General features: G+C 70.8%; 53 protein-coding genes and 1 pseudogene (1 of these 54 running past the window's edge). 29 read left to right on the top strand and 25 right to left on the bottom strand.

What is annotated here, in order from left to right; all coding sequences use genetic code 11:
• Positions 1 to 217: the beginning of a glycosyltransferase family 87 protein gene (locus tag M8542_RS42500; RefSeq protein ID WP_257926065.1), read on the bottom strand. It extends 1334 nt beyond the left edge of the window; 217 of the gene's 1551 nt are visible here — the first part of the coding sequence; it begins with the start codon at positions 215 to 217; its stop codon lies beyond the left edge, outside the window.
• Positions 218 to 266: 49 nt separating this feature from the next.
• Entirely contained in the window at positions 267 to 1325 is a 1059-nt protein-coding gene (locus M8542_RS42495) for an ROK family transcriptional regulator (protein ID WP_257926064.1), read from the bottom strand.
• 55 nt (positions 1326 to 1380) lie between these two features.
• Between M8542_RS42495 and M8542_RS42490 the strand changes: the two genes are divergently transcribed.
• A complete protein-coding gene (locus tag M8542_RS42490) occupies positions 1381 to 2424 on the top strand; it encodes a Gfo/Idh/MocA family oxidoreductase (RefSeq protein WP_257926063.1) in 1044 nt (347 codons plus the stop codon).
• Between the two features lie 43 nt (positions 2425 to 2467).
• Here M8542_RS42490 and M8542_RS42485 read toward each other — a convergent pair whose 3' ends face one another.
• The 4 genes from M8542_RS42485 to M8542_RS42470 all read right to left on the bottom strand — a co-directional run bounded on the left by M8542_RS42485 (position 2468) and on the right by M8542_RS42470 (position 10654).
• Positions 2468 to 4810 (bottom strand): transglycosylase domain-containing protein, encoded by a 2343-nt coding sequence (locus tag M8542_RS42485; protein ID WP_257926062.1) that lies wholly within the window; start codon positions 4808 to 4810, stop codon positions 2468 to 2470.
• Positions 4811 to 4887: 77 nt separating this feature from the next.
• The gene (locus M8542_RS42480) at positions 4888 to 7149 is read right to left on the bottom strand and encodes a transglycosylase domain-containing protein (RefSeq protein WP_257926118.1); all 2262 of its coding nucleotides are present in this window, start codon (positions 7147 to 7149) and stop codon (positions 4888 to 4890) included.
• Positions 7150 to 7467: 318 nt separating this feature from the next.
• Positions 7468 to 9936: a transglycosylase domain-containing protein gene (locus M8542_RS42475; protein ID WP_276587864.1), complete on the bottom strand. Its 2469-nt coding sequence runs from the start codon at positions 9934 to 9936 to the stop codon at positions 7468 to 7470.
• 319 nt (positions 9937 to 10255) lie between these two features.
• On the bottom strand, positions 10256 to 10654 hold the full coding sequence (locus tag M8542_RS42470) for a DUF5318 domain-containing protein (RefSeq protein WP_257926060.1): 399 nt from the start codon (positions 10652 to 10654) through the stop codon (positions 10256 to 10258).
• 245 nt (positions 10655 to 10899) lie between these two features.
• On the opposite strand from M8542_RS42470, the gene M8542_RS42465 reads away from it, so the two are divergent.
• The 4 genes from M8542_RS42465 to M8542_RS42450 all read left to right on the top strand — a co-directional run bounded on the left by M8542_RS42465 (position 10900) and on the right by M8542_RS42450 (position 13945).
• Positions 10900 to 11445 carry a PadR family transcriptional regulator gene (locus M8542_RS42465; RefSeq protein WP_257926059.1) on the top strand — a complete coding sequence of 182 codons (546 nt, stop codon included), beginning with the start codon at positions 10900 to 10902 and terminating at the stop codon, positions 11443 to 11445.
• A gap of 71 nt (positions 11446 to 11516) precedes the next feature.
• Positions 11517 to 12605 (top strand): inositol-3-phosphate synthase, encoded by a 1089-nt coding sequence (locus tag M8542_RS42460; protein ID WP_257926058.1) that lies wholly within the window; start codon positions 11517 to 11519, stop codon positions 12603 to 12605.
• Between the two features lie 105 nt (positions 12606 to 12710).
• Complete coding sequence (locus M8542_RS42455; RefSeq protein ID WP_257926057.1) at positions 12711 to 13229, top strand: RNA polymerase sigma factor; 519 nt, start codon at positions 12711 to 12713, stop codon at positions 13227 to 13229.
• Positions 13226 to 13945, top strand: a complete 720-nt coding sequence (locus tag M8542_RS42450) for a hypothetical protein (RefSeq protein WP_257926056.1) — start codon at positions 13226 to 13228, stop codon at positions 13943 to 13945. Before M8542_RS42455 ends, M8542_RS42450 begins: the two co-directional genes overlap by 4 nt.
• Here M8542_RS42450 and M8542_RS42445 read toward each other — a convergent pair.
• The gene (locus M8542_RS42445; RefSeq protein WP_257926055.1) at positions 13911 to 14549 is read right to left on the bottom strand and encodes an HAD family hydrolase; all 639 of its coding nucleotides are present in this window, start codon (positions 14547 to 14549) and stop codon (positions 13911 to 13913) included. The genes M8542_RS42450 and M8542_RS42445 overlap by 35 nt on opposite strands.
• A gap of 66 nt (positions 14550 to 14615) precedes the next feature.
• Here M8542_RS42445 and M8542_RS42440 point away from each other — a divergent pair, with 66 nt between their 5' ends.
• The 5 genes from M8542_RS42440 (at position 14616) to M8542_RS42420 (ending at position 20816) form a co-directional block, all read left to right on the top strand.
• Positions 14616 to 15074 (top strand): MarR family winged helix-turn-helix transcriptional regulator, encoded by a 459-nt coding sequence (locus M8542_RS42440; RefSeq protein WP_257926054.1) that lies wholly within the window; start codon positions 14616 to 14618, stop codon positions 15072 to 15074.
• Positions 15064 to 16281, top strand: a complete 1218-nt coding sequence (locus tag M8542_RS42435) for an MFS transporter (protein WP_257926053.1) — start codon at positions 15064 to 15066, stop codon at positions 16279 to 16281. The genes M8542_RS42440 and M8542_RS42435 overlap by 11 nt, the downstream gene beginning before the upstream one ends.
• A 100-nt stretch (positions 16282 to 16381) precedes the next feature.
• Positions 16382 to 18445, top strand: coding sequence for a PhoX family protein (locus tag M8542_RS42430; RefSeq protein ID WP_257926052.1), 2064 nt, complete (start codon positions 16382 to 16384; stop codon positions 18443 to 18445).
• An 87-nt stretch (positions 18446 to 18532) separates the two neighbouring features.
• Positions 18533 to 20125, top strand: a complete 1593-nt coding sequence (locus M8542_RS42425; protein WP_257926051.1) for a DUF7850 domain-containing protein — start codon at positions 18533 to 18535, stop codon at positions 20123 to 20125.
• A 13-nt stretch (positions 20126 to 20138) separates the two neighbouring features.
• On the top strand, positions 20139 to 20816 hold the full coding sequence (locus tag M8542_RS42420) for an SDR family oxidoreductase (protein ID WP_257926050.1): 678 nt from the start codon (positions 20139 to 20141) through the stop codon (positions 20814 to 20816).
• On the opposite strand, the gene M8542_RS42415 is transcribed toward M8542_RS42420, so the two are convergent.
• From M8542_RS42415 to M8542_RS42405, 3 genes are read right to left on the bottom strand one after another with little or no spacing between them, the layout of a single operon-like run.
• Positions 20813 to 22120, bottom strand: a complete 1308-nt coding sequence (locus M8542_RS42415; protein ID WP_257926049.1) for an amidohydrolase family protein — start codon at positions 22118 to 22120, stop codon at positions 20813 to 20815. The two genes, M8542_RS42420 and M8542_RS42415, sit on opposite strands and share 4 nt — an antisense overlap.
• Positions 22121 to 22143: 23 nt before the next feature.
• Complete coding sequence (locus M8542_RS42410; RefSeq protein ID WP_257926048.1) at positions 22144 to 22794, bottom strand: response regulator transcription factor; 651 nt, start codon at positions 22792 to 22794, stop codon at positions 22144 to 22146.
• The gene (locus M8542_RS42405) at positions 22791 to 24578 is read right to left on the bottom strand and encodes a sensor histidine kinase (RefSeq protein WP_257926047.1); all 1788 of its coding nucleotides are present in this window, start codon (positions 24576 to 24578) and stop codon (positions 22791 to 22793) included. Before M8542_RS42405 ends, M8542_RS42410 begins: the two co-directional genes overlap by 4 nt.
• 173 nt (positions 24579 to 24751) lie before the next feature.
• On the opposite strand from M8542_RS42405, the gene M8542_RS42400 reads away from it, so the two are divergent.
• Together M8542_RS42400 and M8542_RS42395 are read left to right on the top strand one after the other, a co-directional pair.
• Complete coding sequence (locus tag M8542_RS42400; protein WP_257926046.1) at positions 24752 to 25453, top strand: ABC transporter ATP-binding protein; 702 nt, start codon at positions 24752 to 24754, stop codon at positions 25451 to 25453.
• Complete coding sequence (locus M8542_RS42395) at positions 25450 to 27699, top strand: FtsX-like permease family protein (RefSeq protein WP_257926045.1); 2250 nt, start codon at positions 25450 to 25452, stop codon at positions 27697 to 27699. Before M8542_RS42400 ends, M8542_RS42395 begins: the two co-directional genes overlap by 4 nt.
• A 39-nt stretch (positions 27700 to 27738) precedes the next feature.
• On the opposite strand, the gene trmB is transcribed toward M8542_RS42395, so the two are convergent.
• The 6 genes from trmB to M8542_RS42365 form a co-directional block, all read right to left on the bottom strand.
• The gene (trmB, locus tag M8542_RS42390) at positions 27739 to 28446 is read right to left on the bottom strand and encodes a tRNA (guanosine(46)-N7)-methyltransferase TrmB (protein ID WP_257926044.1); all 708 of its coding nucleotides are present in this window, start codon (positions 28444 to 28446) and stop codon (positions 27739 to 27741) included.
• A gap of 9 nt (positions 28447 to 28455) precedes the next feature.
• On the bottom strand, positions 28456 to 29007 hold the full coding sequence (locus M8542_RS42385; protein WP_257926117.1) for a hypothetical protein: 552 nt from the start codon (positions 29005 to 29007) through the stop codon (positions 28456 to 28458).
• Between the two features lie 178 nt (positions 29008 to 29185).
• The gene (locus tag M8542_RS42380; RefSeq protein WP_257926043.1) at positions 29186 to 29950 is read right to left on the bottom strand and encodes a hypothetical protein; all 765 of its coding nucleotides are present in this window, start codon (positions 29948 to 29950) and stop codon (positions 29186 to 29188) included.
• Positions 29947 to 30864: an ABC transporter ATP-binding protein gene (locus M8542_RS42375; RefSeq protein WP_257926042.1), complete on the bottom strand. Its 918-nt coding sequence runs from the start codon at positions 30862 to 30864 to the stop codon at positions 29947 to 29949. The genes M8542_RS42380 and M8542_RS42375 overlap by 4 nt, the downstream gene beginning before the upstream one ends.
• Positions 30865 to 30951: 87 nt before the next feature.
• Positions 30952 to 31701, bottom strand: coding sequence for an ABC transporter permease (locus M8542_RS42370; protein ID WP_257926041.1), 750 nt, complete (start codon positions 31699 to 31701; stop codon positions 30952 to 30954).
• An 18-nt stretch (positions 31702 to 31719) separates the two neighbouring features.
• Entirely contained in the window at positions 31720 to 32658 is a 939-nt protein-coding gene (locus M8542_RS42365) for an ABC transporter ATP-binding protein (RefSeq protein ID WP_257926040.1), read from the bottom strand.
• A gap of 196 nt (positions 32659 to 32854) precedes the next feature.
• On the opposite strand from M8542_RS42365, the gene M8542_RS42360 reads away from it, so the two are divergent.
• Positions 32855 to 33442 (top strand): TetR family transcriptional regulator, encoded by a 588-nt coding sequence (locus M8542_RS42360; RefSeq protein ID WP_257926039.1) that lies wholly within the window; start codon positions 32855 to 32857, stop codon positions 33440 to 33442.
• Positions 33439 to 34350 (top strand): SDR family NAD(P)-dependent oxidoreductase, encoded by a 912-nt coding sequence (locus tag M8542_RS42355; protein WP_257926038.1) that lies wholly within the window; start codon positions 33439 to 33441, stop codon positions 34348 to 34350. Before M8542_RS42360 ends, M8542_RS42355 begins: the two co-directional genes overlap by 4 nt.
• Here M8542_RS42355 and M8542_RS42350 read toward each other — a convergent pair.
• The gene (locus M8542_RS42350) at positions 34347 to 35003 is read right to left on the bottom strand and encodes a response regulator (RefSeq protein ID WP_257926037.1); all 657 of its coding nucleotides are present in this window, start codon (positions 35001 to 35003) and stop codon (positions 34347 to 34349) included. The genes M8542_RS42355 and M8542_RS42350 overlap by 4 nt on opposite strands.
• The gene (locus M8542_RS42345; RefSeq protein ID WP_443643090.1) at positions 35000 to 36166 is read right to left on the bottom strand and encodes a sensor histidine kinase; all 1167 of its coding nucleotides are present in this window, start codon (positions 36164 to 36166) and stop codon (positions 35000 to 35002) included. Before M8542_RS42345 ends, M8542_RS42350 begins: the two co-directional genes overlap by 4 nt.
• A gap of 125 nt (positions 36167 to 36291) precedes the next feature.
• Between M8542_RS42345 and M8542_RS42340 the strand changes: the two genes are divergently transcribed.
• The 13 genes from M8542_RS42340 (at position 36292) to M8542_RS42280 (ending at position 49353) form a co-directional block, all read left to right on the top strand.
• The gene (locus tag M8542_RS42340; RefSeq protein WP_257926036.1) at positions 36292 to 37878 is read left to right on the top strand and encodes a dynamin family protein; all 1587 of its coding nucleotides are present in this window, start codon (positions 36292 to 36294) and stop codon (positions 37876 to 37878) included.
• A gap of 59 nt (positions 37879 to 37937) precedes the next feature.
• Positions 37938 to 38585, top strand: a complete 648-nt coding sequence (locus M8542_RS42335) for a hypothetical protein (RefSeq protein ID WP_257926035.1) — start codon at positions 37938 to 37940, stop codon at positions 38583 to 38585.
• A gap of 45 nt (positions 38586 to 38630) precedes the next feature.
• The gene (locus tag M8542_RS42330) at positions 38631 to 39110 is read left to right on the top strand and encodes a YqeB family protein (RefSeq protein WP_257926034.1); all 480 of its coding nucleotides are present in this window, start codon (positions 38631 to 38633) and stop codon (positions 39108 to 39110) included.
• Positions 39107 to 39721 carry a TetR/AcrR family transcriptional regulator gene (locus M8542_RS42325; RefSeq protein ID WP_257926033.1) on the top strand — a complete coding sequence of 205 codons (615 nt, stop codon included), beginning with the start codon at positions 39107 to 39109 and terminating at the stop codon, positions 39719 to 39721. The genes M8542_RS42330 and M8542_RS42325 overlap by 4 nt, the downstream gene beginning before the upstream one ends.
• Before the next feature lie 48 nt (positions 39722 to 39769).
• Entirely contained in the window at positions 39770 to 40246 is a 477-nt protein-coding gene (gene grpE, locus M8542_RS42320; RefSeq protein ID WP_257926032.1) for a nucleotide exchange factor GrpE, read from the top strand.
• Complete coding sequence (locus M8542_RS42315; RefSeq protein ID WP_257926031.1) at positions 40243 to 42081, top strand: dynamin family protein; 1839 nt, start codon at positions 40243 to 40245, stop codon at positions 42079 to 42081. The genes grpE and M8542_RS42315 overlap by 4 nt, the downstream gene beginning before the upstream one ends.
• A gap of 104 nt (positions 42082 to 42185) precedes the next feature.
• On the top strand, positions 42186 to 42887 hold the full coding sequence (locus M8542_RS42310; RefSeq protein WP_257926030.1) for a hypothetical protein: 702 nt from the start codon (positions 42186 to 42188) through the stop codon (positions 42885 to 42887).
• Between the two features lie 348 nt (positions 42888 to 43235).
• On the top strand, positions 43236 to 45056 hold the full coding sequence (locus M8542_RS42305) for a phosphoenolpyruvate carboxykinase (GTP) (RefSeq protein WP_257926029.1): 1821 nt from the start codon (positions 43236 to 43238) through the stop codon (positions 45054 to 45056).
• Positions 45057 to 45135: 79 nt separating this feature from the next.
• A complete protein-coding gene (locus tag M8542_RS42300) occupies positions 45136 to 45978 on the top strand; it encodes a TIGR03621 family F420-dependent LLM class oxidoreductase (RefSeq protein WP_257926028.1) in 843 nt (280 codons plus the stop codon).
• Between the two features lie 13 nt (positions 45979 to 45991).
• Positions 45992 to 46867 (top strand): TIGR03621 family F420-dependent LLM class oxidoreductase, encoded by an 876-nt coding sequence (locus M8542_RS42295; RefSeq protein ID WP_257926027.1) that lies wholly within the window; start codon positions 45992 to 45994, stop codon positions 46865 to 46867.
• Positions 46864 to 47469 (top strand): ABC transporter ATP-binding protein, encoded by a 606-nt coding sequence (locus tag M8542_RS42290; RefSeq protein ID WP_257926026.1) that lies wholly within the window; start codon positions 46864 to 46866, stop codon positions 47467 to 47469. Before M8542_RS42295 ends, M8542_RS42290 begins: the two co-directional genes overlap by 4 nt.
• On the top strand, positions 47463 to 48743 hold the full coding sequence (locus M8542_RS42285; protein WP_257926025.1) for a hypothetical protein: 1281 nt from the start codon (positions 47463 to 47465) through the stop codon (positions 48741 to 48743). Before M8542_RS42290 ends, M8542_RS42285 begins: the two co-directional genes overlap by 7 nt.
• Before the next feature lie 31 nt (positions 48744 to 48774).
• Positions 48775 to 49353, top strand: a complete 579-nt coding sequence (locus M8542_RS42280; protein ID WP_257926024.1) for an EndoU domain-containing protein — start codon at positions 48775 to 48777, stop codon at positions 49351 to 49353.
• Here the strand turns inward: M8542_RS42280 and M8542_RS42275 are convergent.
• The 3 genes from M8542_RS42275 to M8542_RS42265 all read right to left on the bottom strand — a co-directional run bounded on the left by M8542_RS42275 (position 49350) and on the right by M8542_RS42265 (position 52206).
• Positions 49350 to 50144 (bottom strand): GNAT family N-acetyltransferase, encoded by a 795-nt coding sequence (locus M8542_RS42275; RefSeq protein ID WP_257926023.1) that lies wholly within the window; start codon positions 50142 to 50144, stop codon positions 49350 to 49352. The genes M8542_RS42280 and M8542_RS42275 overlap by 4 nt on opposite strands.
• Entirely contained in the window at positions 50145 to 50417 is a 273-nt protein-coding gene (locus tag M8542_RS42270; RefSeq protein ID WP_257926022.1) for a helix-turn-helix domain-containing protein, read from the bottom strand.
• 169 nt (positions 50418 to 50586) lie between these two features.
• The gene (locus M8542_RS42265; protein ID WP_257926021.1) at positions 50587 to 52206 is read right to left on the bottom strand and encodes an alpha/beta hydrolase; all 1620 of its coding nucleotides are present in this window, start codon (positions 52204 to 52206) and stop codon (positions 50587 to 50589) included.
• Between the two features lie 190 nt (positions 52207 to 52396).
• Here M8542_RS42265 and M8542_RS42260 point away from each other — a divergent pair, with 190 nt between their 5' ends.
• Positions 52397 to 52675 carry a DUF3311 domain-containing protein gene (locus M8542_RS42260; RefSeq protein ID WP_257926020.1) on the top strand — a complete coding sequence of 93 codons (279 nt, stop codon included), beginning with the start codon at positions 52397 to 52399 and terminating at the stop codon, positions 52673 to 52675.
• Entirely contained in the window at positions 52672 to 54327 is a 1656-nt protein-coding gene (gene mctP / locus M8542_RS42255; protein WP_257926019.1) for a monocarboxylate uptake permease MctP, read from the top strand. Before M8542_RS42260 ends, mctP begins: the two co-directional genes overlap by 4 nt.
• Here the strand turns inward: mctP and M8542_RS42250 are convergent.
• The 4 genes and pseudogenes from M8542_RS42250 to M8542_RS42235 all read right to left on the bottom strand — a co-directional run.
• Complete coding sequence (locus M8542_RS42250) at positions 54324 to 54914, bottom strand: hypothetical protein (RefSeq protein WP_257926018.1); 591 nt, start codon at positions 54912 to 54914, stop codon at positions 54324 to 54326. The genes mctP and M8542_RS42250 overlap by 4 nt on opposite strands.
• A gap of 19 nt (positions 54915 to 54933) precedes the next feature.
• A complete protein-coding gene (locus M8542_RS42245; protein WP_257926017.1) occupies positions 54934 to 56106 on the bottom strand; it encodes an RNA polymerase sigma factor in 1173 nt (390 codons plus the stop codon).
• Positions 56103 to 56468, bottom strand: coding sequence for a YciI family protein (locus M8542_RS42240; RefSeq protein ID WP_257926016.1), 366 nt, complete (start codon positions 56466 to 56468; stop codon positions 56103 to 56105). The genes M8542_RS42245 and M8542_RS42240 overlap by 4 nt, the downstream gene beginning before the upstream one ends.
• A 51-nt stretch (positions 56469 to 56519) precedes the next feature.
• Positions 56520 to 56627: pseudogene (locus tag M8542_RS42235) on the bottom strand (IS5/IS1182 family transposase); the annotation flags it as partial.

Below are 56627 nucleotides of genomic sequence, written 5' to 3'. Positions count from 1 at the left end.
ACCAGCAGAGCATCAGCGCGAGGGTGGCCAGCAGCAGGCCGACGCGCTGCGGCGACCAGAACCAGTGCCTGCCGACGGCCGCGTGCTCACCCAGCGGACCGCCGACGGGTCTGGTGACCGCCGCCGCGAGGGGCTCGTTCCAGCTCGGCACGACCCGTTCCGCCCGGGTCAGCGTCACGGGGCCGGGTTCCGGCTCGCGCGTGGTCTCCTCTGGCACGACTGCGGATGTTAGCGGTGATCGCCACGCGCCGAGGTGAAGCCGTCGATCATGCCGGATTCGCGTAGTACGAGGCCAGGACCTCGGCGGCCGCCCCGAGCGTGACGATCTCTTCCCCGAAGGAGTCTTCGACGACCTCGATGCGTTGCCAGTGCGGCAGGGGCAGCAGCTCTTCGAGCCGCGCCGAGACGGCGTCGCGGTGGACGTCCGGTTCGTCCCGCACCGCGCGTCCGGCCAGCACGATCCGCTCCAGGTCCAGCACCTGGACGAGGTCGGCGAGGCCGATGCCGAGGAAGCCGGCGGCGGCCCGCGTGTCCGGCGCCTGCTTCGCCATGATCTCGACGCAGCCCCGCCGCCCGCAGGCGCAGACCGGCCCGTCGTAGGCGATGGTGGTGTGCCCGAACTCACCCGCGTTGGTCCGCGGGCCGCGGTAGAGCCGCCCGTCGATCAGCAGGCCGACGCCGATGCCGGTGCCCACCAGCACCACCGCCGTCGCGGTCGGCTCGCCGTGCGGCCACAGCTGGGCGAACGCGGCGGCGTTGGTGTCCTTGTCGAGCAGCACCGGCAGCCCGGTGCGCTTCTCGAGCAGGTCGCGCAGGGGGACGTCGTGCCAGCCGGGCATGCTCGTCGCGTCGCGGACCAGCCCCGCGATGTGGTCCAGCGGGCCGACGCAGCCGAGGCCGAGGCCGAGCACGTCGAAGCCGTCCGCGAGCTCGAGCGCGGTGGCGCCGATGGCTTCGACGGCCTGCTCGGGCGTGAAACCGACCGGGAGCGGGCCGCCGGCCGTCTCCTCGACCTCGCCGATGAGGTTGGTGCGCAGCACGCGGAACTCGTCGCGGTCGAGGCGCGCGCCGAGCGAGTGCCGCGCGCCGGCGCGGATGGTCAGCTGCGTGCGGGGCTTGCCCACGCCCGCCGACGGCTGACGCTGCTCGTCCAGCAGGCCGGCGTCGAGGAGTTCGGGCACGATCTTGGAGACGGCCTGCTGCGTGAGCCCGGTGCGTTCGGCGAGCTCGACGCGGCTGAGGCCGCCGGCGCGCAGGATGTGGGTGAGCAGGAGGGCACGGTTGTGCTCGCGCACGTTGCGCAGGTTCACCCCGGTGTCCGCCATCTCCCGATCCTCGCATGCCTGGCCAATTAGGCAACAGTGTTGTTTAATGAGGGTCATGGCGGACTTGCATGTGGGCATCCTGGGCTACGGCATCGGCGGGCGCGTGTTCCACGCGCCGCTGGTCGCGGCGACGCCCGGCATGCTGCCCGCGGTCATCACGACGTCGGGCAACGCCGCCCAGGCCCGCGCCGACCACCCTGGCGCGGAGGTCGTGCCGGACGCCAACGCGTTGTTCGAGCGGGCCGGCGACCTCGACCTCGTCGTCGTCAGCACGCCCAACCGCACCCACGTGCCGCTCGCGCTGCGGGCGATCGAAGCCGGGCTGCCGGTGGTCGTCGACAAGCCGTTCGCGCCGACCGCGCTCGAGGCCGAGCAGGTCGTCGCCGCGGCGAAGGCGGCCGGTGTCGGCCTGACGGTGTTCCAGAACCGGCGGCTCGACTCGGACTTCCTCACCGTCAAGAAGGTGCTCGAGTCCGGCAAGCTCGGCGACGTCTTCCGCTTCGAGTCCCGCTACGACCGCTGGGTGCCCAAGCCCAAGGACAACTGGCGCGAGTTCGGCGACCCGGCGGAAGCCGGCGGGCTGCTCTACGACCTCGGCGCGCACATCGTCGACCAGGCCCTGCAGCTGTTCGGCCCGGTCACGCAGGTGTACGCGGAGACCGACCGCCGCCGCGCCGGCGTCCAGGTCGACGACGACGTCTTCGTCGCGCTGAAGCACGCCAACGGCGTCCGGTCCCACCTGTGGGCGTCGGCGCTCGCGGGCACGCAGAACCCGCGCTTCCGGGTGCTCGGCGACCAGGCGACGTTCACGAAGTACGGCCTCGACGTGCAGGAGCCGCAGATCAAGTCGGGCGTGCGTCCCGGCGACGACGGCTGGGGTGTCGAACCGGCGGCCGACGCGGGCAAGATCGGCATCGGCAACGACGTCAAGACGGTCCCGACCGAGGTGGGCCGCTACGAGCAGTTCTACGCCCAGGTGCGTGACGCGCTGCGTGGCGAAGGGGAGCTTCCCGTCGACCCGGTGTCGTCGGTCGAAGCCCTGCGCGTGATCGAGGCGGCGCACCGCTCGGGTGTCGAAGGAACGGTCATCAAGCTCTGACCCCCAGTTCTGGCCGTGACGCCGGTGACCCCCAGCGCCGACGTCACGGCCTCTTCTTCCCCCGTTGCCGGTCCTGCAGCTCCTGCAGCCGCTGCTGGAACTGGCGGAACTGATCCAGCTGCCGCTGGTCGCCCGGCTGCCCCTGGAGCCGTTGGTCCTGCTGCTGTTGTTGCCGCTGTTGCTGCTGGTCCGGTTGCTGGACCTGCACCTGCACCCGGTCCTGCGGCGAGCTGATCGCCGCCACGCGGTCGAAGCGCTCGCCCGGCCGGCCCGACAGGTACAGCTGCATGAACCGGTCCCAGATCGGGCCCGCGAGCGTCGAGCCGAACAGCGGGGCGCCGTTCGGGCCGCGCAACGCCTTGTCGCCGTCACTGCCCACCCAGACCGCCGCGGACACCGACGGCGTGTAGCCCACCATCCACGTCTGCGAGTTCGCGTTCGCCGCCGACGCGGGCTCGTCGTTCTGCGGGGTGTGTTGCTGCGTACCGGTTTTCCCGGCGCATTCGTGGCCGGTCGGGCAGCTCAGCCGGGAGAACTGGATCACCGGGGCCAGCGCCGCCGTCACGTTCCCGGCGATCTGCGCGCTCTTCTGCGGGTCGTTGTCGGCGAAGGCGTCGGTCGAGCGATCCTTGGCCTCGTAAGCGGTTTCGCCGTTCGCGTTCGTCACCTTCTGGACGAAGTGGCGGTCGCGCTGGATGCCGCCGGCCGCGAACGTCGCGTAGCCCGACGCCATGTCCGCCGCGGTCACCTGGGTGTCGCCGCCGCCGATCGAGATGTTGTTGTCGCCGGTGAACAGCTTGCTGCGGCCGCCGTTGTCCGCCGTGCGGATGCCCGCCTCCTGCGCCGCTTCCGCCACCCCGGACGGCTTCGTCACGTTGAGGACCATGTCGTAGAACACCGTGTTCGTCGACCGCTGCATCGCTTCCCCCACGGTGCACTGCTGCGAGCAGCTGCTGCTGTCACCCGCGTTGCGGATCGGCAGGTCGACACCCGGGAACGTGCGCGGTGACGTGCCGTCGAAGCGCGCGTCGAGGCCGCGGCCGAGCTTCAGGAACGCCGCCAGGTCGAATGGCTTCATCGACGACCCGGGGTTGTGCGCCTCGTCCGCCCAGTCGCGGCCGGCCTGGTCCTCGCCGTTCGGGCCCTTCACGATCGCTTCGCCGCCGTAGTACGCGAGCACGCCGCCGGTTTTGGGATCGACCGCGACCAGCGCGTTCAGGATCCGGTCGTCGGTCTGCTCCGCCATGCCCTCGGCGACCGCCTTCTCGGCCGACTGCTGCGCGCCCGGGTCGATGGTCGTGAACACCTGGAACCCACCCGAGTAGTACTTCTGCTCGTCGATCCCCTGCGCGGCCAGCTCGGCCTTGACCTGCTTCTTGATGAACGGGTTCAGCGCGCCCGCCTGCCGGCTCTCCTTGAGCGGGATCGGGGCCGGGAACTTCGCCGCGGCACGCAGGGCCGGGGTCAGGTAGCCGTTCTTCAGCATCCGGTCGAGCGCGGTGTTCCACCGGCCGGTGGCCACGGCGGTGTTCTCCGACCGGCCCGGCTGCTGGATCAGCCCGGCCAGCAGCGCGGCCTGCGAGTAGTCGAGCTGCCCGACGTCCTTGCCGAAGTAGGCCTGCGCCGCCGCCTGGATCCCGTAGGCGCCGCGGCCGAAGTAGATGATGTTGAGGTAGGCGGTGATGATGTCCGCCTTCTCGTAGGTCTGGTTCATCTTGAACGACTTCGCGAGCTCGACCCACTTGCGCGTCAGCGTCGGGTCGTCGTCGCCGGAAGCGTTCTTGATGTACTGCTGCGAGATCGTCGAGCCGCCACCGGTCCCGCCGGTGACCTGGTTGTACGCCGCCCGCAGGATGCCGCCGACGTCGAAGCCCGAGTTGGTCTCGAACGACGCGTCCTCCGTCGCGATCACGGCCTTCTTCACGACGTCCGGGATCTGGTTCGCCGCCAGGATCTGCCGGTTGCCGCCGGTCGGCACGTCCTTGCCCATCTCGGTGCCGTCGCTGTAGAGGTAGGTCACGGCCTGGCCCTGCGCCTGCGCGACGGTCTCCGGCGAGGGGACGTCGACGGCGAAGTACGTGATCAGGAACGCGACCGCGGGCACGGCGAAGAACAACCCGGCGACCACGTACGCGACCCGCCGGATCCGCCGCCAACGCCGTTTCCGCAGGTCTCCGTCAGTGAGCGGACGCGGCCGGCGTGGCGGCTGCCCGGGTCGCGGCCGCAGGATCGGCACGGTCGGCGGCTCGTCCGGCTCGGTGCCGTTGTGCGCGTGGTGGGTGATCAGCTCCGGCTCGCTGCCCAGCAACCCCGCGCGCGAGACGGGCCGCCGGGTGCGCCGACGTGGGTCCGGCCGCCGGCCGGGTGACGTGCGGTCGTTGTTCACGGGCCGTCCTCCACGGTGGGCTGCGGACGCAGTCCTCTCGTAGGCACACGGACCGCGGCCCACCGTGGTTCACCCGGCTAGTTCTCCTGCTCGTCGGTCTTCGACGGCGGTGTCTCCTTCGACGTCGGCGTCTTCGTGTGCTTCGGCGTGGTGGTCGGCGACGACTCGTCGCTTTGGTGGCCGCCGCCGTGGTGGTCGCCGTCGCCGGGGTTGCCGTCGTCGCCGGTGTTCTCGTCGGTCGGGGTCGAGTCCGTGGTCGTCACGACCTCGGAAGACGGCGGGGGCGCCACCTCGCCGCCGATGCGGTCGACCTTGTCGAACTTCTCGCCCGGCTTGCCGGTCAGGTAGAGCGACAGGAACTTCTGCCACATCGGGCCGGCGATGGTCGAGCCGTAGATCGGCGAGTTGCCCTTGCCGTGCAGCGGCTTGTTGCCGTCGCCGCCGACCCAGGCCGCCACCGACACCGACGGCGTGTACCCGACCATCCACGTCTGCGAGTTCGCGTTCGCGGCCCAGGACGGCTCACCCGCGACCTTCGTGTGCTGCTGCGTCCCGGTCTTGCCGGCGCACTCGTGGCCGTTCGGGCACTTCAGGTGCGAGAACCCGATGACCGACGTCAGCGACTCGGTGACGTTCCCGGCGATCTGGCGGCTCTTGTCGGAATCGCTGTCGAACGCGGCCTTCGAGTCGGTCGACGCCTCGTACGCGACCTCGTTCTGCGAGTTGGTCACCTTCGCCACGAAATGCCGCTGGCGCTGCTCGCCGTTGGCCGCGAACGTCGCGTACGCCGAAGCCATGTCCACCGGCGTGATCTGGGTTTCGCCACCGCCGAGGGAGATGTTGTTGTCCTTGGTGGAGATGATCGACTGGCCGCCGTCCTCCTTGACCTTGACCCCGGCTTCCTTGGCGGCTTCCTTGACCGGCCCCTGCTTGGTGTCGTTGAGGACCATGTCGTAGAACACCGTGTTCGCCGAGCGCATCATCGCTTCGGCGACCGTGCACTGCTGCGAGCAGGAGCTGCCCGGGCCGGCGTTGCGGACGACCCGGCCGTCGAAGGTGCGGTTGTTGGAGCCGTCGTAGGTCTTGTCGAGCCCCTGGCCCTTCTTGAGCAGCGCGGTGAGGTCGAACGGCTTCATCGACGAACCCGGGTTCTGCGGGGTGTCCGCCCAGTCGCGCCCGGCCTGGTCCTGGCCGTTGACCTGCACGATCGGCTTGCCGCCGTAGTAGGCCAGCACGCCACCGGTCTTCGGGTCGACGGCGACGAGCGCGTCGAGCAGGTTGTCGTCGACCTGGTTTTCGAGTGCTTCGGTGGCCGCCTTTTCGGCCGCCTGCTGCGCCTTCGGGTCGATCGTCGTCTGCACCTGGAAGCCGCCGGAGTAGTAGCGGTCCTCCGGGATGTCGTGCGCCGCGAGCTCGTCCTTGACCTGCTGGACGACGAACGCGGGCGGCGCGCCGGCCTCCTGCTTGCTGTCTTCGAGCGGGATCGGGGTCGGGAACTGCGCTTTCGCGCGGTCGGCCGCGGTGATGTAGTTGTTCTTGACCATCCGGTCCAGCGCCGTGTTCCAGCGGTCGTTCGCGACCTTGGGGTTCTCCGACCGGCCCGGCTGCTGGATCAAGCCGGCCAGCAGCGCGGCCTCCGAGAAGCTGAGGTCCTTCGCGTCCTTGTGGAAGAAGGCCTGCGACGCCGCGCCCACCCCGTACGCCCCGCGCCCGAAGTAGATGATGTTCAGGTACGCGGTGATGATGTCCTTCTTCTCGTACGTCTGGTTCATCTTGAAGGACTTGGCCAGCTCGGTCCACTTGCGCGTCAGCGTGGGCGCGTCGTTGTCGGTGGCCTTCTTGATGTACTGCTGCGAAATCGTCGAGCCACCGCCGGTGCCGCCGGTCGCCTGGTTGTACACCGCGCGCAGCAGGCCGCCGATGTCGAAGCCGGAGTTGGTCTCGAACGAGTCGTCCTCGGTCGCGATCGCCGCGTGCTTCATGACGTCGGGGATCTGCTCCGGGGTGAGCAGCACGCGGTTGCCGCCGCGCGGGACGTCCTTGCCCATCGGCGAACCGTCGGCGTAGAGGTAGGTCACCGCCTGGCTCTGGTTCTGCGCGACCTCGGTCGGCGAGGGCACGTCGACCAGGAAGTACGTGATGACGAACGCGATCGCGGGCAGCACGAAGAACAGGCCGACGCACGAGTAGGCGACCCGCCGGACGATCTTCCAGCGTCTCTTCTTGCGCTGCTCCGGCGAAAGCTCCGGTTTGCCGTCGCCGTCGGGCTCGAGGTCGTCGTCGTAGCCGGCCGGCTCCTCGTACGCGTGGTGCGTCATCAGCTCGGGGCCGCCGCTCATCGGCGGCGGCTCGGGCCGGTAGCCGCGGGGCTGCTGCGGCGGCCGGCCGGGCGGCGGGGGCACCGGGCGGCGCGGACCTTGCTGGTGGGGGCCTTGAGGTTGCGCGGGGCCCCGACGGCGCGGATCGGGACCCTGGCCCGGCGGCCAGGAGCGGGATCGATCGTCGGGCACGGGGCAGTCCTCCAGCATTCGTGGGCGGCGACAGTCGCCGTCCTCTAGGAGGAGACGCGCGGCGGGCGCGCTGGTTGCCGGAACGATCTTGCGAAAACAAAAGAGGGCCCTCCGCGACACGCGGAGAGCCCTCTTCGACGGACGGTGCTAGCCGGGCCCGGAGCCCGGTGGCGCAGCGGTGCCACCACCACCGGGGTTGCCGTTGCCGAGCGGGAACGTCGGGGTCTCGCCCGGCCCGGGCCGGGTCGGGCGGGTCCGCGTCGGGGTGGTCGTGTCGGTGTCCGTCGGCTCGGTGCTCTCGGACGACTCGGGCGTGCTCGGCGGGGTCGTCGTGGTCGGCGTGTCCGGCGGCTTCGACTGCGTCGTCGTCACGTCGTTGACGTCCTTGCCGATCGCCTGGACCTTGTCGAACTTCTCCGCCGGTTTGCCCTTGAGGTAGAGGTTCATGAAGTTCTGCCAGGTCGGACCGGCGATGGTGGCACCGAAGATCGGCCTGTTCTTCGGGTCGTGCAGAGGCTTGTTGCCGTCACCGCCGACCCAGACCGCGGCCGACACCGACGGCGTGTAGCCCACCATCCACGTCTGCGCGTTGCGGTCGTTGTACGCCTTCGGGTCGCTCTCCTTCGGCGTGTACTGCTGCGTCCCGGTCTTGCCGGCGCACTCGTGGCCGCTCGGGCACTTGAGGTTCGAGTGGCTGATCACCGGCTTGAGCGCCTCGGTGACGTTGCCGGCGATCTGCTGGCTCTTCGACGCGTCGTCGTCGAACGCCGGGTTGGACTTGATGTTGTTCTCGTCGAACTCCACCTCGTCCTGGTTGTTCGTCAGCTTCGCCACGAAGTGCTGCTCGTGGTAGGTGCCGCCGCTGGCGAAGGACGCGTACGCGGCCGCCATGTCCTCCGGCGTCACGGCCGTGCCACCACCACCGAGCGAGATGTTGTTGTCGTCGGTGTAGAGGACGCTCTTGCCGTCCGGCGCGACCTTGACCCCGGCTTCCTTAGCCGCTTCCGCGACCCGCGACGGCTTCGTCACGTTCAGGACCATGTCGTAGAACACTGTGTTCGTGGAGCGTTCCATCGCCTCCGCGACGGTGCACTCCTTGCCACAGGTCGCGCTGTCACCGGCGTTGCGGACCGTGCGGCCGCCGAGCACCCGGTTGTTCGAGCCGTCGAACGTCTCGCCGAGGCCCTTGCCCATCTTGAGGAACGCGGTGAGGTCGAACGCCTTCACCGACGAACCCGGGTTTCTGGCCTGGTTGGCGCGGTCCTGGCCGATCGCGTCCTTGCCGTCGGCGTCCTTCACCAGCTCCGGCCCGCCGTAGTAGGCGATCACCCCGCCGGTCTTCGGGTTGACCGCGACCAGCGCGTTGAGCAGGTTCTCGTCGGTCTGGCCCTTCATGCCGTCGGCCGCGGCCTGCTCCGCCGCGGCCTGCGCCGCCGGGTCGATGCTGGTGTAGATCTTCGCGCCGGTGGCGAACAGCTTGTTCTCGTCGTAGCCCTTCGCCGCCAGCTCGTCCTTGATCCGCTGCTGGAGCTGGTAGGTCATCTTCCCCGAGTTCTGCTCCTTGTTGGAGTTCTTGGGGATCGGCGTCGGGAACTGGAAGGTCGCGCGCTGGTCCGCGCGCAGCCACTTGTTCGCGACCATCTGGTCCATCACGTACGTCCAGCGCTGCTGGGCGTACTTCTGGTTCTCCGACCGGCCGGGGCCCTGGATCAGGCCGGCGAGCAGCGACGCTTCGGACGCGTTGAGGTCCTTGGCGTCCTTGTTGAAGTACGCCTTCGCGGCCGCCTGGATGCCGTTCGCCCCGCGGCCGAAGTAGACGATGTTCAGGTAGGAAGTGATGATCTCTTCCTTGGACTGCTGGTTGTTCATCTTGAACGACTTGGCCAGCTCGGTCCACTTGCGGGTCAGCGTCGGGGCGTCGTTCTGCGTCGCCTGCTTGATGTACTGCTGGGAGATGGTCGAACCACCGCCCTGGCCGCCGGAAACCTGGTTCCAGACCGCGCGCAGGATGCCGGTGACGTCGAAGCCCGAGTTGGTCTCGAAGGTCGCGTCCTCCGCCGAGTACACCGCGTGCTTGACGACGTCGGGCACCTCGCCCGGCTTGAGCAGCTGGCGGTCGCCGCCCGGCGGCAGCTCCCGGCCCAGCTGCTGGCCGTTGGCGTCGAAGTAGGTGATCGGCTGGTTCTGCAGCGACGCGATGCTTTCCGGCGTCGGCACGTCGACCAGGAAGTAGGTGATGACGAATGCGATGGCGGGGACCACGAAGAACAGCCCGACGCAGGCGTACGCCACCCGCCGGATGATCTTCCAGCGGCGCTTCTTGCGCTGCGCCGGCGTCAGGACCTTCTTGCCCTTTTCGTCGAGCTCGCCCTGGGGGCCGACGTCGTCGGCGAACTCGTTGAACGCGGCGTCTTCGTAACCGTCGTCGTACGGGTCGCGGCCGAAGTCGTCGGTGCCGTTGTGCGCGTGGTGGGTGATCAGGTCGGGTTCGCGCTGCTCCGGCGGCGGGGCCGGACGGCGGCCCGGCGGCGGCTGGCGAAAGCCCTGTGGCGGCGACCCGGGCGGGCCCTGCTGCGTGCGCCGGTCCGGCGGCGGGACGGCCCGGCGGGGCGGCATGCCCTGCTGGCGGGGGCGCCGCGGCGGCTCGTCACCGGGCCACTGCGGGCCACCTTCGTCGCCCGAGGGCCACTCGGGCGAACCGCCGCCACGCGGGTTTCCCCGGGGTGGCGTAGCGCGTTGAGGCCGGCGGGGGGCTTCTTCGCCGGGCCACGCCGGTCCGGGGTCTTCCCCCGGCCACGGGCCTGACTGGGCACGGCGAGGTGCATCTGGCTCCTGGCCGGGCCAGGAGCGGTTGCGGTCGTCGTTCACGAATGGGCCTCCCAGACCGGCGCCCGGTGCTGCGCCGTTCTGCGCTCTTCAGCGGTTGTGATCCGGCTCACCGGCCTGCGGTCCTTCGCGGACCGTCGGCCGGCTCCCCCGTGCCGAGGACGTACGACCGGACCAGGTGGTTCCAGTGGCACGCGCGGCACACTTCGACGTCGTACACGGTGAACTCGGCGAAGTGACCGGCCATCCTGGCCAGCTCTTCCGGGGTCCTCGCCGAGCCCGCGACGTGCTTGAGCTCGTCGCCGTAGACCCAGGACACCAGGGTCAGCGGCTCCTGGCGGCAGATCGGGCAGGGCTGGTCACCGGCCCGGCCGTGGAACTTCGCCGCCCGCAGCAGGTACGGGCTCGCGTCGCAGGCTTCGTAGCTGCCGACGCGCCCGGAGCGGACTTCGGCGAGCAGCGCACGGCGCTGCAACGCGTAGTCCACGACCTGCCGCTGGTTAAGCACCAGGACAGAGTACGGGCTCTTCCTGTGTCGTCCACGCCCCCTAGCGCGACCCCGGCCACAGCCGGAGCGGACACGCCGGACGTTCGATAACTCTCCGGTGAATTTCCCCCACCCCGGGTGAAGGGCGCCTGTTGGCTTCGCCACTTCGATGTATCGGCGCGATATAGTGGCTGAGTAGGTTGGATCGAGGCGCTCGTTCGGAGCAACGCGGGTGGTCTCGGTTTGTTCCCGGAAGGGGGTGCGCTGTGCTGGAGTTCGCGATCCTCGGTCTTCTGCACGAAGCGCCCATGCACGGGTACGTGCTGCGCAAGCGGCTGCACGAGACGCTCGGCACGTTCCGCACGTTCTCGTACGGCTCGCTGTACCCGACCCTGCGGAAGCTGCTGCGGGCCGGGTACCTGGTCGAGGAGCTGGACGAGGCCGACGACCGCGCGTGGTCGCGGCGTGGGCGGCGGGTCTACAAGCTCACCGCGGAGGGCAAGGAGCGCTTCGGTGAGCTGCTCGGCGACGCCGGGCCGCAGACCTGGGACGACGAGGGCTTCGGCGTCCACCTGGCGTTCTTCTCGCGTACCCCGGCCGACGTGCGGATGCGGATCCTCGAGGGCCGCCGTCGCCGCGTCGAAGAACGCCGTGAGGGCATGCGGGCGGCGCTGGCCAGGGCCGAGGAGAGGATCGATCGCTACACCCGCGAGCTGCACCGGCTGGGGCTGGAGACCAGCGAGCGGGAGGTGCGCTGGCTCAACGAGCTGATCGCGCACGAACAAGCCGAACGGCAGGGTCCGGAGACCTGAGCCGCGCGGCCGGGCCGCAGCGTCGCGGCGCCAGACCTACTGAACAGACACGGATTGAAGGAGAAACCCCCATGGGCGAGAACCGCCGCGTTCGGGTGGCCATCGTGGGCGTCGGCAACTGCGCGGCGTCGCTGGTCCAGGGTGTCCAGTACTACCGCGACGCGGACCCCGCCACGCGGGTCCCGGGTCTGATGCACGTCGACTTCGGCGGCTACCACGTCCGCGACATCGAGTTCGTCGCCGCGTTCGACGTGGACGCCAAGAAGGTCAGCCGCGACCTCTCCGAGGCGATCTTCGCCTCCGAGAACAACACCATCAAGATCGCCGACGTGCCGCCGCTCGGCGTCACGGTCCAGCGCGGCCACACCCACGACGGGCTCGGCCGCTTCTACCGCGAGACGATCGAGGAGTCCGACGAGACCCCGGTCGACATCGTCGCGGCCCTGCGCGAGGCCGAGGCCGACGTGCTCGTGTCGTACCTGCCGGTGGGCTCCGAGGTGGCGGACAAGTTCTACGCCCAGGCCGCGATCGACGCCGGCGTGGCGTTCGTCAACGCGCTGCCGGTGTTCATCGCCTCCGACCCGGAGTGGGCCAAGAAGTTCGAAGACGCCGGCGTCCCGATCGTCGGCGACGACATCAAGTCCCAAGTCGGCGCCACCATCACGCACCGCGTGCTGGCGAAGCTGTTCGAGGACCGCGGCGTCCAGCTCGACCGGACGATGCAGCTCAACGTGGGCGGGAACATGGACTTCCTGAACATGAAGGAGCTGGAGCGGCTCGAGTCGAAGAAGATCTCCAAGACCCAGTCGGTGACCTCGCAGGTCGACCGCGAGCTCGGCAAGGGCAACGTCCACATCGGCCCGTCGGACTACGTGCAGTGGCTCGACGACCGCAAGTGGGCCTACGTCCGGCTCGAGGGCCGCGCGTTCGGCGACGTGCCGCTGAACCTGGAGTACAAGCTCGAGGTGTGGGACTCGCCGAACTCGGCGGGCATCATCATCGACGCCGTGCGCGCCGCGAAGATCGCGAAGGACCGCGGCATCGGCGGCCCGATCCTGTCGGCGTCCTCGTACTTCATGAAGTCGCCGCCGGAGCAGTACGACGACGCGACCGCGCGCGACGCCGTCGAGAAGTTCATCCGCGGCGAGGTCGAGCGCTGAGCCACGCTGCCGTGAAGAAGGCCGTCACCACTGGTGGCGGCCTTTTTCACATGGTCCACTAAACCGGTGGGGCGGGGTGTGCGTTGGCGGGGTGTGAGCGCGAGCGTGGGCGAAAGCGTGCCGGGGGACCTGGGCACGCCGACCTTCCACGGCCTGTTCCGGGAGTACTTCGGCCAGATGACGCGGCTGGCGCACCTGCTCGGCGCGGACGACGCCGAGAACGTCGCGCAGGAGGCGTTCGTCAAGCTCCACCAGCGGTGGGACACGCTGACCGACCACACGCGGGTGGTCGGCTACCTCCGCACGACCGTGGTGAACATGTCGCGGTCGCGCACGCGGCACCTGCGCGTGGTCCGGCGGACCCCGCAGGAGCGACCCCCGGACGAGCTGTCGGCCGAGGTCAGGGCGGTGGCCAACTGGGAGCACCAGCAGCTGCGCGCGGTGCTGGAGAAGTTGTCCCGTCGCCAACGCGAGGTGCTGGTGCTTCGCTATTGGCTGGACCTCAGCACGGCGGGCATCGCGGAGACCCTGGGTATCTCACCCGGCACGGTCAAGGCGACAACCCACCACGCGATGGAGAACCTGCGGAAACACCTGGGGGACGACCTGGGAGGTGAGCGATGACCGACCTCGAGCGCAAACTGGCCGAGACGCTGCGTGAACAGGCCGGGGAGGTCACGCCGAACCTCGACGCGGCCTGGGCCGAGCAGCTGCGCCGCCAGCGCCGCCCCCGCCGGCGGCGGCTGACGGTGGTGGTCGCGCCGTTGGCGGCGGTGCTGGTGGTGCTGACCAGTGTGCTCCTGGCCACGCAGCTCAACACGGACTCGGCGGTGCAGCCAGCGAGCCCCGGCATGCCAATCGTTCTGTCGAAGCCGGAGTACACGCCGTTGTCCGCACTGCGGGTGACGGACACCCCAGCCGTCGTCACCACGTTTGTCGGCCAAAGCGACACCTGGTCGACCTACGCCTTCACGGCCACTGTCGCCGGCACGGCGAGCTTCTGCCTGGCCGCGGTGCCGAGGGGCGACCAGCTCATTCCCGAGGCGCCGCAGTACGGGGCGAAGTCGCCGTCGTGCATGCCCCTTGGCGGCGGGGAGCTCCTCGCCGGATACGTCGGCGAGAACGACGGTCCGCTGCCGGCGGGCAAGGCGGTGTACGTCGTCGATCCCCGGCATCAGCACGGAGACCTGCGGCTGTTCGATGCGGCGGGCGACTTGAGTCAGCCGACATCGGCCACAAACGTGAGCGACTACATCGCCTACCTCGCCGACGTGAAGCCGGACTCGCCGCCGGTCCGCTACGACTTCACCCCAGTCCGAGTGCACCCGGCAAGTCGGTGATCTTCTCCACCACCGCCGTGGCCTGCTTCAACACCTCCGGATCCGGCGGGAAGTGCGGGTTCGGCACCGCGTAAACCGCCATCCCCGCCGCCAGCGCCGACCGCAGCCCGTTCGTCGTGTCCTCGACAGCCGCACACCGATCAGGCGCCACGCCCAGCAGCTCGGCCGCCCTCAAATACACGTCCGGCGCCGGCTTCCCGGCCCCGACCTGCTCCGATGACACGGCCGCCCCGACCGGCAACCCCGTCACGTCCAGGAAACCCTTGATCAGGATCACCGGCGACGAACTCGCGATCGCCACCGGCCACCGCGCCGACACCTTACGCACGACCTCGACCGCCCCCGGGATCAACGGCGGCTCGGCGGCGTACCGTGCGGCCATCCGCTTGACCACCAGAGTCGCGATCTCCGGCGGCGACAGCTGGGCGCCCAGTTCCTCCACCAGGTACCGAGCCCATTCCGGCGTGCTCATCCCCTGCTGGGCGCGGGTCGCCTCCGGAAGCCAGGTGCCGCCGTGCTCGGCGACCACCGCGCGGCGCACCTCGTCCCAGATCCGCTCGGAGTCCACCAGCACGCCGTCGAGGTCGAAGATCACCGCGTCCATCCCCCGAGCCTAACCTGTGAGGGGAATTACTTAGCTACCCTTACTAATTTTTGTTAGCCTGGCTAAGTGACTTCCCCGATCGCCGACCTCGCCCACCGGCTGCGGCCGCTGGTCTTCCGGCTCTACCACCAGGTGCGCCGCCAGACCCCGCAGCTGACGCTGACCCTCACCCAGGGGTCGGTGCTGAGCGAGCTCGTCAACGGCGGTCCCCGGCGGATGAGCGCGCTGGCCGAGTTCGAACGGGTCAAGCTGCCGTCGATGACCGACGTCGTCAGCCGGCTCGAACGCCTTGGCCTCGCCACCCGCGCGCCGGACCCCGCCGATCGGCGGGCGGTGCTCGTGGACGTCACCGACGAGGGTCGTCGCTTCTACGCCGAGATGGTCGCCGCGCGCGAGGAGTTCCTTCGCGATCGGCTCATCCTGATGGACGACGCCGACCGCGCTGCGATCGAAGCCGCCCTCCCGGCTCTCGCCAAACTGCTCGTGGACACCAAGAAGGAGGAACTGATCAGCGATGAGCGCTGAGCACCACTCGAGCCTGCTGGACGCCGTCAAGGGCCAGCCCAAGCAGGTTTGGATCACCGCGTTCGCCGCGGTCATCGCCTTCATGGGGATCGGCCTGGTCGACCCGATCCTGCTTTCCATCGCCAAGGGCCTCGACGCGACGCCGTCGCAGGTCACCTTGCTCTTCTCGTCCTATCTCGGCGTCCAGGTCATCGCGATGCTGGTCACCGGCGCGGCGAGCGCGAAGTTCGGCGCCAAGCGCACCGTGCTCGTCGGGCTCTCGCTGATCGTCGTCGCCACCGCCCTGTGCGCGGCCGCCGGCTCGATCGAGCAGCTCGTCGGGCTGCGCGCGGTCTGGGGCCTCGGCAACGCGTTCTTCATCGCGACCGCGCTCTCGGTGATCGTCGGCGCCGCGACCGGCGGCCAGTCCGGCGCGATCCTGCTCTACGAGGCCGCGCTCGGCGTCGGCCTGTCGGTCGGCCCGCTGCTGGGCGCGCTGCTCGGCAGCATCTCCTGGCGTGGCCCGTTCCTCGGCACCGCGATCCTGATGGCCGGCGCGCTGGTGCTGTGCGGCGTGTTCCTCAAGAGCGACAAGCACGAGAAGCGCGACCCGATCAAGCTGCTCGACCCGATCCGCGCGCTGAAGCACACCGGCCTGCTGCGCACCTCCGTCGCGTCGGCGCTGTACACCGCCGCGTTCTTCGCCGTGCTGGCCTGGTCGCCGTTCGTGCTCGGCTGGAACGCCATCGCCGTCGGGCTGATCTTCTGCGGCTGGGGCCTGTGCGTCGCCGTCGCGGGTGTCGCGTTGGCGCCGCGGCTGGCCGCCAAGCTCGGTGAGCGGCACGCCGCCGCGGTCGCCGTCTTCGGGTACGCCGTGCTGATGCTGGTGCTGGCCGTGCCGAGCAAGCCGGTGCTGGTCGCCGGGATCATCGTCTCGGGGCTGGTGTCCGGGCTGCTGAACACGCTGTTCACCGGCACCGCGATGTCGATCAGCGACGCGCTGCGCCCGGTCGCCAGCGCGGGGTACAACTTCTGCCGCTGGCTGGGTGGCGCGGTCGCCGCGACGCTCGTCGGGCACGTCGCCGAGTGGTTTGGCTCGCCGCAGGCGCCGTTCGTCGTCTCGGCCATCCTGTGCGTGGTCGCCGGTGGCCTGCTCTCGCTGCGGGAGAAGAAGGCCGACCCGCACCTGGTCCCGAAGGAAGCGGCACTCGTCGGCGAGGAGTTCTGACGGAGCGCCAGTACACCAGGTGTTCACCTGAATGTCTGGAATGGCTGGTTTTGGGAGCTTAGGTTCGGTTCGTTCCCCGAACTCCCACCATGGAGGCGATGTGCTCGACCGCCTGCTCCCGCTGTTCCCCGCCCACCCTGGCGGCCGATCCCCCGTCACCTGTGAGTACCGCTGCGGCAACGCGTGCGCCCACCCCGAGGCGAACGAGTCCGCGAACGAGTACTTCGGCGACGTCGTCAAGGACATCTCGCGCCGCCGGGTCTTCAAGGCGGGTGCGGTGATGGCCGCCGCCGCGGGTGGGTTCGCCGCCCTCTCGGGCACGGCGGCGGCCGCGCCGCTCCACCAGCCGCGGCCGCCGCGCCCGGTGCCGGGCACCGACTTCGACCCGGTCGCGCCGAACAAGCTCGACCAGGTCAGCATCCCGGCGGCCTACGACCAGCGGGTCGTCGTCCGCTGGGGTGACGCGGTCGTCCCGGGCGCGCCGAAGTTCGACTTCGCCGAGCAAACGGCCGCCGCGCAGGCCAAGCAGTTCGGCTACAACAACGACTTCGTCGGCCTGATCCCGCAGGACCCGCTCGGCCTGACGAACCTGCTCGTCGTGAACCACGAGTACACGACCGAGGTCCACATGTTCCCGGCCGACCAGTACGACCCGGCGAACCCGACCGAGGAGCAGGTGAAGATCGCCTGGGCCGCCCACGGCCTGTCCGTGTTGCTCACCCGCCGCGACCCGGTGCACGGCGGCCTGTCCGTCGTGCCGAGCCGGTACGGCCGCCGCATCACGCTCGACACGGTCTTCGAGGTCCGCGGCCCGGCCGCCGGTTCGAAGCACCTGAAGACGTCGGCCGACCCGAGCGGGCGCAAGGTCCGCGGCACGCAGAACAACTGCTCCGGCGGCGTGACGCCGTGGGGCACCGTGCTCTCCGGCGAAGAGAACTTCGACCAGTACTTCGCGAACTCCGACAAGGTCACCGACCCGGCCACGGCCGCGCGGCTCAAGCGCTACACGATCGGCGCCGGCACGAGCACCCGCAAGTGGGAGAAGTTCGACAAGCGCTGGGACGTCGCGCAGGAGCCGAACGAGCCGAACCGCTTCGGCTGGGTCGTCGAGATCGACCCCAACGACCCGAGCTCGACGCCGGTCAAGCACACCGCGCTCGGCCGGTTCAAGCACGAGGCCGCGAACATCAAGATCACCGCCGACGGCCGGGTCGCCGTCTACTCCGGCGACGACAGCCGCTTCGAGTACATCTACAAGTTCGTCTCGACGGGCAAGTACAAGCCGGGCAACAGCGCACACGCGCGCCGGCACAACTCGGCGTTGCTCGACGACGGCACGCTGTACGTCGCCCGCTTCACCGGTGACAGCCCGGCCGCGGAGATCGACGGCACCGGCAAGCTCCCCGCGGACCACGAGTTCGACGGCACCGGCGAGTGGCTCCCGCTGGTCGCCGGCAACAAGTCCTTTGTGGACGGATTCACCGCCGAAGAGGTCTACGTCTTCACCCGGCAGGCCGCCGACCAGGTCGCCGCCACGAAGATGGACCGGCCGGAGGACATCGAGCCGAACCCGGTCAACGGCCGGATCTACGCGGCGCTGACCAACAACACCGACCGCGGCGCGGCGGGCAAGGCCGGCGTCGACGAGATCAACCCGCGGGTGAACAACAAGAACGGGCACGTGCTGGAGTGGGAGGAGAACCGCGGCGACGCGGCGTCGACGCGCTTCTCCTGGCGGCTGCTGCTCGTCTGCGGCGACCCGGCCGCGGCCGACACCTACTTCGGCGGCTTCGACAAGACGAAGGTCAGCCCGATCTCCTGCCCGGACAACGTCGCCTTCGACCGGCACGGCAACCTGTGGATCTCCACCGACGGCAACGCGCTCGGCTCGAACGACGGCCTGTTCTCGGTGCCGGTGACCGGGCCGGAACGCGGCCGGGTCAAGCAGTTCCTCACGGTCCCGGTCGGCGCCGAGACGTGCGGCCCGGTGGTGACGGACCACCTGGTGCTCGTCGCCGTGCAGCACCCGGGCGAGAACGCGGCGAGCTCGGCGAACCCGTCGTCGCACTGGCCGGACGGCGGCACCGCGCAGCCGCGGCCGTCGATCGTCTCGGTGTGGAAGAAGGGCCGCTTCGGCCTGCCCGGCCGCATCGGCGAACGCTGACCCACCGGACCCGCGCCGGCCGAGGTTCACTCGTTTGTGGACGGTTCTCGGCCGGTGCGGGCCCGGGCGCCGCGCCATAGTCGTGAGGTGATCTTCTCGGCGCGTGCGATGGTGATGGCGGTGGCGGCCACGGCGGTGGTGGTGCCGGCGGCGGCCGCGGACCCGGCGCCCGCGTGCGGTGGGATCGCGGCCAACCCGAGCCTGGAGGAGACGGCGCGCAACGGCGCCCCGGACGGCTACGTGTTCACCCCGGCCGCGCCGGTCCCGCCGGGCACCCCGCCCGCGAAGGTGCCGAAGCTGCTCTCCGAGCCGGGGTTCGCCGTCGACGGGCAGCGCTCGGCGGTGATCCAGACCCCGGACGGCAAGGCGAGCACGGCCACCCAGACCGAGAAGTTCGTCCCCGGCGGGGTGTACACGCTCAGCGTGTCGACCGGCTCGTACGCCCCGGGCGCCGGACCGGCGACCGGCCTGCGCTTCTACGACGTCAACGGCGCCCAGGTCCAGGAGACGAAGCTGGTCGCCGACCACGACGCCGCCGACGGGAAGCTGGTGAAGCAGGACTTCCCGGCGGCGACCGCGCCGGCGAAGGCGGCGAGCGTCAAGTTCTTCGCCACGACCAGCGCCGAACGGCTGCGCTGGGACTGCGTCGACCTGCGGCTCGCGGCGTACTCGGTGAAGAAGGAAGTGCAGAACCCGGCGACCGGCGCGTGGGGGCCGTTCGCGACGGTCACGGCCGGCGAGACCGCGCACTACCGCGTCACGGTGACGAACGACGGCACGCAGGACCTGACCGGGATCGCGGTGCAGGACCCGTGGTGCTCGGCGCCGTTCGAGCCGTTCGCGCTGGCCGCGGGCGCGAACAAGCAGCTGACCTGCGACCACCCGGACCTCACGGTGGCCGACACCGGGCACGTCAACACGGCGAAGGTCACCGGGGTGCACTACCCGGGCGGCACGCTGGGCGACAAGACGGCGTCGGCGACGATCACCGTCCTGCCGCCGCCGGCGATCGCGAAGATCGGCGACTTCGTCTGGGCGGACCGCAACCGCGACGGCGTCCAGGACCCGGGCGAGCCGGGCGTCGCGGACGTCAAGGTGACGCTGAAGGACGGCGCGGGTGGCACGGTCGGCACGGCGACCACGGACGCCGGCGGCAAGTACGGCTTCGAGAAGCTGAAGGACGGCACGTACCAGGTCTGCTTCGCCGTCCCGTCCGGCTTCACGCCGACCACCAAGGACGTCGCCCCCGACGACCGCGACTCGGACGCGGGCCCGGACGGCTGCACGGCGCCCCGCACCCTCGGCGGCCCGTCGCGCGAGGACTTCACGGTGGACCTGGGCCTGGTCACCCCGACGAACCGGATCGGCGACTTCGCCTGGACGGACACGAACGGCAACGGCCTGCAGGACGCGGGTGAGCCGGGCCTGGCCGGGGTGAAGGTGACCTTGAACAAGGGAACGAGCGTGGTCACCGGCCCGGACGGCGCGTACGCGTTCACCGGCCTGGAAGACGGCAGCTACCAGCTGTGCTTCACGGCGGAGGGCAAGCACCCGACGGCCAAGGACAAGGGCGACGACGCGAAGGACTCGGACGCGGACCCGGCGACGGGCTGCGCGGATCCCCGGCAGCTCGGCCCGGACAAGCGGGACGACCAGACGGTGGACGTCGGCTTCGCGTAGTTACGGTGGGGACATGACGGATCTGCCTCTCGCTCTCGTGACCGGTGCCTCCCGCGGCATCGGCGCCGCGGTCGCGCACCAGCTGGCCCCCACCCACCGCCTGCTCCTCGGCGGCCGGGACGCGGCCGCGCTCGAAGCACTGGCGAAGGAGCTGCCCGGCGCGAAGCCGTGGCCCGTCGACCTGACCGACCCGGCGTCGCTCGAACGCGCGATCGCGGACATCGAGTCGCTGGACGTCCTGGTCCACTCGGCCGGCGTCGCGAAGCTGGGCCGCGTCGAGGAGGCGTCGGCTCAGGTGTGGCGCGAGAACTTCGAGGTCAACACCCTGGCGGTGGTCGAGCTGACCCGCCTGCTGCTCCCGGCCCTGCGTACGGCACGCGGCCACGTCGTCGTGCTCAACTCCGGCGCGGGCCGCAACGCGCGTCCGGGCTGGTCCCCGTACGCGGCGAGCAAGTTCGCGGTCCGCGCCTTCGCCGACGCCCTCCGCGAGGAGGAGCCGGACCTGCGCGTGACGTCGGTCTACCCCGGCCGCACGGACACGCCGATGCAGCAGGACATCTTCAAGGGCGAAGGCCGCGAATACGACACTTCGCACCTGCTGAAGGCGGATTCGGTGGCGACCGCGGTGGTGACGGCGGTGTCCGCCACCCCGGACGCCCACCAGACCGAGGTCATCCTCCGCCCGCGTTAGGCGCGCAGCCGGGCGGCGGTCTCGGCCACCCCGGACTGCACCTTCGCCCGATCGACGCGAAGCGACTCGCCGTCGGCGACGACCTGCTCACCCGCGACCCAGACGTCCCGGACGCGCCGCGACCCGGCCGCCCACACGAGGTTCGACAGCAGCTGCACGTCCGGCACGTCCAAGCCGCACGCGAACGCCGGGTCGTCGAGGTCGATGTGCACGAGGTCGGCCCAGCGCCCCGGCTCCAGCGCGCCGATGTCGTCGCGGCCCAGCGCCTCAGCGCCGCCGCGGGTCGCCAGCAGGAAGGCGTCCGAAGCCGTCAGGATCGTCGAATCGCCGGTGGCCAGGCGGGCGAACATCGCCGCGAGCTGCAGCTCTTCCCACAGGTCGATGTCGTCGTTGGACGCCGGCCCGTCGGTGCCGAGGCCGACCGCCACGCCCGCCGCCCGCAGGTCCGCGATGCGCGCGATGCCCGAAGCCAGCTTCGCGTTCGAGCCCGGGCAGTGCGCCATGCCGACGCCGTACTGAGCGAACAGCGCGATGTCCGAATCCGACAGGTGGATCGCGTGCGCCGCCAGCACCCGGCCGTCGAGCATGCCGAGCTCCCGCAGCAACGCGGGCACCGAGCCGTGCGCCTCGCGGACGGCAAGATCCTCCGCGGCCGCCTCCGCGACGTGGATCTGGATCAACGCGCCGCGCGAGGCAGCGGATTCCGCCGTTGCGCGCAGCCCCTCTTCGGAGAGCATGTACGCCGAGTGCGGGCCGTAGCCCAGCTCGATCCGGTCGCCCGGGCCGAAGCGCAGGCCGTCCGTGTCGATCCAGCGCTCGATCGCGGTCAGCTGGGCCCGCCAGTCGAGGCCCGGCAGCTCCATCACCGGCGGCGCGACCAGCACGCGGCCACCCGTCGTGAGGACCGCGTCGACCAGCTGCTCGCCTTCGAAGTACATCTCGGCGCTGGTCGTGACGCCGTGGCGCAGCATCTCGACCGAGCCCAGCAGCATGCCGGTGCGGACGTCTTCGGGCCGCAGCTTCGCTTCGGCGGGCCAGATGATCTCGTTGAGCCAGGGCAGCAGCGGCAGGTCGCCGCCCATGCCGCGCAGCAGCGTCATCGGGCTGTGCGCGTGCGTGTTGACCAGGCCGGGGAGCAGGATGCCGGTCAGGGTGGTGACCGGTGCGGCGGATTCGGGGGCGGTGGCCGCCGGTCCGCAGTGGGTGATGCGCCCGTCGGCGTCCACATCGACGACCGCGTCACGCAGGAGCGAACAGGACGGGTCGGCCGGGAGAACGACAGGGGCGTGGAAACGGCGTTGCATCTCTGGATACTACGCACCCTGAATTACGAAACGACTCCGCTCCGCCACGCCCACGCCGCGATCTCCACGCGGTTGCGCGCGCCGATCTTGCCCTGCACCGACGCCAGGTGCGTCTTCACCGTGGACAGCGACAGGAACAGCTCCGCGCCGATCTCGGTGTTCGTCAGCCCGCGCGCCGCCGCCTGGACCACGTCCATCTCGCGCGCGGTCAGCGGCTCGGAAGGCGGCGCGGCCTGCGTGCGGGGCGAGCCGCCGTCGAAGTGCTTGAGCAGCCGGATGGTGATCTGCGGCGACACCAGCGCGTCGCCGCGGTCGGCCGCGCGGACCGCCTCGATCAGCAGGGCCGGGCCCGCGTCCTTCAGCAGGAAGCCGTGGGCGCCGTTGCGCAACGCCGTGTGCACGTACTCGTCGAGGTCGAACGTCGTGACGACGACGACCTTGAGCGGGTCGGCCACGTCCGGCCCGGCCAGCTGCCGGGTGACTTCGAGGCCGTCGAGGCCCGGCATGCGGATGTCGAGCAGGCAGACGTCCGGGCGCAGCTCGCGGGCCTTCGACACCGCCGAGACGCCGTCCGCGACGTCGGCGACGACCTCGATGTCGTCCTGCGCGTCCAGGATCATGCGGAACCCCATCCGCACCATCTCCTGGTCGTCGGCGATCAGTACCCGGATCACTCGTCCCCTTCCCCGGCGGCCAGTGGCAGCCACGCTTCGACCCGCCAGCCGCCGTCCGGGCCCCGCCCGGCCGAGAGCCGGCCCTTGAGCAGCGCGACGCGTTCGCGCATGCCGACCAGACCGTAACCGCCCGACCCGCCCGCGGGCCGTCGCGTCGGCTCACTGCCGTTGTCCGTCACCCGCAGGTGCAGTTCGGCGCCCTTCACCTCGGCGAGGACGAACGCGTCGGTCGCGTCCGAGGCGTGCTTGCCGACGTTCGTCAGCGACTCCTGGACCAGCCGCAGCGCCGAGCGGCCGACCTCGTGCGGCAGGTCCGGCGGCAGGTCGAGGTGCATCGACGTCGGCACGCCGTGGTTGGCGCCTTCGACGAGCTTCCGCAGGTCGGCGCCGAGATCCGTGGTCGCCTGCTCGCTGAACTCGCTGGACCCGGCCGGCGCATCGCCGCGCATCGAGCGGACCAGCCGCCGCATCGCCGCGAGCGCCTCGACGCCGGCGTTCTCGATCCGCGCCATCGCCTCGACCGCGACCTCCGGTTTCTGCTCGGCCATCATCCGCGCGGCCTGGGCCTGCACGACGATGCCGGTGACGTGGTGGGCGACGACGTCGTGCAGCTCGCGGGCCAGCGCCATCCGTTCGGCGGTCTGCGCGTCGGACACCGCCGACCGGACCACCGTGGTGCGCTCGGAGTCCCGCGAGCGCAGCATCAGGCCGGTGGCGATCGCGATGCCGAGCAGGAGCGCCGCGGGGACCGCCATGGTGGCGAGGACCTGCGGGTCGGTCTGCAGGCCGCCGCGCCGGTTGGAGTTGAGGATCGCGGCGAGCGCGACAACGGCGGCGAGCACGCCGATCCGCGGCCACGACTCGCTCAGCCCGCGGGCCCTGGTCAGGTTCACCACCGCGCCCACCCCGGCGACGACCTGCACGAACGGCACCCCGGTCGGCATCGGGTAGCCGTAGCGCAGGTGCAGGAACGGGGTGACGATCGCCGACAGCAGCAGGACGGCGGCGAGGACGAGCATGGCGTCCGCGGGCCGTCGTGGTGACAGGGCCGCGACGACGGCGGCGACGACCGAGCAGGTCAGCACCGGGAACCCGAGCGCGCCGCTGTCGTAGGTGTAGCCGAACTCGATGAGCAGCCCGATCCCGAGCACACCCATCAGCACCCACTGGCCCATGGCCAGCTCGTTCAGCTTGCGCAGCCGCCGCTTGCTCGGGTCCGCGCGCGGGCTCCGGTCCCGGGCCGCGATCGCGGGCGTCACCGCGGCGGCCAGCAGCACCAGCCCGACCAGCAACGCCTGGGTGCCGGTACCGCCGTCGATCGAGCTGACCCCGGCGTACCGGCCGAAGACCGCGACGAGTCCGCCCACGACGAGGACGCTGACCACGCAGAACGCCACGCCCGCGCGCGCCCGGCGGGCCACGTAGTAGACCATCAGCACGCCCGCGACGACCTCGGTGATCGTCACCTTCGGCAGCACGCTGGAGTACGGCGGGATGTGGAACGCGTGGATGAAGAGGGTGGAGAACACCAGCACACCCGCGCCGACCGTGCCGGCGACGGCGGCGCGCTTCTGCGCCCAGAGCGCGCACGCCGTCATCGCGAACATGCCGGGCAGCAGCCCGAAGTCCACGAACCGCGGCCCGCTGTCGTCGAGCGCGGCCTGCGTGGTGAAGACGATGTCGAACAGCAGCGCGGCGAGCAGGACGGCCGAGGGCACGCCGATGCGCCGCACCAGAGCGGCGGTGCGTGCGTAGAGCGTTTTCGGCGGGGGCGCGGCGGTCACAACGTGACGTTAGAGGATTCCCGGCCGTCCGCACCTTGGCCGAGTGGCTCGCCCTCCCTCGGCCGATCGGCCGATGCGACGCCGGGCGTGACTGGCCGTCTGCCCGAAGTGGACACCCCCTGGTCTCGGCGAAGCTCATCGGCGTCAAGATCCGAACCGACAGGGAGAACGTGGTGGACCCGAACACTCCACAGTGGACGAATGGGCCGGTGCTCTCCGGTCGCGGGCTCGTGAAGCGCTACGGCGCGCAGTACGCCCTGGCCGGCATCGACATCGACATCCAGCCGCGGGACGCCGTCGCCATCGTCGGGCCGTCGGGCTCGGGCAAGACGTCGCTGCTGCACGTCCTGGCCGGCATCCTCAAGGCCGACGACGGGCAGATCTTCCTGGCCGGGCAGCGGATCGACCACCTCGGCGAGAAGAAGCGCAGCGAGCTGCGCCGCACCGAGTTCGGCTTCGTCTTCCAGTCGGGGATGCTGGTCGCGGAGCTGTCGGCCGAAGAGAACGTCGCGTTGCCGTCGCTGCTGGCGGGGCTCGGCCGCAAGGAAGCCATCGAGGCCGGCCGCCAGTGGCTCTCGCGTCTCGGCTTGGCCGGCAAGGAGAAGCGCCGCCCCGGCGAGCTGTCCGGCGGCGAGGCCCAGCGCGTCGCGATCGCCCGCGCCCTGACCCACCGGCCGAAGGTGATCTTCGCCGACGAGCCGACCGGCGCGCTCGACACGCGCACCGGCCGCGACACGATGGACGCCCTGCTCGGCGCCGCCCACGAAACGGGCGCCGCGGTGATCGTGGTGACCCACGACCGTGAGCTCGCCGAGTCCATGCCGAAGACCGTCGCCATCCGCGACGGGCTGATCGCGACGAGGCTGGCGGCGTGAACTCGCTCCAGATCGCCCTGCGGGTGCTGAAGGTCGACCGGCGGACCCGGACGTCGGCGATCCTCACCGCGGTCGGGGTGGCCGTCGCGACCGGGCTGGTGCTGTTGCTGGCGACGCTGCCGTTCGCCACGCAGAACCGCGAGCAGCGTGCCCTCTGGCAGGGCGCGCAGCTCTACAGCAGCCGCGCCGACGGCCCGGCCAAGCTGCTGCTCGACTCGTCGAAGGACTACTTCGACGGCAAGGAGATCGTCCGCGTCGACGTCGCCCTGACCGGCGGCGCGACCCCGGGTTCGATCCAGCTGCCGCCGGGGGTGCCGCAGCTGCCGGGGCCCGGCGAGACGGTCGTGTCGCCCGCGCTCGGCCGGCTGCTGCAGGCCAACCCGGCCGAGCGGCTCGGCGACCGGTTCGGCAAACCCGTCGGCTCCCTCGGCGAAGACGGCCTCCGCTTCCCGGAGCAGCTCGTCGCCCTCACCGGGCACACGCCGGACCAGATGTCCGAGAACGCCTACCCGCTGACAGCGTTCCCCAGCGGCAAGGCCCAGCCCGACGGCATGCTCATGCTGCTGTCCTGGGTCGGGATCATCGTGCTGCTGGTGCCGAGCCTGGTGCTCGTCGCGTCTTCGGCACGGCTGACCGCGGCCCGGCGCGAGCGGCGGCTCGCCGCGCTCCGGCTGGCCGGGGCGACGCCGGGGCAGGTCACGAACATGGTGGCCGCCGAGACGACGTTGTCCGCGGGCATCGGCGCGGTGCTCGGCCTGCTGATCAGCCCGGCCCTGCACGGCCTCGCGTCGTTCGTGCCCTGGGCCGGCGGCACCTGGCTCGCGTCGGACTTCACGCTGCCGATCGGCCTGGTGGTGTTCATCGTCCTGGCCATCCCGGTGCTCGTGGTACTGGCCGGCATTCTCGGCCTGCGCCGCGTGCTCAAGAACCCGCTCTTCGCGACCGGCGGCCACACGAAGAAGCCACTGCACTGGTGGCGGCTGCTGGCCCTGCCCGCGGCCGGGCTGTTCTTCCTCGTCGCGGTGACGACGGCGAAGGACTCCGGCGGCATCACGATGGTCATGGCGGGCCTGTTCCTGCTGGTCGGCTCGGCCGCGATCGTCGGGCCGTGGGTGACGTCGGCGGTGGGCGGCACGTTCGTCCGGATCTGGCGGCGGCCGTCTTCGCTGCTGGCCGGCCGTCGCCTGCGTGACGACCCGAAGAGCGCCTACCGCTCTTCGGCCGGGATCGTGCTCGCGGTGTTCGCCGGGTCGATGGCCCTGACGCTGCTGCCGACCTTCGAGTCGATGGCCGGCGGTGGGCGGTCGTTCGTCGACTCCGCGCTCTACGTCGACACCGACGGCCAGCACGCGAGCAAGATCGTCGAGCAGGCCAACGCGTCGCTGCGGAAGTACGGGCAGTCCGAGAAGGCGGTCGCGGTCGGCGAGGTCTACCTCGTCCAGGGCGAGGGCAACAGCCGCACCGGCCACCGCGCGCTGGTGATGACCTGCGCGGACGCGGTCCAGCTCACCCGGTTCGGGCTCACCGCGGACAACTGCACGGGTGGGCCGGCCGTTTTCGGTGAAACGGCGCTCGACCTGGCGCAGTTCAAGGTCACCGACAACTGGGAAGGGCAGGCGTCACCGGTCAAGTCGGGGACGCGGGCGGAAGCGGTCCGCCCGAGTGACTCCGACCTGTCGACGACGTCGATCATCGACCCGGCCGCGCTGCCGGACGGCTTCACGCCGAAGTACGTCACCGTGGTCGCGCCGACCACCGACGCGAACCGCGAGATCGTCCGGACGGCGCTGGCCGGACCGGCCGCCGGCGAGGAGATCGGCAGCCGGGACCAGCACCTGTTCAACCAGCAGACCGAGCTCGGCGACCTGCGCCGCGTCACGGTGATCGGGCTGGTCGCGGCGGGGATCCTGGCCGGCTGCAGTGCCGCGGTCGCGACCGCGGGCTCGGTGATGGACCGCCGCCGGACGTTCGGGGCGCTGATGGCCGCGGGCACGCCGGTGCGGGTGCTGGCCAGGGCGCTGCGGATGGAGGCCGCGCTGCCCGCGCTGGTCGCGACCATCGGCGCGGGAATCGTCGGGGTGCTCGTCGGTGTTGGGTTGTTCAGCATGGTCGACGAGCGGGGCATCGTGCTCAGCCCGTGGATCCTGGCGCCGGTGGTGCTCGGGGTCGGGGTGGCCCTGCTCGGCGCGTCGGTCTGCACTCCCGCGCTCAAGCGGGTGCAAGCGGAGCCGCTGGCCGACGAGTAGGGAGGAAGTTCGCCCCTCTGTCGGGGGAGGGGCGAACTCCTACCGCTTCTCGAAGATCAAGTCGTGTGAGACGCGGCCTTCGACGTCCGCGCGCTGCTCGAACTTGGTCACCGGCCGCCACTCCGGCCGCGGCGCCCAGCCGCCTGGTTCGTCGGAGTACCGGTTCTTCAGCGCCGGCTCGGCCGAGCAGACCTCCAGCATCTGCTCGGCGTAGTTCTCCCAGTCGGTCGCCAGGTGGAACGTGCCGCCGGGCGCCAGCCGCGACGCCACGAGCGCGGCGAACGACGGCGACACGATCCGCCGCTTGTGGTGCTTCTTCTTCGGCCACGGGTCCGGGAAGAACAGCCGGACGCCGTGCAGCGAGTCCGGCTCGACGTGCTCGGTCAGCAGGATGACGGCGTCACCGTGCAGCAGCCGCAGGTTCTCGACACCCAGCTTTTCGGCACGCAGCATCAGCTGGCCGAGGCCCGGGTCGTAGACCTCGACCGCGACGTAGTTCAGCTCGGGGGCCGCGGCGGCCAGCTGCGACGTCGTCTCGCCCATGCCGGAGCCGATCTCGATCAGCACCGGCGCCTCGCGGCCGAACCACTCGGTGAAGTCCAGCTTCCCCGCGGGCAGCTCGCCGACGGTGCGGCCCACTTCCGGCCACAGTTCGTCCCACGCGCGCTGCTGCCCGACGGTCATCCGGCCACCGCGCTTCACGTAACTGACGACGCTGCGCAACCGGGGCTGGTCTTCGTTCTCCACCCACCGAGGTTAACGAACGGCTTCGAGCTCCCCGAGACGCGACCGCAGTCCCGCCAGCCCGGCGATGGCGATCGGGTCCGGCGTCGCCCCCGAGTGCGCGGGCAGGACGTCGATCCAGCCGGGGTGCCGGTCGGTGTTCATCACCGTCGTGGGAATCGCGTGCCCCGATTTCCCGCGTTCGGACGGCATGAACTCCCAGTACCCGGATTCGCCGTCGGCGGCCCACGGGACGAATTCCCAGCCCGGCCGCCTGCCGAGCAGTTGTGCGATGCGATCTTCGACGCGGAAACCCTGTTCCCGGGAATCGAGGGTCCCGTCGGCCACCGCCCGCAGCCACCACGGCGCGGGCACCGGCCCGGCCATCCCGGCCGAGGCGCGGAACAGGGCGAGGACGCGGTCTTCGGGGGCGCGGTGCACCCACGCGCGGCGGAGTTCCGCGGGGGTCACCGCCGTCATCGCGGCCTGCGGGAGCTCGATCGCCCGCGACCATTCGAGGTCCAGCATGGGTTCGAGCCGGGGCGCGTCGTCTTCGACGCGAGCTCGGGGAATCGTGCCACCCAATTCTTGCCCGGTGTCGACCGTCAAGATTCACCTCCAGGGGGGAGCTCAGACGGTTCCGGTGCGCTCTCTTACGAATATTGCCTGGTCATAGCAGTATGTCCGGTGGCTGTGAGAGAAGCCACAGGCTCTTCATCTTCTCTTAACGCAGTTTTTTGCAGTAATGAGACTGCGGTCACGCTCAGGCGTCGCGCCGTGCCGTGACGAGCACCCCGGCCACGAACAGGGCAACGCTGATCGCCGCGAAGTAACCGAGGTAGCCCCACGGGCCGAGCGGCGCCGGCGGCAGCTGCAGCGCACCGGTGGCGAACCCGCCGCCGGCGCCGACGAACTCGTCGGCCGCGTGGAACGGCATCCACTGGTAGATGTGCTTGCCGGCGCCGGGGATGAAGATGACCACGCCTTCGAGCACCTGCGTCCACACGAGCACCGCCGTCAGGCCGAAGGCGACACTGCGCAGCAGCAGCGCGACGCCGATGCCGGCCACCGCGCAGAGCAGGAAGACCAGGCTCTGGCCGAGCACCGAGCGCCAGTCGGCGCCCGAGTGCAGCGCGAGGTCGGCGTCCGGCTGCACGAGCGTCGCCAGGCCCCACGAGCCGAAGCCGACGACGAGCCCGAGCACCGCGCCGACCGCGGCGATGACCACCGCCTTCGCCACCAGCGCGGGCACCCGGCTCGGCACGGCCTGGAACGTCAGCCGCATCGTGCCCCAGTTGAACTCCGACGCCGTCGCGAGGATCGCGAGGACGACCAGCACGGTCCGGCCGTTGCCGCTGGCGAGCTGGGTGTTGCCGACCGTCGCCGGGATCTCCGGCCCGGCCAGCGCGAAGAACAGCGCGGTGAAGCCCAGCGGCGCGAGGAGCGCGATCGCCAGGCACCAGAACGGCGCGCGGGTGCTGAAGAGCTTGATGCGCTCGGCACGCAGCAGGTTCGTGGTCGTGCTCATCGGGCGGCCTCCGGGGAAACGGCCGCGGGGAACTCGACGGCGTCGCGGGTGAGGTCGAGGTAGGCCTGCTCGAGCGAGCCGGTGATCGGGCTCAGCTCGTGCAGCGTCGCGCCGGCGTCGAAGGCGAGCTGCCCGATCCGGTCACTGTCCATTCCGGACACCACGAACAGGCCGTCGGTCTCGGTGAACTCGGCCTGCCCGGTCAGCGCGGTCCGCAGCGCTTCGGCGTGCGGGGTGCGCACGCGCACACCGTGCTCACTCGTGCGGGCGACGAACTCGTCCATGGTCCCCTGGTAGATCAGCCGGCCGCGGCCGATCACCACCAGGTCCTGCGCGGTCTGCGCCATCTCGGGCAGCAGGTGGCTGGAGACGAACACCGTCCGGCCCTCGGCGGCCAGCGCGTGCAGCAGCTGCCGGATCCAGGCCATGCCCTCGGGGTCGAGGCCGTTCACCGGCTCGTCGAACAGCAGCACGCGCGGGTCGCCCAGCATCGCGGCGGCGATCCCGAGCCGCTGCTGCATGCCGAGGGAGTACTGCAGGACGCGCGTCTTGCCGACGCTGGTCAGCCCGACCAGCGCGAGCACCTCTTCGACGCGCTTGTCGGGGATGCCGTTGGTGGCGGCGAGCCAGCGGAGGTGGTCACGCCCGCTGCGGCCGGGGTGGCGCCAGGTGGCGTCCAACATCGCGCCGACCGTCCTGAGTGGATCTTTCAGCTGCCGGTACGGCACGCCGTCGACGAGCACCGTGCCGGCGTCCGGCGTGTCGAGGCCGAGGACGAGCCGCATGGTCGTGGACTTGCCGGCGCCGTTGGGCCCGAGGAAGCCGGTGACCCGGCCGGACCGCGCGGTGAACGTCAGCTCGTTGACCGCGGTGGTGGCGCCGTACCGCTTGGTCAGCGCGTTCGCTTCGATCACCCGGGGAGCCTACCGAGAAACGGGAATCCGGGTCGCCCCCCGACAGCGCGACCCGGATTCCCGTTCCCCTTTTTCCCCTTGTTCCCCCTATGCGTCCCGCTTCTTCGCGACCCCGAGCGCGACGAGCAGGAACACGATGGCGATGCCCGCGAAGTAGGCCAAGGCCCAGCCCGGGCTCAGCGGCGAGTCCGACGGCGCCGGGCCGTCGACGACCGCCGAGCCGCGCAGGAACTTGTTCGCCACGTTGAACGGCATCCACTCGTGGATGTGGGCGCCGATCTTCGGGATCAGCTGCACGAGCTCTTCCACGGCCAAGTAGTAGATGAGCAGCAGTGCGATGGCTCCGGCGCTGTGCCGGATCAGGATCCCGAGCGCGACGGCCAGCACGGCGCTGATGGCGAACACCGGGCCGAGGCCCGCGACGTTCATCCAGTCCTGCGACGTGTGCAGGCCGAGGTTGTCGTCCGGCCGCATCAGCATGCCCAGACCCAGGGCGCCGAACGCGGCGATCTCGCCGATGACCAGCGCCACGAGCGCGACGACGACCGCCTTGGCGATCAGCGCCGGCGAGCGGTGCGGCACGGCCTGGAACGTGGTGCGGATGGTGTTGAAGCGGTATTCGGTGGTCACCGCGAGCGCGGCGAGCACCATCACGACGGCGATGCCGAACTGGGAGCCGCCGAACTGGGTGGCCGGCAGCGTGAGCTGCGAGTCGGCCGGCGTCGCGCCGGCGATGATGGCGGCGAAGCCGATGGTCAGGGCCAGGGTGATGAGCGCGCACCACCACGGCGAGCGGGTGCTGAACAGTTTGATGCGTTCGACCGCGAGCAGGTTCATGATTCTGGTTTCCCCGGGTTACTTGGCGGACTCGAGCACGTGCTGCGCCTCGGCTTCGAGACCGGTGTGGTACTCGACGGAGTCGCCGGTGATCTGCATGAAGGCCTGCTCGAGCGAGCCGGTCTGCGGGCTCAGCTCGTGCAGCACGATCCGGTTCGAGGCGGCGATCTCGCCGATCTTGTCGCTGTCCATCCCGGACACCACGAGCGCGGTTGCGTCGCCGGTGACCCCGGCGCTGGCGCGCTGCAGGACGTCGCGGAGCTCGGCCAGCTGCGGCGAGCGGACCTTCACCGTGTTCTCCGCCGCGCGGGAGACGAAGTCCTCGGTCGAGGACTGCGAGATCAGCTGCCCCCGGCCGATCACCACCAGGTCGGTGGCGGTCAGGGCCATCTCCGAAAGCAGGTGGCTCGACACGAAGACCGTGCGGCCCTCTTCGGCCAGCCGGTGCATGAACTTCCGGATCCAGAGGATGCCCTCCGGGTCGAGGCCGTTGACCGGCTCGTCGAACAGCAGCACCTCGGGGTCGCCCAGGAGGGCGGCCGCGATGCCGAGCCGCTGCGACATGCCGAGCGAGAACCCGCCGGCGCGCTTGCCGGCGACGTTCGTCAGGCCGACCGTCTCGAGCACTTCGTCGACGCGGGTGACCGGGATGCGGTTGGACTTCGCCATCCACTGCAGGTGGGCGCGCGCCGAGCGGTTCGGGTGCACCCACTTCGCGTCGAGCAGCGCGCCGACGGTGCGCAGCGGCTGCTTGAGGTCGTGGTACTTCTTGCCCCCGATGGTGACCTGGCCGCCGGTCGGGTTGTCCAGGCCCAGGATCATGCGCATGGTGGTGGACTTGCCCGCCCCGTTGGGACCGAGGAAGCCGGTGACCTTGCCCGCGGCCACGGAGAACGACAGGTTGTTCACCGCCAGCGTCTTTCCGTACCGTTTGGTGAGGCCCGTTGCCTCGATCATGGCTGCTCCTCTTCGCCCCTCGCTTACGACTCATCCATGGTCGCGGGTCGAGGGCGGTTCGCGCGTCACCCTGGAGACCGAACCGCGCCCCCTACCTGAGTAGTACCTTCCTGGCTTTTCGGCCGAGGCGCGATCCGTGATGACCCTGAGGCGACCCTGATTCGCGGTAATTAATGAACCGTGGTTCAATAATGCCGTGGCCCGGCCGAAGAGCATCACCGACGAGCGGCTGCTGGTGGCGGCGGAGACCGTGACCGGCAGCCGGGGGCCGAACTTCACCCTCGCCCATGTGGCCGATGCGGCGGGCGTTTCGGTCGGCACGGTCGCGCAGCGGTTCGGCTCGAAGAGCGGCCTGCTGCAGGCGATGAGCCGGCGGGCCACGAGCCGCGCCGTCGAGCAGATGCGGGCGTGCGCCGAGCGGGCGGCCGACCCGGTCGACGGCCTGCGCGAGGCGGCGGTGGCGGTCTACGCGGTGCTCGGTGACGCCGAAGAGGCGGCGAACCACCTGGGCCAGCTCGGCGTGGACATCGGCGACCCGGTGCTGCGGTCGCTGCTGGGCGAGCACTTCACGGCGGTCGAAGCGGAGCTGCGACGGCTCATGCGGGCGGCGGCGCCTTCGCTGCCGGCCGCGCCGAGCGTGCCGCGGGCCGCGCGGGTGGTGCTCGACGTGATCAACGGAGTGTCGATCGACTGGTCGATCCGGCCGCACGGGCGGCTGGCCGACCGGCTGGCGGAGGACGTCGACGCGGTGCTGTCCGCGTGGCGGGGACGGGAGGATTCATGAGTCTGAAGGGCAAGGTAGCGGTGGTCACCGGGGCGACCCGGGGCTGCGGGCGGGCGATCGCGGTGGAGCTGGGCCGCGCGGGCGCGACGGTGTACGTCACCGGCCGCACCACGCGCGAAACGGTGTCACCGATGAAGCGCCCGGAAACGATCGAGGAGACCGGCGAACTGGTGGAGGCGGCGGGCGGCACGGCCGTCGTGGTCCGCTGCGACTTCTCGTCGGAGTCCGATGTGGACGCGCTGAAGGCCCGCATCGAGTCCGAAGTGGACGGAATCGACATCCTCGTCGACGACGTCTGGGGCGGCGACATGTACTTCCACTTCGACGCGCCGTTCTGGGAGACGCCCCTGGAAGACGCGCTCAACCTGATGCACAACGCTTTGGACACCCACCTCATCGCCCTGCACAAGCTGCTGCCGCTGGTGGTCGCCCGCCGCGGCCTGGTGCTCGAGGTGACCGACGGCGACAACGACGACTACGTCGGCGCGGGTTTGCCGTACTACCTGGCCAAGTGCGGCATCCGCGCGCTCGGCCGCGCGCTGGGCGTGGAGCTGAAGAAGAACGACTGCGTCGGCCTCGCGGTGACCCCGGGCTTCCTGCGGTCGGAGTCGATGCTGAACGCGTTCGAGGTCACCGAGGAGAACTGGCGCGACGCGGTGGGCAAGATCGCCCCGGTCGACTTCAAGATCTCCGAGACGCCGTACCTGCTCGCGCGCGGCGTCGCGGCCCTGGCCCAAGACCCCGACGTCGCCCGCTTCGCCGGCCAGACGCTCGCTTCCTGGACGCTGATGAAGGAGTACGACTACACGGACATCGACGGCGACCGCCCGGACTTCGGCCGCTGGATAACCGAAGTCCGCAACGCGGGCAAGGACCCGGCGACCACACCCCCGGACGACTTCCGTTAGCCGAGGCCGGGGCGCGCGAGGCCGGTTTCGTAGGCCAGCACCACGGCCTGCACCCGGTCTCGCAGCTCCAGCTTCGCCAGGATCCGCCCGACGTGCGTCTTCACCGTCGCCTCCGAGAGGAACAGCGCCTCCGCGATCTCCAGGTTCGACATGCCCTTGGCGATCAGCACGAGCACCTCGCGCTCGCGGTCGGTGAGCACGTCCAGCTCGGCCGTGTCGCGCATCGGCGAGCCGCCGGGGCCGACGAAGCGGTCGAGCAGGCGGCGGGTCACCGACGGTGAGACCACCGCGTCACCCGAAGCGACCGCGCGCAGCGCCGACACCAGGTGGTCGGGCTGGGTGTCTTTCAACAGGAAGCCGCTCGCCCCGCCCTGCAGGGCCGCGTAGACGTACTCGTCGAGGTCGAACGTCGTCATCACGAGCACCCGCGCGGTGCCGGCGGCGACGATCCGCTTCGTCGCCTCGACGCCGTCGAGCACCGGCATCCGGACGTCCATCAGCACGACGTCGGGGCGCAGCTCCTCGGCCAGCCGGACCGCCTGCGCGCCGTCGCCCGCCTCGCCGACGACGTCGATGTCCGCCTGCGCGCCCAGCACCATGCGGAACCCGACGCGCATCAGCTCCTGGTCGTCGACGACCACCACCCTGATCACTTGTCCAACCTAACCGGCAGGGCCGCGCGGACCTGCCACCCACCGCCCGGAGCCGGGCCCACGTCGAGCGTCCCGCCGTACACGTGCGCGCGTTCGCGCATGCCGATCAAGCCGTTGCCGCCCGGCAACCGACCCGGCGAACCGGCCAGCTGGGGGACGCGGCCGGCGCCGTCGTCGGACACCAGCACCTCGATCAGGTCGCCGGTCCGGTGCACCCGCACCGACGCGGTCGCGCCGCGGCCCGCGTGCTTCAACGTGTTCGTCAGCGACTCCTGGACGATCCGGTACACGCCCAGCGAGACGCCGGCGGGCAGGTCGCCCAGCTCGTCGGTCTCCAGCTCCACCGGCACCCCGGCCGCGCGCATCCGCTCGGCGAGGTCGGCGAGGGCGTGCGCGTCCGGCTGCGGCACCCGCGGCTCGCCGTGCGCGTCGTCGCTGCGGAGGACGTCGAGGAGGCGCCGCAGCTCGCCCAGCGCGCCGCGGCCGGTCTCGGAAATCGTTTGCAGGGCCCGCTGGGCGAGCTCGGGGTTGCTCTGGATGGCGTACGACGCGCCGTCGGCCTGCACGACCATGACGCTCACCGCGTGCGCGACGACGTCGTGCAGCTCGCGCGCGATCCGCCCGCGCTCCTCCGCCACCGCGATCCGGGTGGCCTGGTCCCGTTCGGTCTCGAGCAGGTGCAACCTGGCCTCCACTTCCACGTCGTACGCGCGCCGCGCGCCCACGAACTCGCCGAGCGTCCAGCACAGGGCGATGCCGAACGCGAGGAACAGGATCGCGATGACCAGCTCGTCGTCCGGCGGGGTCAGCACCAGCTGCACGGTCGAGGAGACGATGACCGCGCCGACGAACACCAGCCCCTGGCGCCGCCCGGCGTAGACGACGACGGAGTAGATGCTCATCGCCAGCCCGGCGGCGCTGCCGACGCCGAGCATCAGCGTCGCGTGCACGATGCTGACCACCAGCACGACGTAGGCCGACCACAGCGGCGACTTCCGGCGGAACACCAGCGGCGCGACCATCGCGATGTTGATCGGCACGGCGACGTACCAGGGCGGCAGCTCCGGCAGCTCGGCGAACTGGTCGGCGACGAACAGCAGCATGTCGACCAGGCCGAGCAGGACGGCGAGCACCGTGTCGCCCGCCATCGGGTGGGCACGCATCCAAAGACTCAGCCGTCGCACCAGACAACATTAGGTGGCGGCCTCCGGATCGCGCGTCGGCCGCCGGTACCACCTTCGGTGCGACCTCGGGATGACGCGCATGGCACGATTCAGGGGGTGTCCGTATGACGGGAGGGCTGGGGGTCGTGACCTCACCGGAGCAGGGCCGGCTCGCGGGACCGCTGTCGATGTCGGTGGCCAACCTGTGCCACCGCCTGCAGTCGCAGGTCTCCGCGCGCACCGCGGCCGGGTTCGCCGAGGTGCTGCGCCGGCTCGGCGCGCCCCTGCAGGTGGCTGTCGCCGGGCGGATCAAGTCGGGCAAGTCGACGCTGGTCAACGCGCTGATCGGGCGCCGCGTCGCGCCCACGGACATCGGTGAGTGCACGCGGCTGGTGACCCGGTTCCAGTACGGCACGGTGGACCGAGTGGAGATCGTCTTCACCGACGGCCGCAAGCAGGTGCTCCCCTTCGCCGCCGACGGGATGATCCCGGCCGAGCTGGGCGTCGACATCACCACGGTGTCGCACATCGAGGCGTACCTGACCAACGCCGTCCTCCAGGGCATGACGGTCATCGACACCCCGGGCCTCGGCTCGCTCGACGCCGCTTCGGTGTCGCGGACCGAGCAGCTGCTGGGCGCCGCGAAGCACCGCAAGGACGACGAGGACGAAGAGGGCTCGGACGAGCTCGACGACACCTCGCGCAACGCCGTCGCCGGCGCCGAAGCCGTGCTCTACGTCGTCACGCAGGGCGTCCGCGCCGACGACCAGCAGGCGCTGGCCGCCTTCACCGCGGCCACCGCGAGCCGCGAAGCCGGGCCGGTCAACGCGATCGCGGTGCTCAACAAGGCCGACACCATCGCGCCCGAGTCCGTCGAGGGCGCCGGCGGGGACGTCTGGAAGGCCGCGACGATCCTGTCGGAGAAGCAGGCGTCGACGCTGAAGCCGCGCGTCGCCGACGTGCTGCCGGTGATCGGGCTGATCGCCGAGTCGGCCGAGTCCGGCGGCTTCACCTCCGCGGACGCCGAGGCGCTGCGGCAGCTCGCCGAGCTCGACGACGACATCCTGCAGACCATGCTGATCTCGGCGGACATCTTCACCACCTGGGAGTGCGACGTCCCGTCGGGCACCCGGCTGCGGCTGCTGGAGAAGCTCGACCTGTTCGGCATCTCGCACGCCGTCGACGTCATCCGCAAGGAACCGGAGATCACCGCCGGCGCGCTGCGGCGGTCGCTGCTCGACGCGTCCGGCCTGGAAGCGGTGCGGCAGCGGCTGTCGATCGTGTTCGCCGCCCGCGCCGACGGCATCAAGGCGGCCGCGGCCCTCGCTTCCGTCACCGCGCTCGCACACGCTTCCGCCGACCCGGGCGAACGCCAGCGCGTCCACGACGCCATCGAGGTGCTGCTCGCCAAGCCCGAAGCCCACCAGCTGCGGCTGCTCGAAGCGCTGACGCTGGTCGCGTCCGGCGCGGTCGACATGCCGGAGGACCTCTCGGAAGAGGTGCTGCGGGTGGGCAGCAACGCCGACATCGGCGCGCAGCTCGGCAAACCCGGCGCGCCGCGGCCGGAGCTGGCCGCGCACGCCCTCGAGCGCGCGGGCTGGTGGCGGTCCTTCGCCTCGTTCGGCGCCACGCCCGCGCAGAGCCGCGTCGCCCATGTGGTCCATCGGGCGTACTTCCTGATCTGGCAACAGGTCCGGGAGCCCCAGAGCTAGGTGTTTCTGCGTGCCGACTTTCCCCGGTGAGCACCCGTTTCTCGCGTACCGTGGGAAACGTGCACCTAGAGAACACGACATCCTGGCGAGCCGCGTGGGGCAGCGAAGTCGAAGTCGACGTCGCGCTGTACATCCGTGACGCCCTGGCCCTGTCCGTTTCCGAAGGACAGGTGCTGCCGCCGGTGGAGCCGCGGGTCCCGGTGCACGTCCCGGCCGGCATCGACCGCGCCGCCGTCCAAGCGCAGTGGGCCGACTGGTGGGTCGACCTGCTCTCGTTCCTCCGCACCCGCGAAGACCCGGACCCGCGCGGCACGCGCACGCGCTACGGCCGCCCCGCGCTCGCCCCGGGCTCGGCCGTGCGGCAGGCGGCCGACTTCTTCGGCCCGGTCGCGGCGCGCCACTTCGCGAACGCCCGCGGCCCGGCCCTGCGTGGTTCGGGCGAACCGTCCGGCGGCACGCCGTGGGCGCCCGGCTTCTACCGCCGCCAGATCGTCGCGAGCGAGCGGCTCGGCCAGCTGGTGCGGGAGGCCGAAGTCAAGCAGGGGCGGCGTGCGTACCCGTTCCGGCTGAACGTCATCGAGATCTCGGTCGCGGGTTCGACGTGGCTGCGCCCGGCCGAAGACCAGCTGCTCGTCTCGTCCCGGCTGGCCGAGGACGGCCCGGGTCTGGAGGCCGTGCTCCGGAAGGTGATCGACGACCTCGTCTGAGCCCCGGCTTTCATAAACCGAGCGGGCGGTCTAATAATAGGCGGCATGGAGACGACCGTCGACGAGCCGTCGTGGCTGCGCACCGCGTCCTGGATCGGCTGCCCGCTCGTGGGCGGCGGGCTCGGGGTGGGTGTCTGGGCCATCGCCGCCTGGGTCAGCACCCTGGACGCCTTCCCGTTCCAGGGCGTGTTCAAGGTGCTCACCAAGCTGCCGCAGCCGTGGGCGACGCTGGCCGCGGTCGCCGGCGGGCTGGTGCTCGGCCTGCTCTTCGCCGCGGTCTGGGCGCACGAGCGGCTGGTGGTCACGGTGTCGCCGACCCGCGTCACGCTGGTGCGTGGCGACAAGACGCGGCGGATCGAGGCCGAGCTCGACGCCGTCTACCTCGACGGCAAGGAGCTCGTCCTGCACGCGGCCGACGGCCGCGAGATCGCCCGCGAGAAGACCGACCTGCGCAACCACGAGCTGGCCCCGGCCTTCGCCGAACACGGCTACCCCTGGCGGGACGAGCCGCCGGTCGAACGATGAGGACGGTCGACCCGGCCAAGCACGAGGCCAAGCGCCGCGCGATCGTCGACGCGGCCGCCGGCTGCTTCGCCGAGAAGGGCTTCGAACGCACGACGACGGCCGACATCTGCCGGGCCGCGGGCATCAGCTCGGGCAGCCTCTTCCACTACTTCCCCACCAAGCGCGCGGTGTTCACGGCGATCTTCACCGACGACGCCGCCGAGACGGCCGAACGCCTCGCGAGCGCGGCGGCCGCCGAAGACCCGTGGCAGGCGCTGCTCGACGTCGTCGCCGAGCTGGCCGGCCAGATCGCGCACCCGGGAGTCGTGCGCATCGTGCTCGAAGCCGCCGCCCAGGCCGCCCGCGACGACGAGTTCGCCGAGCTGATCCACCACAACGACGCCGCGTTGCGCGACGGCCTGGCCGTCCTGGTCCAGCGGGCCGTCGACGCCGGGCTGATCGACCCGGGCATCGCCGCGCACGCGGCCGCGGGCTGGGTCGCCGGCCTGATCGACGCGATGATTTCGCGGGCCAGTCTCGACCCGGACCTCGATCTGCCCGCCGAACAAGCGATCCTCCGGACGATCCTGGTGCGCTTCCTCCGGCCTGTTTCGCCCCCGCCTGGCGGGTGAGTCGGCCAGACTGGTGGAATCTGGCGGAACCGGGACGGGGTGGTGCGCATGGCGTGGTTTCGCAGGGACGGGTCCGTCGACCCGGACGACACCCCGACCGGCCAGATCGCCGCGGTGAGCATCGCGCAGATCATCGAAGAAGCCGACGCCGAAAAGGGAACCGACGGCGCGAAAGCCGCGTCGGACACCGATGTGCACCCCTTGCAGCAGCAGGTAAGTGACCTCGACCGAGCGCTCGCCGATCGCCAGGCACTGATTCAGATGTGCCTGTACGCGCTGGATCGCGCCCGCAGCGGCGGCGTGGTCGAGCGGCTCGAGGCGGGGCTCGCCGCGATCGGCGTCCACGCCCTGCGGCCCGACGGCGAGCGGTTCGACCCGGCCCGGCACGAGGCCGGCGGCGCGGTCCCCACCGAAGATCCGGCGCTGGAGGGCATCGTGGCCGAAACCGAGGTCACCGGCTTCGCCGACCACGACCGCCTGCTGCGCGCGCCGATCGTCACCGTCTACGCGAAGAAGAGCTCGTGAGCGCGCCCACCGCGCCGAGCCTGCCTTCGCAGGTCGCGGCAGCGCGCGACCAGCTGCTGACCGTCGTCCGCGATGCCGACCCGGCCGCGGCGAAGTGGGTCGACGAGGTGCGGAACGCCCGGCCGAAGAAACCGGCCGTCGTGGTCGTCGGTGAGACGAACCGCGGGAAGAGCTCCCTGGTCAACGCGCTGCTCGCGACCCCGGGACTGTCCCCTGTGGACGCCGACGTCGCCACCGCGACGTACCTGGTGTTCGACCACGCCGACGCGTGGGGCGCCCAGGCCTGCTACCCCGGCCAGCTCGCGCCGGTGCCGATCGACCTCGGCCAGCTGATCAACTGGGTGTCCGCCGCGCACGAGCTGCCGCCCGGCCAGCTCCCGCCGCGCTACGTCGAGGTCACCGGGCCGGTCCCGCTGCTCGAACGGCTCTCGCTGGTCGACACCCCCGGCGTCGGCGGGCTCGACTCGATGCACGGCGAGCTCGCCAAGGAAGCCGCCGCGGGCGCGACGGCGCTGCTGTTCGTCGTCGACGCCTCGGCGCCGTTCACCTCGACCGAGCTGAGCTTCCTGCGGGACGTCGGCGAGCGCGTCGAGACGGTCGTCTTCGCGCTGACCAAGGTCGACATGTTCCGCGGCTGGCGCGAGGTCATGGAGGCCGACCGGCAGCTGCTGCGCGAGCACGCCCCGCGCTTCGCCGACTCGGTGTTCCACCCGGTGTCGGCGCGGATGTTCGAGACGGCGGCGAAGGCGCCCAACGAGCAGATGGCCGCGATGCTGCGGGAGAAGTCCGGCGTCGCCGCGGTGCAGACGGCGCTGCAGGAGCTGCTCGTCGGCCGCTCGGCCATGCTCGGCGAGGCGAACACGCTGCGCGCGCTGTCCAGCGCGCTGGGTGAGCTGAAGGCGAAGCTGCAGGCCGAAAGCCGGGCGCTGTCCGCGGGTGAGGCCGAGGCCGAGCAGCTGCGTGAACGCCGTGACCAGCTGCAGGCCGAACGCCGGACGTCGACCCGCGGCTGGCAGCTCAAGCTGCGCGGCGAGGTGCAGCGCACCCGCGTCGAGGTCGGGCACGAGAGCGCCCGGCAGATGCGGGACGCGCAGACCCACTTCCGTCAGCTGATCGACGCGGCCAAGCGCGACGAGCTGGCCGCGTTGCCGCAGCAGGTCGACATCGCGCTGCAGACGACGTCACAGCGGATCTCGATGCTGCTCTCGCAACGCCTGAACCAAGTCACCAACGTCTCGCTGGCGGAGCTGTTCTCCCCCGAGGAGCTCGACGTCATCCGCGCGCAGTTCGCCCGGGCCGGCGGCCCGCCGGTGGTGCTGCGCCCGCCGGACAAGAAGCCACCGACGGCCGAGGACAAGCTGCTCGTGTTCATGGGCATCTCCGGCGGTGTCGGGGCCGGCAAGGTGGCCGCGTTGCCGCTGGCCGGCGTCGCGATCCTCAACCCCGTCGTGCTGCCCGCGACGATCATCATCGGCCTCGGCGCCGGCTGGTGGATGGCCCGCACGCGCAAGCACGCGGCCGACAAGCAGCACATGAAGCAGTGGCTGGTCGAGGCCATCGCGGACGCCCGCTCGACGCTCGACCAGCTCGTCGCCGAGCAGCTCATCGAGGCCGAGCAGCAGCTGTCGATGGCGCTGGACGAGGCGCTGGGCCGGCGCATCGACGCGATCGAGGCCGAGCTGAAGGAAGTCGACAAGACGATCAAGATGGGTGCGCAGGAACGCGCCAAGAAGATCGCGATCGTGTCGAAGCGGCTCAAAGAGGTCAGCGACGGCCGTGAGCGGGCCGAAGCCTTCCTCACGCGGATCCGGGCACTGCGGGACAAGACGGCCTGACCGCGCGCCCGGTTGTGGAGCGGAACCGAACGGGCCTACGGTGAGTCATACCCTCCGACAGCAGGTCAGAGACGGCGGCACCCGGTTCAAAGGGGGAAGTTCCCATGTGGGTCGACGAGAGTGGCGGCAGCGACACCGACGCCAGCGGTTCGGACGCGATGACCGTCCACGTCGACGGTCAGGAGTACCAGGCCGAGGTCAACTACGACCTGAACGAGGACGGCGTCAACGACACCGCGATCGTCGAGCACGACGACGGCACCGCGCAGGCCTTCACCGACACGAACCACGACGGTGAAGCCGACCAGTACGCGGTGCTGGACGAGACCGGGCACGTCGTCGAGCAGGCCGTCTACGACGAGGCCAGCGGCGAGTGGGTCGAGGCCTCCGGGGGCGGCCACGACGACTCGGACACCGGCGGCCGCGACGACGGCTCCGGCGGCCACATCCACGCGGACATGCCGGACGGCGAGGTCGACGCGGGCGCCGCGACCATCGACACCGACCACGACGGACACAACGACACCGCCATCGTCGAGACGAAGAGCGGCGGCACGATCGCCTTCACCGACAAGGACGGCGACGGCGAAGCGGACATCGCGGTGCAGACCGAAGCGGACGGCACGACCACGACGTTCGAGCACAGCGGACCCGGCCAGTGGACCGAAGTCTCCAGTGGACTGATGGACGCCGGCAGCGAGGGTGACCCGGCGGCCGACGCCGAGTGGGGCGGCGCCGGCACGCAGACCCTCGAAGGCGTCGCGCGCATCGACTCCGGCACGGGGCAGTGGATTTCGCCGAACTGAAGTGACCCACGTCATAGTTTGAAAGCCCGGGGCTTCGGCCCCGGGCTTTTTTCATGTCACAAATGAAAACGAGCAGGTCACAGGCGTGATCGCGGTCACCGGAAGATTTTCGCCGAATACACCGATCCGGTGACGTCTGAATCGATTCCCTTATCGTTCTTGTGAGAGAACCTACACGCCAGCTCTCGGTTACCTGCCGGTCATGCGGCTACTCTCGGGGAATCCCAAACCACGCACACCGGTTCGCCAGCCGGTGTGCGAAGCCATTCGTCGTCGGCAATGAGGCCCGCGCCGGAACAGCGTCGTTCCCGGTGTGGGCTCTTTTGTCGTCGGAAGTCAGGAGTAGAGATGACCGCAGTCGCCATCCCCGGACTGGACACCGCGCCGACGACGCACAGTGGCGTGCTGTCCTTCGTCCGGGAGGTCGCCGAGCTGACCACCCCGGACCGCGTGGTGTGGGTCGACGGGTCTGACGAAGAAGCCGCCCGGATCAACCAGGAGCTGGTCGAGGCCGGCACGTTCGTGCAGCTCAAGTCGAAGCCCAACTCCTTCTGGGCCACTTCCGACCCCAACGACGTCGCCCGCGTCGAGGACCGCACCTTCATCTGTTCGGAGCGGCCCGAGGACGCCGGCCCGACCAACAACTGGATGGCGCCGGCCGAGATGAAGGCGACCATGACCGAGCTCTTCCGGGGCTCGATGCGCGGCCGCACGATGTACGTCATCCCGTTCTGCATGGGCCCGCTCGGCGACGAGAACCCGAAGCTGGGTATCGAAATCACCGATTTCGCCTACGTTGTCGCTTCGATGCGCGTGATGACCCGCGCCGGCCAGGCGGCCCTCGACAAGTTCGTCGCGCCGGACGGCAGCGAGCGCGAATTCGTGCCCGCGCTGCACTCGGTCGGCCACCCGCTCGAGCCGGGCCAGAAGGACGTTTCCTGGCCCTGCAACACGACGAAGTTCATTTCGCACTTCCCGGAAGAGCGCGCGATCTGGAGCTACGGCTCGGGCTACGGCGGCAACTCGCTGCTGGGCAAGAAGTGCTACTCGCTGCGCATCGCTTCGGTGATGGCCCGCGACGAGGGCTGGCTCGCCGAGCACATGCTGATCCTCAAGCTGATCTCGCCCGAGGACAAGGTCCACTACGTCGCGGCCGCGTTCCCGAGTGCCTGCGGCAAGACCAACCTCGCGATGCTGCAGCCGACCATCCCGGGCTGGCGCGCCGAGACCCTCGGCGACGACATCGCGTGGATGCGCTTCGGTGAGGACGGCCGCCTGTACGCGGTCAACCCGGAGTTCGGCTTCTTCGGCGTCGCGCCGGGCACCGACTGGCACACCAACCCGAACGCGATGCGCACGATCGAGAAGGGCAACACGGTCTTCACGAACGTCGCCCTGACCGACGATGGCGACATCTGGTGGGAGGGCATGGAGAACCAGCCCGAGCACGCCACGTCGTGGAAGCACCAGGACTGGACGCCGGAGTCGGGCGAGAAGGCCGCGCACCCGAACTCGCGCTACTGCACGCCGATGTCGCAGTGCCCGATCCTCGCGCCGGAGTGGGACGACCCGAAGGGCGTGCCGATCTCGGCGATCCTGTTCGGCGGCCGCCGCAAGACCACGGTGCCGCTGGTGAACGAGGCCCGCGACTGGCAGCACGGCGTGTTCATGGGCGCCACGATGTCGTCGGAGACCACGGCGGCCGCGGCCGGCGCGGTCGGCAACGTGCGCCGCGACCCGATGGCCATGCTGCCGTTCCTCGGCTACCACGCCGGTGACTACTTCAAGCACTGGCTGAACCTTGGCAAGAACGCGGACGCGAACAAGCTCCCGAAGATCTTCTACGTCAACTGGTTCCGCCGCGGCGACGACGGCCGGTTCCTGTGGCCGGGCTTCGGCGAGAACTCGCGCGTCCTCAAGTGGGTCATCGAGCGGGTCGAGGGCAAGGGCAACGCGGTCGAGACGCCGATCGGGTTCGTGCCGCGCGCCGAGGACATGGACACCGAGGGCCTCACCGAGCCGATCGAGGACATCCAGGCCGCGCTCGAGGTCAAGCCCGAGGAGTGGCGCGAGGAGCTGCCGCTGATCGAGGAGTGGTTCGAGAAGATCGGCCAGGTCCCCACCTCGCTGCGGGACGAGCTGGACGCCTTGGCTCAGCGCTTGAGCTGAGCCTCCTGAACAGAAGGGGACGCCTTCCGGCCGCATCCGGGAGGCGTCCCCTTCTACCTTTCCAGGTACTTTCGCGACCATGAGACCGTTCCGGTTCGGTGTGGCGTTGTACGTGCCCGGCTCTCGGGCCGAGTGGGTGGACAAGTGCCGGAAGGCCGAGGACCTCGGCTACGACGTCGTCGGTGTGGTCGACCACCTCGGACGGGTCGCGCCGATCCCCGCGCTGCTCCTCGCCGCCGAGGCCACCGAACGGATCCGGCTGAACACCTACGTCCTCAACGCGAGCTTCCACAACCCGGTGCTCCTGGCCCGCGACCTCGCCGCGCTCGACGAGTTCACCGGCGGCCGGGTGGAGATCGGGATCGGCGCCGGGTACGTGCGCGCGGAGTTCGAAGCCGCCGGCATCGACTGGGGCACGCCCGGCCGCCGGTTCGGCCGGGTCGTCGACGTGGTCACCGAGATCGAGCGCGCGTTCACCGACCGCCCACGGCCACCGTTGCTGCTCGGCGGCCGCGGCGACCGGATGCTGACCTTCGCCGCCGCGCACGCCGACACCATCGCCCTCACCGGCACGGCCCCGGGTGCGGCCGAGGGGCGGCTGGCCCTGGCCGGAGCCGACGCGCTGGCCGAGCGCGCGGGCTTCGTGAAGCGGGTGCTCGACGGCCGGGACACCGAGCTGAACCTGATGGTCCACTTCGTCCGGATCACCGATGACCGGCGGACGGCCCTCGAAGCGGCCCACCGGCTCGTGCCGCACCTCGGCGTCGAAGAGCTCGGCTCGCTGGCCACGGTCCTCGTCGGCTCGGTGGACGCGGCGGCCGAGCAGCTGCGACGCACCCGCGAGACCCTGGGCACGAGCTACTTCACCGTGCTCGAAGACGACCTCGAGCGCCTCGCCCCGGTGATCGAAAAGCTCCGGTGAGTACGTTGGTCGCATGACTGGGGACTTCCGCTTCGGCGTCAACATGCACGTGCCCGACGACCGCGCGGGCTGGGTCGAGAAGTGCCGGCAGGCCGAGGACCTCGGCTTCGACGTCATCGGCGCGGCCGACCACCTCGGGATGGCCCCGCCGTTCCCGGCGCTCGTGCTCGCCGCCGAGGTCACCGAGCGGGTCAAGCTGAACACCTTCGTGCTGAACACGCCGTTCTACAACCCGGTGCTGCTCGCCCGCGACGTCACGGGCACCGACCGGTTCACCGACGGCCGGCTGGAGCTGGGGCTCGGCGCGGGGTACGTGAAGGAGGAGTTCGAGGCCGCCGGGCTGCCGTTCCCGTCCGCGCGCGAACGCGTCGACCACCTCGAACGCGCGATCCTCGAGCTCAAGCGGGCCTACGCGGACCCGGAGCACAAGCCGGCGCCGGTGCGTCCCGCCGGACCGCCGCTGCTGCTCGCCGGCCGCGGCGACCGGCTGCTGACCCTCGCGGCCGAGCACGCCGACGTCATCGGCTTCACCGGTGCCGCGAAGACGCCGGACGGCGCCGCCTTGCGGCCGGCGAGCGCCGAAGAAATCGAGGAGCGGGTCAAGTTCGTCCGGTCGAAGCTCGGCGACCGGGAAGCCGAGTTCAACCTGCTGTGCCACTTCGTGCACATCACCGACGACCGGGCGGGTGCGCTGGCCGAGCTCGAGCAGAAGGTACAGGGTGTGCTGAGCGTCGAGCAGCTCGCCGAGCTGCCGACCGCGCTGATCGGCTCGCCCGCCGAGGTCGCCGAGCAGCTCCACGCGCACCGCGAGCGGTTCGGCCTGACCTACTACACCGTCCTGGAGCAGAACATGGCGCAGTTCGCCCTGGTGCTCGAAGCCCTCCGGTGATCGACGCGAGGGCGATCGGCGTCCGGGCCGGCGAGCACTGGCTGTTCGACGACCTGGACTTCTCCGTCGACCCCGGCGAGTGCGCCGCGATCGTCGGGCCGAACGGTGTCGGCAAGTCGACGTTGATGCGCTGCTTCTACGGCATGCAGAAGCCGCAGTGGGGGCGGGTGCTGGTCGACGGCAAGGTGCCGGACGAGCGGGACGTCGAGTTCCGCCGCAAGGTGTCGGTGCTGTTCGACGACTCCGACTTCTTCGCCGAGCTGACCCCGCTGCAGCACCTGGAGCTCCTGTCCGGCTCGTTCGGCGCCGACCTCGGCGACCACGAGGAGCTGCTGCGCGACGCGGGCCTGGGCGAACGCATGCGCGTCACGGCCGGGCACTTCTCCGCGGGGCAGCGCCGGCGGTTGCTCCTGCTCGGCGTCACCGCGCGGCCGCACCGGGTGCTGCTGCTCGACGAGCCGGAGCGCGCGCTGGACACCGCGGGCAAGGAGTGGCTGGTCGAGGTGATCGCCCGGTCGACGGCGGCCGGCGCGGCGGTCGTGGTGGCCACCCACCACCCGCCGCTGCTCGAAGCCGCGGACAGCGTCCTAGAACTGTGGTGACACTGACCCCGCGTCGCATGCGGATCCCCGGCCGCAAGCGGTTCGGCGGGATCTTCAGCGGCGACACGGCTTCGTTCGTCTTCCTGTTCGGCTTCGGGTTCCTGTTCACGGCGTTCTTTCACGTCGACGGCTGGCGGCAGTCCGTCTACGGCTCGGCACGCGTCGACTTCCCGGCCGTGCTCGGGCTGCTCACGCTCTGCTGCGCGGTCGGCTGGCGCAGCCTGCTGCGCCGCGGGTTCGTCTGGGTCGAGCCGGCCGAGCTGACCTGGCTCGACTTCGCGCCGGTGGACCGCGGCCGCGTCGTCACGCTGCGGCTGCTCGGGGCCTGGACCGGCGTCGTCGCGGTGACCGGCTACCTGGCCGCGTTGCTGCTGGCCGTCGGCGGCGCCGGGCTCGACCAGTGGCGGGCGGCGGTGGCCGTCGTCGTCGCGACCGCCGTCGTCGCCTTCACCTCGGCGCGGCGGACGTCGCTGCGGTTCGACGCGCTGGGGCCGCTGGTGCTCGCGGTGCTCGGGCTGGTGATCGCCGCGGCCGGGCTCGGGCCGGTGACCGTCGAGTTCGGCGCGGCCGGCGTGCTGGTCGCGGCGCTGCCCCTGGCGTTCGGCGGCGAGCCGGTCACCCGCGCGGGCCGCCCGGCGCTGCTGGCCGGCTGGGACGGCCGGGTGCTGCGCTCGGTCGCCGTGACCTTCCTCGACCCGATGATGCTGCTCCCGCCGGCCGGGCCGATCGGCGGGGTTTCCCTGCGCCGCCCGACGGCGTTGCGGCTGGCCTGGGCGGGCACGCTCGGCCGCTCGCGCTACGCGGGCGCGGCGGTCCTCGTGGGCTTCGCGGTCGTCGTCGCGCACATCGCGTTGCCGACGTTGCCGGGCGCGGTCCTGGTCGGCATCGGCGCGTACGTCGCGTTGATGCCGTTCGGCGCCGGGCTCGGGGAGCTGTGGCGCAACCCGGGGCGCCGGCGCTGGCTGGGGTCGGCGAACCGCGAGCTGGTGCTGACCCACGGGCTGGTGCTGGCCGCCGTCGCCCTGGCCTGGACGGCACTGCTGGCGGCGGTCACCCTCGCGGCCGGAACGACGCTCGGCCCGGGCGCGTGGCTCGCCGTGCCGCTGTCGGTGCTGTCGATCCTGCGCACGGTCACCCGGACCGCGGTCGACTACGCGAACCCGGGGTTCGTCGACACCCCGGTCGGCCCGATGCCGGCCAACCTCACCCGCCAGCTCTTTCGGGGGCTCGACCTGCAGGTCATCGGGATCGTGGTGCTCTCGGCCGCCATTTGACCTACGCTCGGTGCGACGAAGGGAGCAGCCAGTGGGCGGCGGACACGCACCGGGCGCCGGGCGCAGGGCGACCAGTGAGTTCCCGCCCGGCTGGAGCAACGAGCACATCATCTCGGTCGTCAAGGACGTCGCGAACGACCCCAGCGAAGCCCGCCGTCAGCAGCTGAACGGCCGCTGGCGCTGCGCGGGCGAGCGGTTCAACGTGCACCTGATCGTGCTGGTCGAGGAAAACGGCCACGTCCACACGGCGTACCCGGTGGCGGGCCCGGGCGTGATCCGCAACGCGGACGCGGCCCGCGACCCGGCCAACCCGACGGTGGCCGACCTGCAGGAGAACCGCATCAGCTTCTTCGCGGACAGCATCCTGACGAGCCTGGCGGACCGCCTGTCCCCGGAGGACTACACGCACTACCGCACTCTGCTGTGGTCGGGCGAGTGGGAGGAGCTGGCGGACGTCCTGTCGGCCCACGCGACCAAGCTGGGCTTCGGCTTCTCGGCCGACGAGTTTTCGGACTTCGAGAAGCTGCTGAACAGCTACGACCTCCCGGTGGCGGGCTGCGCGTTCCTCAACGACCGCGAGCACGTCCTGAACCAGCTACGCCCGCTCTAGCCGAAGTCGTACCCGGTGAAGTCGGCGATCGGCATGTAGCCGATCCGCTGGTAGAGCGCATTGCTGGTCGCGTTGCCAGGGTCGGTGAACAGCACGACGTCCCGTGCGCCCGCGGCCAACGCCGCCCGGCTCACCTCGGCGGTGACGGCGCCGCCGTAGCCCCGTCCCCGGAAACGGGCCGGGGTGTAGACGGGATCCACCCGCACCATGCCGGCCACCATCGAAGTCGTGCCCGCCATGGCGACGGGCTCTCCGGTTTCCCAGAAGGTGTAGTGCTTGCCGGCGAAGCGCGAGGAGTCCCAGTCGCCCACGGTTTCGCCGACCGCGGCGGCGAACTCACCACACCAGCGGACGACTTCGTCCTGGTCACGCCCGGCGGCCCGGCCCTCGGGGTGCGGCTCGGGCGGGGTGAGCGTACCGAGCCGGTGCAGCCGGACCCGCACCCGGGGCACCGGCGTCCTGCCCGTGCGCCGTTGCCACGCCGCGGCGAAAGCGGTGGCGGTGTCGTCGTCCGCGGTGACGCCGGAAAGGGAAAGCTCGGCCAAGCCGGCGGCCAGGGTGCCGGCCTGCTCGGCGGACAGCGCGGTGACGGTCAGGCGGCCGGTCGGGCGACGGTAGAAGATCGCCTGGACTTCGCCACCGTGCTCCAGCCAGCCGAAGGTGGTCGAGTCCGAGCCGTGCTTCCGCAGCTTCTCGACGGTCGTCAGCGGCATGGTGTGCAGTGCGGGACGTGAGCGCAGGAAGTCTCCGGCGTGGGCGAGGAACTCGTCGACGTCCTCGGTCAACCGCACCTAGCTCGCCTGGGAAAGCGGTGACGAAGCCTCCGGCGCCACCGCGGCCCGCAGCTCGTCCAGCGGCAACTCCACGGCGTCCGCGATGGCCGCGACCGTGAAGAACGCCGGCGTCGGAATCCGCCCGGTCTCGATCTTCCGCAAGGTCTCGACCGAAATCCCGGCCTCCCCCGCGACGTCGACCATGCTCCGGCCGGCTCGCGCCGCGCGCAGCGCCTGGCCGAGGCGTTCGCCCCGTTCGCGCTCTTCGTTCGTCAACGGCACCCGCACCATGGCGCCAATTTTAATACCACTGCGGCGCGAAGCGCCTCCGTTGAGGGTGGTGGCGGGGGCATGGATGGAATACCGAAGTTGTCCACTGCCTGTGGACAACTCTGTGCACAGGTGTGGAAAGGGCCCCGCCGATCCGGAAATCGGCGGGGCCCCACAACACCTAGTGGCTTCAGGCGCCCGGAGGCACCGGAAGTGCCACACCCGGCAGGCTCTGGTCGTTCGGCACCACGCCGTCGACCAGGTAGGCCTCCACGACCTTGTCCACACCCGCGTTGCCGCCGGCGTAGATGCCGTGGTCACCCTCACCGGTGATCGTCAGCATCCGCGAGTTCTCGAACGCCTTGTGCGCGCGCCGCGCGCCCTCGATCGGCGTCGCCGGGTCGTGCTCCGACTCGACGATCAGCACCGGCGGGACACCCTTGCCGTTCAGCACGGGCAGCGGCGCCGGGGTCTTCTTCCAGAACAGGCAGGGCTGGATGAACCAGCCGGCGCCCAGCAGCGGCTGCTGCTTGTCGATCAGCTTCTGCGAGTCCTTGATCGCGCTGTTGACCGAGCCGGTCCACGGGCCCTCGTTGCACGGGATCGTCCAGAACGACGCGTCGTAGGAGTCACCGTCGGTCGGCACCATCAGCGGCTGCGCGCCGGAGGTGTCGGTGCTCTTGTCGGCGGCCTTGACCTTCTGCGCGGCCGACGACTTCGCCTGCGCCGACGCCGTGCCCTGGGTCAGCGTGCGGACGCTGACCAGGTAGTCGGCCAGGCCCGGGAAGGAACGCTTCGAGTAGATCGAAGACGCGATGAAGGCGTCCAGACCGTTGGCCGACACGCTCGAGCCGTCGGGCAGGGTGACCGCGCCCTGGGTCAGGGCGTAGCGGACCTGCTCGTAGGTCTGGCGGGCCGCCTCGCCGGTGGTGCCGAAGTGGTAGAGCTTGTCGTACTTCGCCATCCACGGGAGGAAGTCCTGCCGCCAGCGGCGCTCGAAGCCGAGCGGCTGCCAGTCGAACGACTTCTGCCAGGTCGTGGTGAACTCCGTCGAGGAGTCGAGGACGAACCGGCCGGTGCGCGTCGGGTAGGCCTGCGCGTAGTGCGCGCCCATCCAGGTGCCCGCTGAGTAGCCGACCCAGTTGATCTTGTCGCGGCCGAGCAGCACGCGCAGCAGGTCGATGTCCTTGACCGTCTGGTCGGTGTTGATCAGCGGGCCCAGCTCGCCGGACTTCTGCTGGCACGACAGCGCCGCGTACTTCGTCGCCGCGACGATCAGGTTCAGGTTCTGGCGGTCGCGGTCACGCGGGTCCAGGTCGGAGCCGGTGCCGATGGCGCCGCCGCACGTGATGTTCGTGCTCTTGCCGGTGCCGCGCGGGTCGAAGCCGACGATCTCCTGGTGCTCCCGCAGCTTCGGCTGGTTGCGCAGCCGGGCCGGGAAGTTGCGGCCGGGCGCGCCCGGGCCACCGGGGTTGGTGACGACGCTCGCCGTCGCGTCCTTCGTCGCCTTGAGCCGGCTGACCGCGATGGTCAGGTCGATCTGGGCGTTCGCCTGGTACCAGTTGCGCGGCGTCTTGTAGGTCGCGCACTCCATGTCCTCGGCGCCCGCGGGCGGGGCCGTCGGCAGCTCGTCAGGGACGGCGCACTTGTGCCAGCTCAACGTCTGGTTCGCGTACTGCTGCGGGATGTTCGTGGAGTTCAGCGGCTGCTTGCCGGCAGCCGCCGCCTGGTCCGCGAAGGCGGGCGTGAACCCGGCCAGCAGGGTGCCGGCCATCGCCGGGATCACCACCGCGTAGCGGAGTCGTCTCATACGGTTGCCCCTTTTGGGTCTTTCGCCAGTGGAGTCGGGCTATTCCTATAGGGCTGCTCAGAGCACGGCAACCGACGTTGGTCGGCAACGCGGTGCGTGGCGATCAAATCGATATCGGACAGACGTGACTCCCTGTCACCCAGGTTCTAAGGTCAGGCGGTCGGTTACGGGAGTGTTAGGTGAGGTTCCGATGTCGCCTGCGAAGCACGACGGGAAGGTCCGCGGGATCCAGTTCAGCCCGTGGAACCTGCTCCTGATCGTTCCGCTGCTGGTCCTGGTCACGCCACTGTTCAACATGGACGGTCCACGCCTGTTCGGGATGCCGTTCTTCTACTGGTTCCAGTTCCTGATGGTCGCGGTGGGGGTGTTGAGCACCTGGATCGTGTACCTGATGACGCGCACCAAGCCGACCTCCAGCGCGCCCGACGAGCTGAGCGTCGACGACCTGGACGAGGGGGACGCTCGATGAGCAACCTGCAGTGGCCGGAACTGATCATCTTCACGATCCTGTTCCTGCTGGTCACCGTGCTCGGCTTCATGGCGTCGCGCTGGCAGCGCGGCGGCGGGCTGGACCACCTGGACGAGTGGGGCCTCGGCGGCCGCAAGTTCGGCTCGTGGATCACCTGGTTCCTGCTCGGCGGTGACCTCTACACGGCGTACACCTTCGTCGCGGTGCCCGCGCTGGTGTTCAGCGCCGGCGCGCTCGGCCTGTACGCGCTGCCGTACACGATCGTCGTCTACCCGATCGTGCTGCTCCCGGCGCTGCGGATGTGGTCGGTCTCGCGGGTCCGCGGCTACGTGACCCCGGCCGACTTCGTGCGCGGGCGCTTCGGCTCCCCGATCCTGGCGCTGCTGGTGGCGATCACCGGCATCGTCGCGACCATGCCGTACATCGCGCTGCAGCTGGTCGGTCTCGAAGCCGTGCTGCGGACGATGGGCATCAACGGCTCCGGCATCGTCGGTCACCTGCCGCTGCTGGTCGCCTTCGTCATCCTGGCCTTCTACACCTACCAGTCCGGCCTGCGGGCGCCCGCGTTGATCGCGTTCGTCAAGGACATCCTGATCTACATCGTGATCCTGGTGGCGATCATCTACCTGCCCTCGAAGCTGGGCGGCTGGTCGCACATCTTCGACACGGCGGCGGCGAAGCTCGGCACGCCCAACCCGAAGACGGGCAAGCCGGCCGGCTCGATCCTGCTGAACGCGAACAACCAGCTGCAGTACGCGACGCTGGCGCTGGGTTCGGCGCTCGCGCTGTTCCTCTACCCGCACTCGCTGACCAGCGTGCTCGCGTCGCGCGGCCGCAGCGTCATCAAGCGGAACATGGTCGCGCTGCCGGCGTACTCGCTGGTGCTGGGTCTGCTGGCGCTGCTCGGCTACGTCGCGATCACCGCGGGCGTCAAGCCGCTGACGAACGCGGCGACCGGCTCGGCCGACGGCAACACGATCGTCCCGGTGCTGTTCGACAGCCAGTTCGCGTCGTGGTTCGCCGGCATCGCGTTCGCCGCGATCGGCATCGGCGCCCTGGTGCCGGCCGCGATCATGTCGATCGCCGCGGCCAACCTGTGGACGCGCAACATCTACAAGGAGTACATCCGCAAGAACGCGACACCGGCGGAAGAAGCGAAGCAGGCCAAGCTCGCTTCGCTGGTCGTGAAGCTCGGCGCGGTGGCCGTGATCATCCTGATCGACCCGCAGTTCTCGATCGACCTGCAGCTGATCGGCGGCGTGCTGATCCTGCAGACGCTGCCGGCCGTGGCGCTCGCGCTGTACACGCGCTGGTTCCACCGCTGGGGCCTGATCGCGGGCTGGGTCGTCGGCATCGGCTGGGGCCTGATCATGCTGTACGGCATCCCCAACCCGAACAACGGCAAGCTCCACTTCGGAGGGTCGGCGTTGTCGCTGGGCAACATGTCGATCTTCGGCTGGCACCCGTTCGCGGGCTCCGCGGTCCAGATCTACGTCGGCTTCGTCGCCCTGATCGCCAACCTGGTGGTCGCGGCGGTCGTCACCGTGGTCGCCCGCCAGCTCAAGGTGTTCAACGGCACCGACGACACCAACCCCGAGGACTACCACGTCGACGAGCACGACAAGGACCTGCGCCCGATCGGCGCCCACTAAGGACGGTGCTTCAGCACCATCGTCCGCGAGACGAGGTAGAGCACCAGCCCGTTGAGCAGGTGCCAGAGGAAGTGCGTGCCGACCGGGACGTAGTCGCACACGTCCCGGTCGAGCGTGCGCAAGCTCAGTGAGAGCGCGAAAACCGCACCCGCGATCGCGAAGTGCGTCCAGTAGGTGTCACGGCGGAAAGCCAGCAGCGCGGCGAACGCGAACAACCCGATCACCGCGGCCAGGTAGAGCCCACCGCCGAGCAACGCCGTGGCCGCGGTGAGCGCGAGGAACGCGGGCGCGGCGAGCCAGGCGTGTCGCCACCCGAGGAACACGCGCCCGAACAAGACGACGTAGACGAGCACGAAAACGAGGATGCTCAGCGAGTCCGCGGCGCCGGCCCAGCGCGTCGCGACGAGGTGGAACACGGTGCTGGCGGCGAACACCAGCCCGATCGACCCGGCGAGCAACCGCCCGATCCGGTCCCCCGCGGCCAGCCGCCACACGAGCACGGCGGCGACGAGAAAAGCGAGATTGGTGAGACTGTTGAGCGGCTCGCCCCAGAGCCCGGGCCCGAGGCGCTCGCAGTAGTCCGGCACGAGACCAGCCAACCAGGGATCAGCCGCACGCAGCCAGCCGCTGCCGGAGAAATCGCCGTTGCGGTTCGGAACACGGCAAGGTCAGCGCGTGCCGGTAGTGCCGCGCGGCCTCGGCGGTGTCGCCGGCCCGCAGGTGCAGGGCGCCGAGCGCGACGGGCAGCGGCAGGTGCCCGGCCAGCTCGGCGCTCAGCGGCGCCAGCTCGGCGATCCCGGCCCGCGGCCCGTCGACCTCGGCCAGCGCGATCGCCCGGTTGAGCCGCACGACCGCCGTCGGCCGGACGGCCAGCAGGTCGTCGTACAGCGCCAGGATCCGCCGGTGGTCCGGGGCCGGCGCGGTGTGGCACAACGCGATGGCGGCTTCGACGTGGAACGCCGACAGCTCGGGTCCGGCGCAGGACCGTTCGAAGACCCGCGCGCCTTCCCGCACCAGCGCGGCGTCCCACCGGGTCCGGTCCTGCTCGCCGATGAGCAGCACCTCGTCCCGCGCGGGCAGCCGGCTGGCCTGCAGCAGCTGCAACGCGAGCAACGCGCCGGCCCGCGGCCGGTCGGTCCGCGGGTCGGCGGTCAGCAGCCGGGTCAGCCGGATCGCCTCGGCACACAGCTCACGGCGGACGACCAGCTCGCCGGTCGTCGCCTGGTAACCCTCGTTGAACAGCAGGTAGAGCACGTCGAGCACGCCGTCCAGCCGCGCCTCGAGCGCCGTCGGCACCTCGACCGCTTCGCCGGACTCCCGGAACCACTTCTTCGCCCGCACCAGCCGTTGCGCGACCGCGGACTCCTTCGCCAGCAACGCCGTGGCGATCTCGCGCACCCCGAGCCCGCCGACGATCTTCAGCGTCAGCGCGACCTGCGACGCCCGCGGCAGCGCGGGGTGGCAGCACAGGAACGTCAACGCCAGCTCGCCGTCGTCCGCCTCGGGAACGTCCCCGGCCACGAGGGGCAGCTTCGCCCGCAAAGTCCGCTCCCGGCGGAGGACGTCGAGGGCCCGGTTGCGCGCGACCCGGAAGAGCCAGCCACGCGGATTGGCCGGCACGCCGGACACCGGCCAGACCCGCAGCGCCAGCTCGACGGCGTCGGCCAGGCAGTCCTCGGCGAGGTCCAGCCGGTCCGCGCCGAAGGCCCTGGTCAACGTGGCGAGGATCGGTCCCGTGCTCTGCCGGAACACCCGCTCGACCGCGCCGGCGGTCGTCATCGCAGATGGGCTTCGCGGGCGTCGTGGTCGGTCAGCGCGATCTCGTGCAGCACGAACCGCCCGATGCCGTCCTCGGCGATCGGGTGGCGGAGGAACAGCTTCGCCGCTTCGTCGAGGTTGTCGGCGCGGACGACGATGTAACCCGCGATCACCTCACTGGACTCCGTGAACGGCCCGTTGGTGACGCTCCCGGCGTGCACGACCCGCGAGTCCGGCGCGAGGCCGGCGGCAGTCACCAGCCGCCCGGCGGCGCGCAGCTCCTCCTGCCAGGCCAGGTACCGGTCGATTCCGCTCTCGACCAGCCGGGGATCCGGCTCCGGCGGCTCCGGAGGGAAGACCATGAACGCGGCGAATGTCGGCATGTCGGCTCCTTCGTCTCGGCTGACCATGGCCCCTAGGAGCTGTCCTGTAAGTCATCGGAGCCAGAGGACGATCGCGGCGATAGTGAGTTCTGCCTGGTAGTAAGCGGCGCGCTTGGCATAGCGGGTGGCCAGGTCGCGGAACTGCTTGAGCCGGTTGAA

Source organism: Amycolatopsis iheyensis (genome assembly GCF_024703995.1).
Taxonomy (GTDB): Bacteria; Actinomycetota; Actinomycetes; order Mycobacteriales; family Pseudonocardiaceae; genus Amycolatopsis; species Amycolatopsis iheyensis.
Note: the sequence above shows the minus strand (reverse complement) of the source record. Positions and strands in the feature narration are given on the sequence as shown.

Excerpts from the sequence above, each read along its gene's own strand:
- M8542_RS42495 (WP_257926064.1), bottom strand. The coding sequence starts at position 1,325 with ATGGCGGACACCGGGGTGAACCTGCGCAACGTGCGCGAGCACAACCGT.
- M8542_RS42490 (WP_257926063.1), top strand. The coding sequence starts at position 1,381 with ATGGCGGACTTGCATGTGGGCATCCTGGGCTACGGCATCGGCGGGCGC.
- M8542_RS42480 (WP_257926118.1), bottom strand. The coding sequence starts at position 7,149 with ATGAGCGGCGGCCCCGAGCTGATGACGCACCACGCGTACGAGGAGCCG.
- M8542_RS42475 (WP_276587864.1), bottom strand. The coding sequence starts at position 9,936 with ATGCCGCCCCGCCGGGCCGTCCCGCCGCCGGACCGGCGCACGCAGCAG.
- M8542_RS42460 (WP_257926058.1), top strand. The coding sequence starts at position 11,517 with ATGGGCGAGAACCGCCGCGTTCGGGTGGCCATCGTGGGCGTCGGCAAC.
- M8542_RS42450 (WP_257926056.1), top strand. The coding sequence starts at position 13,226 with ATGACCGACCTCGAGCGCAAACTGGCCGAGACGCTGCGTGAACAGGCC.
- M8542_RS42445 (WP_257926055.1), bottom strand. The coding sequence starts at position 14,549 with ATGGACGCGGTGATCTTCGACCTCGACGGCGTGCTGGTGGACTCCGAG.
- M8542_RS42435 (WP_257926053.1), top strand. The coding sequence starts at position 15,064 with ATGAGCGCTGAGCACCACTCGAGCCTGCTGGACGCCGTCAAGGGCCAG.
- M8542_RS42420 (WP_257926050.1), top strand. The coding sequence starts at position 20,139 with ATGACGGATCTGCCTCTCGCTCTCGTGACCGGTGCCTCCCGCGGCATC.
- M8542_RS42415 (WP_257926049.1), bottom strand. The coding sequence starts at position 22,120 with ATGCAACGCCGTTTCCACGCCCCTGTCGTTCTCCCGGCCGACCCGTCC.
- M8542_RS42380 (WP_257926043.1), bottom strand. The coding sequence starts at position 29,950 with ATGAGCACGACCACGAACCTGCTGCGTGCCGAGCGCATCAAGCTCTTC.
- M8542_RS42370 (WP_257926041.1), bottom strand. The coding sequence starts at position 31,701 with ATGAACCTGCTCGCGGTCGAACGCATCAAACTGTTCAGCACCCGCTCG.
- M8542_RS42365 (WP_257926040.1), bottom strand. The coding sequence starts at position 32,658 with ATGATCGAGGCAACGGGCCTCACCAAACGGTACGGAAAGACGCTGGCG.
- M8542_RS42355 (WP_257926038.1), top strand. The coding sequence starts at position 33,439 with ATGAGTCTGAAGGGCAAGGTAGCGGTGGTCACCGGGGCGACCCGGGGC.
- M8542_RS42345 (WP_443643090.1), bottom strand. The coding sequence starts at position 36,166 with ATGCGTGCCCACCCGATGGCGGGCGACACGGTGCTCGCCGTCCTGCTC.
- M8542_RS42340 (WP_257926036.1), top strand. The coding sequence starts at position 36,292 with ATGACGGGAGGGCTGGGGGTCGTGACCTCACCGGAGCAGGGCCGGCTC.
- M8542_RS42330 (WP_257926034.1), top strand. The coding sequence starts at position 38,631 with ATGGAGACGACCGTCGACGAGCCGTCGTGGCTGCGCACCGCGTCCTGG.
- M8542_RS42325 (WP_257926033.1), top strand. The coding sequence starts at position 39,107 with ATGAGGACGGTCGACCCGGCCAAGCACGAGGCCAAGCGCCGCGCGATC.
- grpE (WP_257926032.1), top strand. The coding sequence starts at position 39,770 with ATGGCGTGGTTTCGCAGGGACGGGTCCGTCGACCCGGACGACACCCCG.
- M8542_RS42310 (WP_257926030.1), top strand. The coding sequence starts at position 42,186 with ATGTGGGTCGACGAGAGTGGCGGCAGCGACACCGACGCCAGCGGTTCG.
- M8542_RS42305 (WP_257926029.1), top strand. The coding sequence starts at position 43,236 with ATGACCGCAGTCGCCATCCCCGGACTGGACACCGCGCCGACGACGCAC.
- M8542_RS42300 (WP_257926028.1), top strand. The coding sequence starts at position 45,136 with ATGAGACCGTTCCGGTTCGGTGTGGCGTTGTACGTGCCCGGCTCTCGG.
- M8542_RS42295 (WP_257926027.1), top strand. The coding sequence starts at position 45,992 with ATGACTGGGGACTTCCGCTTCGGCGTCAACATGCACGTGCCCGACGAC.
- M8542_RS42270 (WP_257926022.1), bottom strand. The coding sequence starts at position 50,417 with ATGGTGCGGGTGCCGTTGACGAACGAAGAGCGCGAACGGGGCGAACGC.
- M8542_RS42265 (WP_257926021.1), bottom strand. The coding sequence starts at position 52,206 with ATGAGACGACTCCGCTACGCGGTGGTGATCCCGGCGATGGCCGGCACC.
- M8542_RS42260 (WP_257926020.1), top strand. The coding sequence starts at position 52,397 with ATGTCGCCTGCGAAGCACGACGGGAAGGTCCGCGGGATCCAGTTCAGC.
- mctP (WP_257926019.1), top strand. The coding sequence starts at position 52,672 with ATGAGCAACCTGCAGTGGCCGGAACTGATCATCTTCACGATCCTGTTC.
- M8542_RS42245 (WP_257926017.1), bottom strand. The coding sequence starts at position 56,106 with ATGACGACCGCCGGCGCGGTCGAGCGGGTGTTCCGGCAGAGCACGGGA.
- M8542_RS42240 (WP_257926016.1), bottom strand. The coding sequence starts at position 56,468 with ATGCCGACATTCGCCGCGTTCATGGTCTTCCCTCCGGAGCCGCCGGAG.